This is a genomic window from Bifidobacterium sp. UTBIF-68 (assembly GCF_006408855.1).
Lineage (GTDB): Bacteria > Actinomycetota > Actinomycetes > Actinomycetales > Bifidobacteriaceae > Bifidobacterium > Bifidobacterium reuteri.
This window is the reverse complement of record NZ_JFAN01000031.1, coordinates 1-55,321: the sequence shown is the minus strand read 5'-3', so window position 1 is coordinate 55,321 and position 55,321 is coordinate 1. Positions and strand designations below refer to the sequence as shown.

The 55,321-nt window shown below is 58.9% G+C and carries 39 protein-coding genes, 1 other RNA gene and 1 pseudogene; 32 read left to right on the top strand and 9 right to left on the bottom strand.

What is annotated here, in order from left to right:
* Positions 1 to 629 (bottom strand): annotated as a pseudogene (locus tag BW14_RS09385) (hypothetical protein); the annotation flags it as partial.
* Positions 630 to 969: 340 nt separating this feature from the next.
* Here BW14_RS09385 and BW14_RS09380 point away from each other — a divergent pair.
* The 4 genes from BW14_RS09380 to BW14_RS12345 all read left to right on the top strand — a co-directional run bounded on the left by BW14_RS09380 (position 970) and on the right by BW14_RS12345 (position 10,908).
* A complete protein-coding gene (locus tag BW14_RS09380; RefSeq protein WP_140462438.1) occupies positions 970 to 1,968 on the top strand; it encodes a hypothetical protein in 999 nt (332 codons plus the stop codon).
* Positions 1,969 to 2,272: 304 nt separating this feature from the next.
* Positions 2,273 to 5,779, top strand: a complete 3,507-nt coding sequence (locus BW14_RS09375; RefSeq protein ID WP_140490386.1) for a PD-(D/E)XK nuclease family protein — start codon at positions 2,273 to 2,275, stop codon at positions 5,777 to 5,779.
* Between the two features lie 14 nt (positions 5,780 to 5,793).
* Positions 5,794 to 10,017 (top strand): UvrD-helicase domain-containing protein, encoded by a 4,224-nt coding sequence (locus BW14_RS09370; protein ID WP_140490384.1) that lies wholly within the window; start codon positions 5,794 to 5,796, stop codon positions 10,015 to 10,017.
* A gap of 429 nt (positions 10,018 to 10,446) precedes the next feature.
* Positions 10,447 to 10,908 carry a hypothetical protein gene (locus BW14_RS12345; RefSeq protein ID WP_238567012.1) on the top strand — a complete coding sequence of 154 codons (462 nt, stop codon included), beginning with the start codon at positions 10,447 to 10,449 and terminating at the stop codon, positions 10,906 to 10,908.
* 129 nt (positions 10,909 to 11,037) lie between these two features.
* Here the strand turns inward: BW14_RS12345 and BW14_RS09360 are convergent, their stop codons facing one another.
* The gene (locus BW14_RS09360; RefSeq protein WP_140462460.1) at positions 11,038 to 11,865 is read right to left on the bottom strand and encodes an aldo/keto reductase; all 828 of its coding nucleotides are present in this window, start codon (positions 11,863 to 11,865) and stop codon (positions 11,038 to 11,040) included.
* Positions 11,866 to 12,568: 703 nt separating this feature from the next.
* Between BW14_RS09360 and BW14_RS09355 the strand changes: the two genes are divergently transcribed.
* The 8 genes from BW14_RS09355 to priA all read left to right on the top strand — a co-directional run bounded on the left by BW14_RS09355 (position 12,569) and on the right by priA (position 19,906).
* Positions 12,569 to 14,083 (top strand): FGGY-family carbohydrate kinase, encoded by a 1,515-nt coding sequence (locus tag BW14_RS09355; RefSeq protein WP_140490382.1) that lies wholly within the window; start codon positions 12,569 to 12,571, stop codon positions 14,081 to 14,083.
* A gap of 12 nt (positions 14,084 to 14,095) precedes the next feature.
* Complete coding sequence (locus BW14_RS09350; protein ID WP_044088750.1) at positions 14,096 to 14,389, top strand: acylphosphatase; 294 nt, start codon at positions 14,096 to 14,098, stop codon at positions 14,387 to 14,389.
* A 100-nt stretch (positions 14,390 to 14,489) separates the two neighbouring features.
* Positions 14,490 to 15,887 carry a histidinol dehydrogenase gene (gene hisD / locus BW14_RS09345; protein WP_181162366.1) on the top strand — a complete coding sequence of 466 codons (1,398 nt, stop codon included), beginning with the start codon at positions 14,490 to 14,492 and terminating at the stop codon, positions 15,885 to 15,887.
* Entirely contained in the window at positions 15,884 to 17,044 is a 1,161-nt protein-coding gene (locus BW14_RS09340; RefSeq protein WP_140462434.1) for a histidinol-phosphate transaminase, read from the top strand. The genes hisD and BW14_RS09340 overlap by 4 nt, the downstream gene beginning before the upstream one ends.
* A complete protein-coding gene (gene hisB / locus BW14_RS09335) occupies positions 17,044 to 17,646 on the top strand; it encodes an imidazoleglycerol-phosphate dehydratase HisB (RefSeq protein ID WP_140462433.1) in 603 nt (200 codons plus the stop codon). The genes BW14_RS09340 and hisB overlap by 1 nt, the downstream gene beginning before the upstream one ends.
* Before the next feature lie 20 nt (positions 17,647 to 17,666).
* A complete protein-coding gene (locus BW14_RS09330) occupies positions 17,667 to 18,386 on the top strand; it encodes a hypothetical protein (protein ID WP_375137559.1) in 720 nt (239 codons plus the stop codon).
* Positions 18,387 to 18,425: 39 nt separating this feature from the next.
* Positions 18,426 to 19,076, top strand: coding sequence for an imidazole glycerol phosphate synthase subunit HisH (hisH, locus tag BW14_RS09325; RefSeq protein WP_044088755.1), 651 nt, complete (start codon positions 18,426 to 18,428; stop codon positions 19,074 to 19,076).
* Between the two features lie 104 nt (positions 19,077 to 19,180).
* Positions 19,181 to 19,906, top strand: coding sequence for a bifunctional 1-(5-phosphoribosyl)-5-((5-phosphoribosylamino)methylideneamino)imidazole-4-carboxamide isomerase/phosphoribosylanthranilate isomerase PriA (gene priA / locus BW14_RS09320; protein ID WP_044088756.1), 726 nt, complete (start codon positions 19,181 to 19,183; stop codon positions 19,904 to 19,906).
* A gap of 62 nt (positions 19,907 to 19,968) precedes the next feature.
* Here priA and BW14_RS09315 read toward each other — a convergent pair whose 3' ends face one another.
* The gene (locus BW14_RS09315) at positions 19,969 to 21,405 is read right to left on the bottom strand and encodes a DUF2252 domain-containing protein (RefSeq protein WP_140490380.1); all 1,437 of its coding nucleotides are present in this window, start codon (positions 21,403 to 21,405) and stop codon (positions 19,969 to 19,971) included.
* Between the two features lie 125 nt (positions 21,406 to 21,530).
* Here BW14_RS09315 and glnA point away from each other — a divergent pair, with 125 nt between their 5' ends.
* Both glnA and BW14_RS09305 read left to right on the top strand, forming a co-directional pair.
* A complete protein-coding gene (glnA, locus tag BW14_RS09310; RefSeq protein WP_044088759.1) occupies positions 21,531 to 22,868 on the top strand; it encodes a type I glutamate--ammonia ligase in 1,338 nt (445 codons plus the stop codon).
* A 190-nt stretch (positions 22,869 to 23,058) separates the two neighbouring features.
* Positions 23,059 to 24,273, top strand: a complete 1,215-nt coding sequence (locus tag BW14_RS09305; protein WP_044088760.1) for an MFS transporter — start codon at positions 23,059 to 23,061, stop codon at positions 24,271 to 24,273.
* Positions 24,274 to 24,308: 35 nt separating this feature from the next.
* Here BW14_RS09305 and BW14_RS09300 read toward each other — a convergent pair whose 3' ends face one another.
* The 3 genes from BW14_RS09300 to BW14_RS09290 form a co-directional block, all read right to left on the bottom strand.
* Positions 24,309 to 25,313, bottom strand: a complete 1,005-nt coding sequence (locus BW14_RS09300; protein ID WP_140490378.1) for a hemagglutinin — start codon at positions 25,311 to 25,313, stop codon at positions 24,309 to 24,311.
* Positions 25,314 to 25,518: 205 nt separating this feature from the next.
* Entirely contained in the window at positions 25,519 to 29,655 is a 4,137-nt protein-coding gene (gene hrpA, locus BW14_RS09295; RefSeq protein WP_140490376.1) for an ATP-dependent RNA helicase HrpA, read from the bottom strand.
* Positions 29,645 to 30,301, bottom strand: a complete 657-nt coding sequence (locus BW14_RS09290) for a class I SAM-dependent methyltransferase (protein WP_044088762.1) — start codon at positions 30,299 to 30,301, stop codon at positions 29,645 to 29,647. The genes hrpA and BW14_RS09290 overlap by 11 nt, the downstream gene beginning before the upstream one ends.
* 173 nt (positions 30,302 to 30,474) lie before the next feature.
* Between BW14_RS09290 and hflX the strand changes: the two genes are divergently transcribed.
* From hflX to BW14_RS09275, 3 genes are all read left to right on the top strand, one after another.
* Positions 30,475 to 31,980: a GTPase HflX gene (gene hflX, locus BW14_RS09285; RefSeq protein ID WP_140490374.1), complete on the top strand. Its 1,506-nt coding sequence runs from the start codon at positions 30,475 to 30,477 to the stop codon at positions 31,978 to 31,980.
* Between the two features lie 176 nt (positions 31,981 to 32,156).
* Positions 32,157 to 33,119 carry an L-lactate dehydrogenase gene (locus tag BW14_RS09280; RefSeq protein WP_044088764.1) on the top strand — a complete coding sequence of 321 codons (963 nt, stop codon included), beginning with the start codon at positions 32,157 to 32,159 and terminating at the stop codon, positions 33,117 to 33,119.
* A 140-nt stretch (positions 33,120 to 33,259) separates the two neighbouring features.
* Complete coding sequence (locus tag BW14_RS09275; protein ID WP_044088765.1) at positions 33,260 to 34,198, top strand: cation diffusion facilitator family transporter; 939 nt, start codon at positions 33,260 to 33,262, stop codon at positions 34,196 to 34,198.
* Between the two features lie 123 nt (positions 34,199 to 34,321).
* Here the strand turns inward: BW14_RS09275 and lexA are convergent, their stop codons facing one another.
* Positions 34,322 to 35,050: a transcriptional repressor LexA gene (gene lexA, locus BW14_RS09270; protein ID WP_044088766.1), complete on the bottom strand. Its 729-nt coding sequence runs from the start codon at positions 35,048 to 35,050 to the stop codon at positions 34,322 to 34,324.
* 149 nt (positions 35,051 to 35,199) lie between these two features.
* On the opposite strand from lexA, the gene BW14_RS09260 reads away from it, so the two are divergent.
* Positions 35,200 to 35,622, top strand: coding sequence for a LysM peptidoglycan-binding domain-containing protein (locus BW14_RS09260; RefSeq protein ID WP_044088767.1), 423 nt, complete (start codon positions 35,200 to 35,202; stop codon positions 35,620 to 35,622).
* A gap of 157 nt (positions 35,623 to 35,779) precedes the next feature.
* The gene (gene nrdR / locus BW14_RS09255; RefSeq protein ID WP_081886566.1) at positions 35,780 to 36,229 is read left to right on the top strand and encodes a transcriptional regulator NrdR; all 450 of its coding nucleotides are present in this window, start codon (positions 35,780 to 35,782) and stop codon (positions 36,227 to 36,229) included.
* A gap of 299 nt (positions 36,230 to 36,528) precedes the next feature.
* Here the strand turns inward: nrdR and serA are convergent, their stop codons facing one another.
* Entirely contained in the window at positions 36,529 to 37,728 is a 1,200-nt protein-coding gene (gene serA, locus BW14_RS09250; RefSeq protein ID WP_044088771.1) for a phosphoglycerate dehydrogenase, read from the bottom strand.
* Between the two features lie 10 nt (positions 37,729 to 37,738).
* Positions 37,739 to 40,018 carry an AAA family ATPase gene (locus BW14_RS09245; protein WP_044088772.1) on the bottom strand — a complete coding sequence of 760 codons (2,280 nt, stop codon included), beginning with the start codon at positions 40,016 to 40,018 and terminating at the stop codon, positions 37,739 to 37,741.
* A gap of 391 nt (positions 40,019 to 40,409) precedes the next feature.
* Here BW14_RS09245 and mraZ point away from each other — a divergent pair, with 391 nt between their 5' ends.
* The 13 genes from mraZ to ssrA all read left to right on the top strand — a co-directional run bounded on the left by mraZ (position 40,410) and on the right by ssrA (position 55,113).
* Positions 40,410 to 40,916, top strand: coding sequence for a division/cell wall cluster transcriptional repressor MraZ (mraZ, locus tag BW14_RS09240; RefSeq protein ID WP_044088906.1), 507 nt, complete (start codon positions 40,410 to 40,412; stop codon positions 40,914 to 40,916).
* An 11-nt stretch (positions 40,917 to 40,927) separates the two neighbouring features.
* Entirely contained in the window at positions 40,928 to 42,022 is a 1,095-nt protein-coding gene (rsmH, locus tag BW14_RS09235; protein ID WP_044088907.1) for a 16S rRNA (cytosine(1402)-N(4))-methyltransferase RsmH, read from the top strand.
* 2 nt (positions 42,023 to 42,024) lie between these two features.
* Positions 42,025 to 42,483, top strand: a complete 459-nt coding sequence (locus tag BW14_RS12340) for a hypothetical protein (protein WP_044088774.1) — start codon at positions 42,025 to 42,027, stop codon at positions 42,481 to 42,483.
* A 95-nt stretch (positions 42,484 to 42,578) separates the two neighbouring features.
* Positions 42,579 to 44,279: a penicillin-binding protein 2 gene (locus tag BW14_RS09225; protein ID WP_169740244.1), complete on the top strand. Its 1,701-nt coding sequence runs from the start codon at positions 42,579 to 42,581 to the stop codon at positions 44,277 to 44,279.
* A 55-nt stretch (positions 44,280 to 44,334) separates the two neighbouring features.
* Positions 44,335 to 45,204 carry a hypothetical protein gene (locus BW14_RS09220; protein ID WP_044088776.1) on the top strand — a complete coding sequence of 290 codons (870 nt, stop codon included), beginning with the start codon at positions 44,335 to 44,337 and terminating at the stop codon, positions 45,202 to 45,204.
* 52 nt (positions 45,205 to 45,256) lie between these two features.
* Positions 45,257 to 46,708 (top strand): UDP-N-acetylmuramoyl-tripeptide--D-alanyl-D-alanine ligase, encoded by a 1,452-nt coding sequence (gene murF / locus BW14_RS09215; RefSeq protein WP_044088777.1) that lies wholly within the window; start codon positions 45,257 to 45,259, stop codon positions 46,706 to 46,708.
* A gap of 36 nt (positions 46,709 to 46,744) precedes the next feature.
* A complete protein-coding gene (gene mraY / locus BW14_RS09210) occupies positions 46,745 to 47,851 on the top strand; it encodes a phospho-N-acetylmuramoyl-pentapeptide-transferase (protein ID WP_044088778.1) in 1,107 nt (368 codons plus the stop codon).
* Between the two features lie 69 nt (positions 47,852 to 47,920).
* Positions 47,921 to 49,366, top strand: coding sequence for a UDP-N-acetylmuramoyl-L-alanine--D-glutamate ligase (gene murD / locus BW14_RS09205; RefSeq protein ID WP_044088779.1), 1,446 nt, complete (start codon positions 47,921 to 47,923; stop codon positions 49,364 to 49,366).
* On the top strand, positions 49,353 to 50,570 hold the full coding sequence (gene ftsW / locus BW14_RS09200; RefSeq protein WP_140462428.1) for a putative lipid II flippase FtsW: 1,218 nt from the start codon (positions 49,353 to 49,355) through the stop codon (positions 50,568 to 50,570). The genes murD and ftsW overlap by 14 nt, the downstream gene beginning before the upstream one ends.
* A gap of 16 nt (positions 50,571 to 50,586) precedes the next feature.
* A complete protein-coding gene (locus BW14_RS09195; RefSeq protein WP_140490372.1) occupies positions 50,587 to 51,765 on the top strand; it encodes a glycosyltransferase in 1,179 nt (392 codons plus the stop codon).
* Positions 51,766 to 51,925: 160 nt separating this feature from the next.
* A complete protein-coding gene (gene murC / locus BW14_RS09190) occupies positions 51,926 to 53,464 on the top strand; it encodes a UDP-N-acetylmuramate--L-alanine ligase (protein ID WP_140490388.1) in 1,539 nt (512 codons plus the stop codon).
* Positions 53,461 to 54,591 (top strand): cell division protein FtsQ/DivIB, encoded by a 1,131-nt coding sequence (locus BW14_RS09185; protein WP_140490370.1) that lies wholly within the window; start codon positions 53,461 to 53,463, stop codon positions 54,589 to 54,591. Before murC ends, BW14_RS09185 begins: the two co-directional genes overlap by 4 nt.
* Before the next feature lie 125 nt (positions 54,592 to 54,716).
* Positions 54,717 to 55,113, top strand: a transfer-messenger RNA (tmRNA) gene (ssrA, locus tag BW14_RS09180).
* Positions 55,114 to 55,321: the final 208 nt, after the last annotated feature.

Below are 55,321 nucleotides of genomic sequence, written 5' to 3'. Positions count from 1 at the left end.
CGCTTTACGGAATCGGGCATGTCGATGGCCTGCTGCTTGGCATCAACATCCTTCTTCGCATCGTCTCTTTCTTTCTGGGCCTGCTGTTGCTTGGATTCGGCGTCTTTCTGGTTCTGCAACGCTGTATCGGCGTCATGCTGGGCGCTTTGTACTGCATCGTTGGCTTCCTTCAGCATGTCAGTGGCATCGGTCACGGCTTGCTGTGCCTGATCGACGGCCTGTTGAGCTGCCTGCTGGGTTGCGGGATCGACGGCTTTGTCGTAATTGGTCTGCGCCTGCTGCTGTGCGGCATTGGCGTCGGCAAGCTGTTGCTGGGCTGCGGTGTTGTTCTGCTGCGCCTGATCGAGCTGCTGCATGGTGTTCTGCTTGGTGGACTGCGCATTATTCAGCGCGGTCTGTGCCTGGTTCAACGCGGAGGCCGCTTCGTCGGCCTTCTGCTGCGCCTGCGGGACGCCGGCAATCTGCTGTGCCTCGGACACTGCCTGCTGTGCTTCGGACACGGCCTGTGCGGCCGAAGCGATCTGGTCCTGAGGAGTGGAGACGGTTTCGTCCGCCATCGCCATCTGCGGTGCGACTATGGTACCGGCGGTGATGATCGTTGCGACAGCGGCTTTGCTCGTGTGCTTCATGATATTCTCCTGATCTCTCGAGGCGGGTTGTTCGGCTCATGGTGTGCCGCCTCTGCAACGCCGGAGCCGTCAGCGTTGATTGATGGTGGAATCCATCGCCATGCGCTGACACCAGATACAACCGGACAATGGTGTTCAAATCATCGAGAACGTTGGAATTTGAGGCGTGTCGTGACGCAGTGGTGTGTTGTCCGGTTCTAGGAGGTGAACGGTTCGCAGGAAGCGAATCACATTGACTGCCCGGAATGGGTGTAAGGAAGGTAACGAGATGATGACACGTTTGGGAACGATGGGGAAGACCGTAATGGCGGCTGCCCTCGCTTGCGCAATGGTGGCTCCCTTGACTGCCTGCAGCATGGATGGTGCCAGCTCCGCGGCTCAGAGGCTGATGGAGTCGGTCGTTGCAGGAGATGCCAAGGCAGTCGCCGAACAGTCGGTGATGACGCGACAGGCCATTGGGAAGGTAACCTATCTGAGCGTCAAACCGTCCAAACCGATTGAGCAGATCGTGGTTGGCGACTCGAAGAAGACAGGCGACCGCGTGCGCTCCATTGCCGTCTCCTATGTGGTGGACGGCAAGAAGCAGAACACGGAACTGGTCATGCGCCAGGAGGAGGGGAACCGGTGGAAGGCAGTGGACCCGGTGCTGTTCCGTATGGTCACTGCCGCGGACGCTACCGTGGAAGGCGCAAATGCTGGAACCGGTACGAAATATGTCATGGTTCCCGGCGTCTATGAGGTGAAGAGCACGGGCTCGTGGTATCAGGGTGCATGGAAGGAAACGATTACCGCAGACACTGATTACGGCAGATCCATCGGCATCGGCCTGTCCTCGAATGATCATCTGAATGCATTGAACGCCACGGATGCCATTACGACGGATCAGGGCATTCAGCAGGAGCTGGCGGATGAAATCGCTAGGCTAGACATGTGCCAGACACTGGAGAAACTGTATCTGAACGGGAAGGAGTATGCTCTGGTCGTCGGCAAAAGCATATCCAAAGCCTGCCGATACGATGTTTCGGAAGTGAATTCCACCATAACGAATTACGCTTCCAAGCCGGACTCCAACGGGTATTTCAATATCACGTTCGATGCGCAGGTTACCGGTGACGTGGCTGAATTCAAGGATGGCGGCGAAAGCGATGGCGAATGGTCTTGCCAATACGTCTCTGGCGCCGGCACCCCGATCCAATGCGCACGCTTTGTGTCTCGGCAGTATGAGGTGAAGGGGCTTCAGGCGAAGTGTGACATCAACGACAGCTGCATATTCACGGACTCAGACAGTACGCGGACCGCCTTCGCCGATGTGATCTACGCCGGTCACGGTACGGACTGATACGCAGCGGGATGAACGATCGAGAGCCTCGGTCCATGTTTTCGGGAAGTCGGTGTGAGACGCGGTGTGAGATGCGGTTTTCGACTTCCCGAAAACATTGGAATGTGAGGCGTGCCGCTGTCTATGTCTCTCTCGGTGAACAACTTGTCAGGTTCATGGAATCAGGCGGCCGATAAGGCGGTCGCGAATACACATGGTGAAGAATGGAAGGAAACTGCCCGATGTTTGAGTGGTGCTTCATGATATGGCAAGTGTCCCGAGGTAATGTACAGAATATGACATCTTCCAATGAAGGGGGAGCCCGATGAGTGGCACATTGAAATCACTGCTGGAACGCATGTTGTCTGACAATACTGCTTCTCCAAGCTGCCAGCACATTGTGGTGCTTACTCCAGCTCGTCTGCGTTCTTATGCGGAGCGTGAGGCGTTGCGTATCATGCGTAGCCATGAACTATCCCAGCAGCGTGAAGTGGACGTAAGCGTCCATTCTTTCATTAGTTTTGTGCGTTCGGTTATCGGCAATCATGATGATGCCGTATTCATGCGTCCCACACTTTCGCCTTTCCTCATGCGAGTCCTGCTTGCGCAGGAGATGAGCAAAAGACCAGATCTGTTTCGTGAGGCTGGGCGAACTTTCGGTTCCGTGAATCAGTTCGCTGCGCAGGTTGAGGAATTACGTAAATCCGGTGTCAGTTCGGATGATCTTCATGCTGCGGCTCAGAAGAACACGGGAAGCCTCGCAAGCTCGAATGCAAGCCGGTTCCAGGCCTTGCATTCGTTACTGGAACTGGTGGAACATGAATATGCGGATAATTACGCGTTACCGGGTGAGATTGCCCCGGTAATGAAATCATGGTTGGCTGTTCATGGTTCGGCATATCGATTTGGACTGTTTGGTTTCGAGAACATTGCGCCCTCAGAGGCGCTCGCTTTGCAATGGGTTGAACGGTATTCGCAACTCGTTTGCGATTCAGATATGGCTGAGGTTCCGTACGGTGATTTGCTGAGCCTGCTCACAGGCTCTTCAAACGATGCCGTTCATGCCCTTGCACCTGTGCGGCCTGTGACTGACATTCCGGTTATGGCAAAGCCGATTGATAATCCAGCTGAGGAGATTCGATTCGTGGCATCGGATATTGCACGGCGGATTAAGGATTCTCGCGGGAAACTCTCGTTTGGTGATGTGCTGGTTGCTGCCCGAGACATGAGCCCATATCGTGCGTTGCTGGATACGGAATTCTCCTATAGGTCTGTGCCGGTGAACACTACGCCTGCGGCCATGATGAGCGATGATCCATTGGCGGATGTTGTGCTCGGACTGTTGGATCCGGCGCTGTATCGTCGTGAACCGGCCGCTATTCTGCGCGTGTTCCGTAGCGGGCTGATGCGCGGAGTCACCATTGACTATAGGGATTATGCAACTGGCGCGATGAAGCGCAGACCAATTTCCTCATCTACATTGGACAAGCTGGAGAATTTACTGGCTACTCAGAATCCCTCCATGCTGTGGCAGCTCGCTGAAGATGGCGCAACGAATCCTGCTTCTGAATGGCAGGCGGCCCACGCCATCAGCATATGCATTAATCAGGCTGAGCATCAGTATGGGCTTAGAGCTTGTGCTGACTATCCGGGCGATGGCATTGATGATGGCGTCAACGATGTGACGGTACGAGAGCGGATTCGCTCTTTGGTGCAGTTCCTTATCGACATGAAAGTGAACAAAGCCGTTTGGAACACGGGGGTGGAGTCCGGCAAGAGGAACGAGTACCGTATCAACCGCACTCGCCAAGTGTGGGATACCATCATGGGCGCATTGAATGAGATGGTCCAGCAATTCGGCGATGAACCATTCGCTGTGTTTGCGCCCACATTCAAAGACAACCTCGAATCGTTGCTGAGAGCCGAACCATTAGGCACTCGTCCGAAGGCATTGAACGCAGTGGATGTGGTGACATTCCCTACCCCAATGCGGCAGTACCGACTTGTATACGTACTTGGCGCGAGCGAATCGCAATTGCCGGCAATTCCACATGAAAGCGGCTTGTTGGATGAGAGTGAACGTTACCTGCTTGCAGACGTATTGGCTGCGCGCGGCAAAAGGGTGGAAGCCTGGTCGATTCTGCGTTCCACTTTGGATGCTAAAGCCCGCCGAGAACCATTGGCTTTCAATATGTTGACCACGCATGCCAGCGATGCGCTGATTATGACATGGCCGAAAACCTTGGATGGTGCGGCACAACAGCCTTCCTCCTACGTGAACACTGTCGCTCCTCGCGCAGCTGATTCTCAGGAGGGACATAAGGCCTGTGAATGGGGACACGATATCGAAGAACGTTTGATTCCATTGCCAGACCAGACGAAACCTCTCGATCGAGAGTTGGCCACGCTGTTGTTCACTAAGAGTCAGAGGAACGACTCCGACAACGATGCAAATACGACTGCAAAAACAACTGCAGATGCAGATGGTACTGTGTCTGATTCCAGGGTATTCGACGCCTCGGTATCGTCTATCGAAAAGTATTACTGTAATCCGTACGATTACTTCCTCGAGTACGGACTGAAAATCAAGCCTCTGCGTCCATACCAATTGGATTCCATGCTGGAGGGCAATTTCTACCATGCGGTACTCGAACATGCCGTTGGCCGATGGGTCACCGAGCATCCTGGAGAGTCACCCGAGCTGCATCAGATGCAGGCCTATATACGCGATTATGCTCGCCTTGACCGAAGCGATGCCTCGCCAGATGACCAGTGGAGCGTGTTGGAAGAAGATCCTCGCATGTCTGTATTGGGCTCCAGTGAACGAATGCGTATGGTGCATCAACAGCTCACTTACACGCTGCTCAACATGGCTGCATACATGGATGGTATTCGCACTGCTTGGTGTGCCGAAGGCAAACTGCGGCAGGAACAGTCCAAGGATGAGGAAGGTAAGAATGACAAGAAGAACAAGCGGAGTGTCATATCCGCAAATCGTATCGTCCCTTTGCACACTGAGCGACAGTTCGGAACTATCAACAACAAGCCCAGCAAATGGGAAGCGTTAGCTGATGGATACCTCAATGGGTTAGTAAACGGGCAGATGGTGTCCCTCCCGCTGCATGTTAATGGCAAGGTTGATCGTATCGATAAGGTTATTGCTTCAGACGGTGAGACGAGCACTGAAGGGCTGCTGGTGTTGGATTACAAATCCTCGGCCAAGCAGTTGTTCGGCTCAAAGCCATCAGAGAAAAGTCCGGATGTGGATAAGGGTTCCGCCATCCACTACGGTCGTGAGCTCCAGCTGTTTACCTATGCCCGAGCGGCGCAGCGTAATACGGATGTACCGCTTATTGGTTTGTTCTTTGTGCCGATTCGGCGTAAAAACGACACCGTCAGACCAGTGGCATTCCCGGATTGGATTGCAACGCGAACGAAGGGTCCTCTGAGCGACGGTGTGACGGCATTGTTCCAAGATGACTCATGGGTCTCAGCCTGGAACATGGGATTAGGCAGTGGTGCAACCATCGTGAATCCTTGGATAACAAGCGCTCCTGGCGTTTGGGCTCAGATACAAGATGACGAGTTCAACGCTATCTGTGATTTCGTGCAGTTGAAGATCCAAGAAGCCTGCGAGAACATCATGGCCGGGAACTTGCCGGTGCAGCCTTATAAAACCTTGGATCCAAAGGCGGATGATGGCTTGGTCCGCAGCTCGTATACGGATGTGATTGCCTTGGATATGTTGAACGGTGAAGCCTTCCACTACGAAGATCCGGTTGCAAAAGATGCACTCATTCATACCGCCATGACGATGGTTCAGAAGAAGTAAGGGGGATAGTTGCCATGAATAAGAATACGTATGTGATCAATGCTTCCGCTGGTACTGGCAAGACCACCCAGTTGTTACAGGACGTGCTGCTTGATTTGTTGGAGCGCAATCGCAGCGCCGTTAGCCCACAGTCGATTCGCGCTTCTTTGGTGATCACGTTCACCGAAGCGGCAGCGGCGGAAATGCGTAGGCGGCTAGAGTCCAATCTTCGTTTTGCCATCGATTTTGCTGCGGCTAATGAGCATTGCGACCCGCGGCATCTCATCAAACACGATGATAGGTATGAAATCGGCGGCGATGATGGGGCCTTGGCACAGGCAATACTCATCGACTGTCCATTGGCGTGCAGGGTGTTCACGCAAGCGCTCGCTGATTTGCCTGCTGCGCATATCAGTACCATCGATGCACTTGCGAAATATATTGTTGATCGCAATTCTGAGCTTCTGCCTCAAGTGGAGCCAGGGCAGCAGATTCTTTCTGACGAAGCGATGCGCCATGATTTGCAACGGCAGGTTGCGGATAGTCTGTTTGAACAGTGGTACAGCGAAAACGATAGCCATCATGTCGATTTCATGGACCTCCTGGAAAGCTTTGGCGGTGCCCGAAAAGACAAAGATTTGCGCAGCTTGATGTTCAGCCTGTACGGCACGGCGTTAACCAAACCGGATGGCCTCGCATGGCTGCGTAATGTGAGTGAACCGTATGATATGAAGTTCGCCGCTGATAAGCCTGTATATGGGGTGAGCGACGCTCTTGACCGACGCATTGACGCGTGTATTACCGAGTTCACCAGTGTGTATCCGGTGCTGCTGGAGCGGATTGAATATATCGAGAAAACGTACGCTTCACAATACCCGGAAACCAATTTCCCGGAGGACAGCCACTATTTGCGGTCGCTTTCTCAGCTGGATACCCTGCCGGAATTGATGCGCAACAGTACATGGAATGAGCTGTATGCGCTTTTCCGCGACGAGCAGGAACATCCTGATAATGGTCTGTACCATGCAGTTACTACAAATTGCACGCAGGGATCAAACGTATTAAAAGACGTTTTCAAAGGCAAAGTCAAAACCAACTGTGAAGGTGTGAGGGAACTCGCACAGTCGGTAAGCGATATTCAACAACCTCTGAAGAAGATACTGTCGATGTTCGCTTTCTCGCTGGAAGACACCAACCTGTTGTATGAGCGGATGAAGCATCGTTTGGATACGCTGGTTTGTTTCATTCATCTTTTGGATGATGCATACCGTGCTGAGAAAAGATGCATGCGATTGGCTGATTTCAGCGACGTGGCGGAATGGGCTCTTTCCATATTGCAAGAGCCGGAAGCGGCACAGCGCATCCACGATCAGTGGCGTTGCATCTATGTGGATGAGAGTCAGGATGATAATGCGTTGCAGAACGCATTCGTGCAATACGTCAGTAGTGAAGCGGATAAGCTCACTATGGTGGGCGATGTCAAACAAAGCATCTACGGTTTCCGTGACGCTTCTCCGGAGGCTTTCAAGGAGATTTGCGATCAGGTTCCGCCGGAGCATACCAGCCAATTATGGGTGAACTATCGCTCGACGCCGGAGATCATCACGTTTGTGAATGCAGTGTTTGATGGGTTGATGACTCGCGACATGGGCAAGGTGGATTATCGTGCCGAACGTTTGCGCATGCGGGCTGATGCCCACAGTGATGTAGCTGAGCCGGATGCGTCGTTCCGGAGCGATGCCGTGGAACTGCTGCTGTGTTTGGAAGGTGAACGGGAAGATGTCGGTGACAGCCCCGTCGGCAACAAGCCGGAACCCCAAAAACCCCAAGGCAATTTGCGTTGCGTGCAAAGTCAGCTGCAAGTGGACATGATTGTGCGCCGTGTACGGTCATTGATTGCTCGGGAGGGCTATTCGTATGGTGACATTGCGATTCTTTCGCGTGGCGCCACCTATTTTGGAGATCTTGCGGATCGGTTGCAAGCTGCCAACATCCCGGTGGAAGTGAAGGGGGTAGGCGACTTTTACAAGAAACCGGAGATTGCCTTGGCGCTCAACTGGTTAAGAGTCATTGCCAATGCGCGTCAGGATATTCCACTGGTCACTGTGCTGCGTTCGCTTGGCTTTACTGATGATGATCTGGCGCGGTTGCGTATGCAGACGAAGGGTGGATTGTACGGGCAAATCTGGGTGGCCAGTGAATTCGAGAATCAATGGCATGCAACAGCTGACGTGCAGTCTGATACAGACAATGCAGATGACACGAATGATGCCAACCCCGAAGATACTGCGACCGATTTGGCGCATAAATGGCGCACCCAGGAATTGACTGACAAGTGTCGAGCGTTCTTGAATCTTCTGAATGATATGCGTGACTTTGCTTCCGGCCATCCGCTGGATGAACTCTTATGGCATCTGTATGCGGTGACGGATTTGTACGATTATGCGGGTTTGCTGCCGGAAGGCGCGCAGCGCAAAGCCAATTTGGAGTCGCTTTGTGCCAAGGCCAGAACCTATGAATCCACACATGGTCGTAATCTTCGTGCGTTTCTCGATGCCGTGGAATCTTGGGCAACGGATGCCAAGGCGGGGGAGGAGGCTTCAACGGTTCCTACCAAGAACGCTGTGCATATCATGACCATTCACAAGGCCAAGGGTTTGCAATGGCCGGTGGTAATCGTGATGAACGCTTCGGGTGATTTGCTGAATAACGTGAAGAACACAGCTGTTCCCGTGGTGGAAAAGCCGGGTGCGCGATATGGCATAGCTGGCATGAATGTAGTTTCCGCGCGTCATGAATACAAATTGGGCACTTTCCAACGCGATGATGTGATGGAGGAGTTGAAGCGTAATAGCGTGGAGGAAGAGCTGCGTCTGCTCTACGTGGCGTTGACCAGGCCTAAGGAGAAGCTCATCATCGTGGCGAATGCCAAGGAATCCAAAGATAAACCCAATTCGCTGGATATGCAAAAGGCCATCGGTGACGTTTCCATACGAGAAGTGGATACCGTTTGCGGGCCGCGCAAGGCGTTGTCGGTGCAATCGTTGGTTTCGTCTTCTCGGTATTTGTCGTGGATTCTCGGGGGCCTGCTTGCATGGCAGCAATCGGCAGAGCCGGGTGTTTCCACGCAGATTCCGCATGATTGGCAAGATATTCGTATCGACGGTGAGCCTCGAGCCATTGTGGTTCCTCAAAATCCTGATGATGCCGACCCGCAGACCGCACGGCCAGGCATGCGCATTACGATTTCCATTCACGCGGACGATCCTGAATATCAGACCGAGATGAGTGCGGAAACGCCAGGGTATTCATACACCAAGAAGCGCATGAATGTTGAGGCTCAACGCCCTGCAGTGGATGGAGACGGTTTGCTGCGTGTGCCAGCTGCTGTCAATGCTTCCGGCGCTCGCTATTGGATGGCCAAGAGTGTCCAACAGACTACGGATGGCGAAGACAGTGATGTTGAGGATGACGCAACGGAAAACGTGATTGTGGATGCCAAAGATGACTGGCGCCGCATGGACTTTGCCTTGCCCGACTTCATGGTGACTGAATCTGCCAGGCACGAGGCTTCTCCCGCTGAGGTGGGCACCGGTGCGCATAACGTGTTGGAAATCTTCAACTGGGAGTGTTCGGATAATGCCGGATCCTGTCGTGCTGGTATTGAATCGGCTATCAATCAATTGCTGCGCACGCATCTGATTGCACCGGCCGTGGCCGAAACTCTGCGTAGCGAGACGATGATGGCGAATCTGCTGTGGTTTGTCTCAGGCGGGCGGATTGATAGTGCACAGGTTTCCGACGAAAGTGCAACTGTGAGTGCGGATGCTCTGAGAAGGCTTACTGCCCGAATCCGTTCAAACCCAGCCGATCTGCACAGGGAAGAGCCTTTCGCCATGCTGATTGGAGCGCAGGAATTGGCGGTATTCAATAGCGGCAACGCGAATGCTGATGGTTCTGCGGCTCCGGATATGGCGTCTTCGCTGTCCTCCAGGGAAAACGAGGAGATCGTAGTGCGTGGTGTCATCGATGGCTTTGTCGTCGATGATGCAACGCAATCCATCATATTGTTCGATTACAAAACCGATCGGGTGCAGAGCGGGGAATCTCTTGACGCTTGGCAGAGACGTCTTGCCGACGATTACCGAGCTCAGCAGGATCTTTACGCGCGAGCCTTAGAACAGCGCTACTCGGGGTACCGAGTCACCGAACGCTGGCTGATAGGTTTGGCAGGTCATCGATTGATTGATGTGAGCTGATCGATATATCGCAGGATGAATTGATTGGGGCTCTATCTGATCACGATCAATCAGATAGAGCCCCAATCATGGTGTTTCTTGTCAGTGTCCCAACAGCAGAACTACCTTACGGGCTCGTGTAAGCGAGACATAGATAAGACTGCGTTCTTGCTTATAGATTGACTCTCGTGCCGCATCATCTGCCGCACTATTCAGTGCTGCGCTAGGGGGCATACGCCATCTGCGACATTGACGATTCATATGCACCTCCTGTATGCCCTTTCTGTCATTGCATCGGTATTTGCTGACGTCTATACCAATCTGACAACTGCTCTTTTCGTTGGAATTTGAGGCGTGTCTCGGTTTTTGGGGTTTTGTCCGGTTGATAGGGGTGTCAGGCAATGAGCCAACCGCACAGGGTGGTTGGCCGAACGAGTAAAGGAGATTGCCATGGGTAAGGTCATTAAGTCCAAAGTCGTGTTCACTGACCCGCGAGACCGCGACGACGACATCAGCGACTACACCGTCCCGATTCCTGAGGGGCTTACCGAGGAGTTCCACCCCTCCCAGCCGGTCACCCCGAAGCAGATCATCGCATGGGAGACCCGCAACAAGGAGCCGTATCCGGGTTACGCCGAGGAACTGTTCAACTGGGAGAACGCATGGGAGGAGGTCAACCGCGCCCAGCTGAAGGCGGACGGCGGATACCTGCACATCTCCGATCCGGAGCCTGTGGAAGTGGTCGCGTCGTCGGATGCCGTGGCAGGCGGCGTGAAGGATGGCGATGGCAGGGATGTTCCTGTCTACGGTGACGAAACCGTGTTCGGTGAGTTCAAGGACGTTTTCGAAACCGTGTTCGGTGGCGATGAGCAGTCCGACGATGACGGTGACGAAGAACGAGAGGGGGAGTGAACGCTAGAACAGCAGGTGGAACGCCCTGACGAGTCTACCGTCTTGTCTTTTCGCTGAAAACCGCCGTTTTGGAGTCGATCTGCGGCATGCCGTTATACGCCGCAGACCGACTCACGATTGCCGCGTCGATTAGAAGTCGAAGTCGTCGGGGTCGGCACCGTTGCGGTGGCCGGTGTTGAGCGAGGTGATGGCATCCATGTCTTCGGGGGACAGGTTGAAGTCGAAGACATCGAAGTTCTGCTTGATACGTTCGGCATGGGTGGACTTCGGCAGTACCACTACGCCACGCTGAATATGCCAGCGAATCACCACCTGAGCTGCGGACTTGCCATACTTGGCACCAATTTCGGCCAATACGGGATTGCCCAGCAGGTTGCCGCCGGTGCCGCCCAGTGGGCTCCAAGCTTCGGTATGGATGCCCTTGGTGGTCAGGAAGTCGATGAGCTCCTGATTGGTGAACTGAGGAGAGGATTCGATCTGATCCACGGCAGGCACCACGTCACTGTTGTTCAGCAGCTCTTCGATGTGGTGCTGCTGGAAGTTGCTGACGCCGATGGCCTTCGCGCGACCGGAAGCGTAGATCTCCTGCAGGTCATCCCACGCCTGCTGCCAACCGTCAGCCGGCCAATGAATGAGATACAGGTCGACGTAATCCAGTCCCAGACGATCCAGGCTCTCCTGGAAGGCGTCCAGACCACGATGCGCGCGGATATCGTCATTCCACAGCTTGGTGGTCAGGAAAAAGTCATCGCGAGGCACACCGGCACGGCGAATGCCTTCGCCCACCGAAGTCTCATTGCGGTAGATCATCGCGGTGTCGATATGGCGGTAGCCGGTCTCCAATGCGGTCTGCACCGCATTCACCGTGGTCTCGCCGTCCGGAGTCTGGAAGACACCAAGACCGACCTGAGGAATAACGCTGCCGTTGTTAAGGGTAATCGTCGATTGTATCGCCATCATGCCTCACTTTCCCTATCGGTACTGTTTCAACCCTATTCTATGAAGAAAACCGCGGAACGGGGGGAGCACGCCGGCGCACGTCGATGCTGGTCAGCTATGCGATGAATAGGTTGCGGCACCGTCATATTGGGTCGACCTTGTTGCTCCTCGTACCGGTCTAATACCCTTGTGCAACGTTATCACTGAAGAATCCGGTGGTATATAAAGGGAGCAACGGTCATGTTAGTGGAGCGTCGCCCTCTTGGTGATAAATGCACAGGCGATATTGCAGCGTCGTGGCACACGACGAACATCTGTACCATACTAGGTACGCTCTCAGCGAAGCGAAACGGCCACCACATACCCAACCTACAAAAACAACAGAAGTCACTCTTTTGTTTCTTTTGTCTTCATTGCTCCGTCTACTGACACGCCGTGAGCAGGCATGCTATTGGCATTCTTCTGCGGGAGTCAGCCACCTTCCATGATGTGTACGGCTCCCGCACATGCGTGCTATGTTCTAGGCGGTCTATAAGCCGATGCATCCCCATTCGAGGAAGTAGGTATGGAACACTTCACGAATCTGCGCCGGCGTTTGCTCGTTACGTCATTGAGAACCGGACAATTACCGGGTGAACAGCAACAACAGGCGGCTACGATGGGAAGCGGATCATTCGGCGGCGCATCGAAGACCTGCGGACATGTCGAGGAGGGGAAACACATGACACAGAGCGGTGACGCTCGTCAAGGCAACGGCGATTGTCAAGGTGGCGGCGTGCAGTACGCGGCGGCATTCGATTCGGGAACCACGGCGCTCAAGGGTGCGTTGGTCGCGCGGGACGGGCGTATCGTGGCCAGCGCGAGCCGTGATTTGACGCTGATCATCGACGGGGACCATCGTGAACAGGACCCGAGGGAATGGTGGCGGGCGTTCTGCGACGTATCCCAGGACCTGCTGCGCGCCGCCGTGAAACAAGAAGCGGACTTTGCTCCCAATCAGATCGCCGGCATCATCTGCAGTGGGCAGATGCAGGATGTCATCGCATTGGGTGCCGGGCTCGAACCTGTGCGCAACGCGATCCTGTATTCGGACGGCCGAGCCGAGGCCGAAGCCGAACAGCTCGGCACTGCGTATCCGGGCGGTACGGCGCGTTTCCTCGAAGCCGTGGGCAATCGTTTGGAGGGCTGTCTGCCTGTGCCGAAGCTGATGTGGCTGCGCGAGCATGAGCCGGAAACGTATGCGCGCATTCGCCATGTGCTGATCAGTTCCAAGGATTACTTGATTGTCCAATTAACCGGTGAATGCGTAGGCGATGTGGCAGCGTGCTCAACCGCTGGTGCCATGAATATCCGTAACGGCGAATGGGATACCGAATTGTGCGAGACCGCAGGTATCGATATGGCCATACTGCCGCAACTGCACAATCCGCAGGACCACATTGGAGCCGTAACGGAGCAAGCTGCACAACGCACCGGTTTCTCCGCCGGAACTGCGGTATACGCGGGTATTGGAGACGCAGGGGCCACCACACTAGCCAGTGGTGTCAGTCACCTCGGCCAATACAACATCAATATCGGTACCTCGGGCTGGATCGCTACCGTTTCGCCCAAGCCGTTCACCGACAAGCCAGGTGCCGCCAATCTGGCATTCGGTGTGAAGGAAGGATTCGTGAATGCCGTGCCATTCCTCAATGCCGGCGACGTTCACAAATGGGTGACCAGTGTATTCACCGATGGCAATTACGCAGAAGCGCATCGACTTATTGAAGCATCAGAACCCGGTTCCAATGGCGTGCTGTGCCTGCCATATCTGGTGGGGGAGCGTTTCCCCGTCATGAACCCGAATATACGCGGTGCCTATGTGGGACTTGATCCGGACACCACCAAGGCAGACATGATGCGTGCCGCGCTTGAAGGTGTGGCCTTCTCCATCCGTCAAGGTATGGAAAGCTTTGATGCCGAACCGACGGCAATATCCCTGATTGGTGGTGGTGCACGAGAGGCGGCCTGGTGCCAGATTCTGGCCGATGTGTTGGAACATTCCATCGAAGTATTCGCCAACGCCGATATTCTGCCAGCCGTGGCAATGGCATCATTAGTATTCAATGTACCGGGCCTGCTGCAATCAGTATGCGAACGCACTGTATATCAGCCGAATCCCGACACCGCACGCACATATGCCAACGCTTACCGGCGGTTTCTGGGCCTCTACCCAATGCTGCGGACGATGGACTAGGAACTGAGCATCATGAAGCAATCGGCAGATAGGATTCGCAAACATATAGTGGTCACCGGACTGGTACAAGGCGTGGGATTCCGCTATTTTACGGTGACTCAGGCGCGTCGGCTAGGCGTACAGGGCTGGGTGCGCAATTGCCTCGATGGTTCGGTCGAGCTGGAGGCGCAGGGGAGTAATGATGCAGTGCAAGCATTAGTTAAGCAATTAGCCGTTGGCCCGCGATGGTCCGAAGTGAGTCACGTCGCCGTGCATGATGTGCCCCTCATTGATGAGGGCACTCGGACATTTGGCGTGCGTCAATAACCTGCACCGCGAACATCATCACGCATGATAATCTCACGATACGGGTGAACATGGGCGTTCCTTGACGCTTAGGCCGCTCACGTTGGTACGATGTGGCTTTATGAGCGAGAACATCATGCGAATCATTGACCTTCGTGGTCAGAAACTGTCCCGTGCCGAATTGCTTGCCGCGATGCCGCGCGCTGCCATGGGCACATCCGAAGCCACCGATCTGGTGCGTCCGATTCTTGACGATGTCAAGGAACGCGGCGCCGCCGCCCTGCGTGACTTCGAGGAGAAGTTCGACCATGTGCGTCCGAAGCACCTGCGCGTGCCGGCCGAGGCCATTGAAGATGCGCTCACCACGCTTGACCCCGAGGTGCGCTCCGCCATCGAGGAATCCGTGCGCCGCGCGCGTGCTGTGGCGAAGAACCAGGTTCCCAAGGACTTTTACACTGATCTGGCCGAAGGGGCCCGTGTCGCCGAGCGCTGGATTCCGATTCAGCGCGTGGGCCTGTATGTGCCCGGCGGCAAGGCCGTCTACCCGAGCTCGGTCATCATGAACGCCGTACCGGCGCAGGCCGCCGGTGTGGAATCGCTGGCCATCGCCACCCCGCCTGCCCGAGATGACGCCGAAGGCCTGCCGAACAAGACCATTCTGGCCACCTGCGCCATCCTCGGCGTTGATGAGGTGTATGCGGTCGGCGGTGCACAGGCCATCGCCATGTTCGCCTATGGAGCCAAGGGCAGCGAGCCGCAGGACGGCGACGTGCTGTGCGATCCGGTCGACAAGATCACCGGTCCGGGCAATATCTTCGTGGCCACCGCCAAGTCCCTCGTCTCCGCATTCGTGGGCATTGATGCGGTCGCCGGCCCCACCGAGATCGGCATCATCGCGGACAAGGACGCCAACCCGAGCCTGGTCGCCGCCGATCTGATTGGCCAAGCCGAGCACGATGAGCTCGCCGGCTCCGTGCTGTTCACCGACTCCGAGGATTTCGCAGAGAAGGTGCAGGAGAACCTCAACTACCGCGTGCCGAAGACCGAGCACGCCGAACGCGTCCACACCTCGTTGTCCGGCACGCAGTCCGCCATCGTGCTTACCGACGGCCTCGACCAGTCCATCGATGCGGCCAACGCCTACGCAGCCGAGCATCTTGAGATTCAGACCAAGGACGCCGATGCGGTTGTCAAGCGCATCAAGAACGCCGGAGCCATCTTCCGTGGCCCGTATTCCCCGGTGCCGCTGGGCGACTACATGTCCGGTTCCAACCACGTGCTGCCCACCGGCGGCACCGCCCGCTTCGCCGCTGGACTTGGTGTGCACACCTTCATGAAGCCGGTCGAAGTCATCGAATACGACGAGGAAGGCCTCAAGGCACTGGCGGCCCGCATCAACGCGTTCGCCGTCTCCGAAGACCTGCCCGCCCACGGTGAGTGCGTGCTGAGCCGTTTCGTCAAGGACCCGTATGACAAGGCGACCCTGCGTGAGCAGGAGCAGGAGGCTGGTCTGCTGTGAGCGCTATTCCTTCGAACCTCCCACTGCGCAACGATCTGATCGGTGAAGAGCCCTACGGCGCTCCGCAGTTGGATGTTCCAGTATGCCTGAACGTCAATGAAAACCCGTATGCTCCCGATCCGGCCGTCTGCGACACCATCGCTAGGCGCGTGCGCGAAATCGCACCCACGCTGAACCGTTACCCCGACCGCGAGCATATCGAGCTTCGCCAGGCGTTCAGCGATTATCTGGCCCGCGAATCCGGCACCCGACTGGACGTGGACGAGTTGTGGGGCGCCAACGGCTCCAACGAGATCATGCTTCAGCTCTTCCAGGCCTTCGGCGGCCCAGGCCGAACGGCATTGGGCGCAGACCCCACGTACTCCATGTATCCGGAGTACGCGCGCGACACCTTCACCGGGTGGAAGCTGGCACATCGCAATCCCGACTTCACACTGAACGTGGACAAGGTCATCGAAGCCATCGCCGAGGTCAAGCCATCCATGGTGCTGCTGACCAGCCCGAACAACCCGACCGGCACCCCGCTGCCGATGGAGGACATCGAGCGCATCCTCACCGCCTGCGAAACCGCGGAAGTGGCCGGCGCAGGCGAAGGCGTGCATCCTATTCTCGTCATTGACGAAGCCTACGTGGAATTCCGCAAGCCCGGAACCCCCAGCGCCGTAAGCCTGATCAAGGATCATCCGAATCTGGCGGTCAGCCGAACGATGAGCAAGGCATTCGCCTTCGCCGGCGCCCGCGTCGGCTATCTGGCCGCGAACAAGGGCATCATCGACTGCGTGCGTATCGTGCGCATGCCCTACCATCTGTCCGCCGTGACCCAGGCTGCCGCGCTCGCCGCATTCGAACACACCGACGAGCAGTTGAGCCGTGTGGAACATCTGCGTGAAACACGCGAAGCCACCGCCGCCTGGCTCAAGCAGCAGACCTATAAGGGCCAGCCGCTCGAAGTGGCGGAATCCGGATCGAACTTCCTGCTGTTCGGCGGTCACTTCGACCGTCGCGACGACATCTTCGACGAACTGCTGAAGCGCGGCGTACTGATCCGCGTGGTCGGTCCGGACGGATGGCTGCGTGTATGCATGGGCACCGATGAGGAAATGGAAACCTTCCGTACCGCCCTTGCCGAAGTGCTGCATATTGTGGAGGAGAGCTGATGGCAAGAACCGCGCACATCGTTCGCGAAACCAGTGAATCGCATATCGACTTGGAGCTGGACCTCGACGGTACCGGTCAGACCGACATCGATACGTCGGTGCCGTTCTACAACCATATGATGAACGCGCTGGGCAAGCATTCGCTCATCGATTTGAAGATTCACGCCCACGGAGACACCGACATCGACGTACACCACACGGTGGAGGACACGGCCATCGTCTTCGGTGAAGCGCTGAAGCAGGCTTTGGGCGACAAGCGCGGCATCCGGCGCTTCGCCGATGCCACCGTGCCGCTGGATGAAGCGTTGGCCAAGGCCGTGGTCGACATCTCCGGACGCCCGTACTGCGTATGCAGCGGCGAGCCCGAAGGTTTCGAATACTGCATGATGGGCGGGCATTTCACTGGATCGCTTGTCCGTCATGTCATGGAATCAATCGCATTGCATGCAGGCATCTGCCTGCATATGCAGGTGCTCGCCGGCCGCGATCCGCACCACATCGCTGAAGCCGAGTTCAAGGCCTTGGCCAGGGCGCTGCGATTCGCGATCGAGCCCGATCCGCGCATCGAAGGCCTAATTCCCAGCACCAAGGGGGCTCTGTGATGGCAGACGATACCAAGGGAATCGATCCCGATGGCATCGACCCGGATGACGCCCATTTCTCTGATGAGGAACTCGAGGCGGCACTGGCCGGGTTCGAAAAGGAATTCTCGGATGACGCCGCCTCAGATGGCAAGTCTTCCGATCAGGATGGTGCCAGCTCCGACTCCAGCGTCGACTCCAGTACGGATGATGTCGCCAATGCCGTAAACGAAGCCATGGCTGATGTCGTGGACCCGTCTGTGGGATTCGACAATGAACTCGCCGGCCTGTTGGGCAACAAGGCGAAGATTGCGCTGATCGTCACCCGAGTCGCCTCCGCCGAACTGCTGGCGGCATTCTGCCAGTTGTCCGATATCTCCGCGGAATGCATCGGATCCAATCAGGGTGCGGTCGCCGTGCTGAAGAACCTTGACGGAGACGGACCCGAAGCCGCGGCCAAAGACCTGACCACCGTGGTCTCCGGCATGGCTGTGGTGCTTGCAGTCAACCGTGCGGACAAACTCGAGGCCACCATGTACATGCAGGGAGATGCCGGTCAGACGTTTGCGCCACCAGTGCTCTTCAACTCCACTCCACGCTTCGTGGAGGATCTGATGCTCGGTATCGTGACGCTGGTGCAACTGAAGAGCCAGGGTTTTGAAGTGGTGAATTCCGCTGACCTCAATCATGATCAGGCCATGGATATACTCGCCAGACATACCAGGCAAGGCCGTGCCGGGCGTGGATCCCGCATCGAATAACATCACAGTCGCCCGTATCCGGGCAAGTAGGAGAGACGTATGACCAAGAAAGCAGTCGTATTCGACTACGGGTTCGGCAATGTACGTTCCATGGTGCGCGCGCTGGCAAACCTCGGCGTGGACACTACGCTGACATCCGACTATCGGCAGGCCTTGGAGGCCGATGGACTTGTGGTGCCCGGAGTAGGCGCATTCGCCGCATGCATGGCAGGTCTGAAGCATGTCGATGGCGACCGGGTGATCTATGACCGTATCCGTGCCGGCCGTCCTGTGCTCGGCGTGTGCGTGGGCGAGCAGATCATGTTCGAGCATGGCACCGAACACGGCGAGCAGGCCGACGGCATCGGTCTGATTGGCGGTTCGGTCGATCCGCTGGACGCCGACGTGGTGCCGCACATGGGCTGGGACACCATCGACGCCGCCGAAGGTTCCGTGCTGCTCAAAGGAGTGGAGCATGCGCGCTTCTACTTCGTGCATTCATATGCCGCGATGGACGTGCATCCGGCGGACACATCCCGCTTCTCCATCGATCTGAGCGGTGAGCGCGAGCAGGTGAGCTGGTGCCGGTACGACCGCTCCAGATTCGTGGCAGCATACGAGCGCGGTCCGCTGTCTGCCACCCAGTTCCACCCGGAGAAATCCGGTGACGCCGGTGCCCAGTTGCTGAAGAACTGGATCGCGACGCTGTGAACCGAAGCGCGGCGGATTGCGCGGCGGATTGTGGCGCTGCTTGTGATACTGCGAGCAATGATTCTGGTCGGGCGATACCCGAACACGTTGGAAAGGTGATTGATATGTCGTTGACTTTGCTTCCCGCCGTCGATGTACGTGACGGCAAGGCCGTGCGCCTGCGTCAAGGCGAATCCGGCTCGGAAACCGATTACGGCTCCCCGTTCGAAGCCGCAAGCACTTGGGTCGAGGCCGGTGCCGAATGGATTCATCTGGTCGATCTGGATGCCGCATTCGGCACAGGTAACAATCGCGACCAGCTGCGCCAGATCGTCCACGAACTCGGCGACAAGGTGAACATCGAACTCTCCGGCGGTGTACGCGATGACGATTCGCTTGACGCGGCCCTGGAGGCCGGCGCCGCTCGCGTGAACATCGGTACCGCTGCTCTGGAGAATCCGGATTGGACTGCTTCGGTGATCAGGAAGTACGGCGATCGCGTGGCAGTGGGCCTCGATGTGCGTGGACACACGCTGGCGGCCCGCGGTTGGACCCGTGAGGGCGGTGACCTGTTCGAGACCATGAAGTTCCTCGACTCGGTGGGATGCTCGCGTTATGTGGTCACCGACGTGGCCAAGGACGGCATGATGTCCGGGCCGAACATCGAACTGCTGCGCGAGGTGGCCGAACGCACAGACGCCAAGGTCACCGCCTCCGGCGGCATCTCCAAGCTGGATGATCTGCGCGCCATCAAGACCTTGTCCGATTTGGGTGTGGATGCGGCGATTCTAGGCAAGTCTCTCTACGCCAAGGCGTTCACCCTCGAAGAGGCGCTTCAGGTCGCGAAGTAAGCGGAATGTGTTGTGGGCTCCCTGAGGAGGGAACCCACAACGCCTGGCGGTTTGCGCCAGATTTATGCGCAGGGCAGTTCACCGGATTCGATGAGTTTCATGAACAGTGCGTAGTCCTCGTCGTTCTGCTCGGCGTAGCTCACAGAGAACGATGCCAGGGCCTGATCGAACTCATCGGTGCCGCCCATGTAATTGGCGATGGCGATCGAATCCCCGGTACGGGCATGGGCATGAGCCAGCGACCATGCACACATGCGGGCCAGATCGATCAAGTCGGCGGCATTGAGGCTGTCGATGTCGATGGACCCCTTGCCGTTCCACAGCTGACGCACATAGTAATCACGCTTGCGGCCGTCCTCGGCCATGAAACTCGACCATCCCAGCAGCACATCGGCGGTGTTCTGGATGAGCTTCTGCCCCTGGACCACACGTTCCCCATGCGTGGGGTAGGGGGAAGCGCCGCAATAATGCTCGAGCACGGAGTATGTGGCCTCCTTCATCTGGATCATCATCGGGTCATCGATGTCACGCGCGATCCATACCGAGGTCCATGCGCGCTGACCCACCGAACCGACGCCCACCACCTTGCGTGCGGCATCCTGATAGCGCAGATGGTCGAACACCATGCGTCGATCGTCATACAGCGAATGGCGATAGCTTTCGAACAGCGTATCGATACGCGCCTGCAGCGTCTCCGGGTCGGCATATTCGGACAGTTCATTGATGGGAACCAGTTCCGGCGGATTCGATTTGAACCGCAGCTTGCCGCCCTCATAATGGCATAGTTTGGCCGCAGCGGCGTCATTGTCCTTGAGCAGCGCCTTCATAGCCGTATCGCGCAGCATGGGATTGCGTCTGCCGCTTTCGGACTCGAAACGGTCCAGCGTCTCTTCCACGTCCAGATGCTCATACCAGGCGTCCAGATAATCCATCTCGGAAAACCATTTCATGCGCTCGCGATACGTGCGCACGCACTGCAGCACCGCGTCACGCCTGTCTTTTGGCCTGATCCTGTTCGCGCGGCCACAGATCTCCACGGACACGGCCAACCGTTTCAGATCCCATTCCCAAGGACCGACCGCGGTTTCGTCGAAATCGTTGATGTCGAACACCAGTCGGGCGGATGGGGAGCGGAAGATGCCGAAATTGCCGATATGCGCATCGCCGACGCATTGCACCGGAATGCCTGTGACCGGCGTGGAAGCAAGGTCATTGGTCATGATGAGGACGGTGCCCCGGTAGAAGGTGAATGGGCTGACGCTCATGCGCTTGTACCTCAGGGGAATAAGCTCCGGTACACGAATCGCCGATTGCTCTTCAAGCAACGCGATCGCCTCTCTGCGTCCCTCTCGCACCTGCCAGATGGCATGCGACTCCAAAGGCGCTTTCGCGCGTGCGGCGATGCCCGCGCGAGAACGGTCCTTCGGCTGGACCGCTTGCTTCCAGCTGGTCACATCGATGGACGGATTGGAGGATGGTGTCAGATGGTCTTCGCTCATAACCTACAACTGTAATGCCGAACCGGGTGTGCCGGAACATGGGTGCGAGCCTTTGAGACATCTGCCGGGACATCTGCCGGGATGTTAACGGCGCTCGTAACACGGGTATGGAACACTTGGCCGTTATGGATAAACAGCAGGAGTTTGCACTGCGCACCGTCGAGGAACGTGACGTGCGCTTTATTCGTCTGTGGTTCACGGATGTGTTGGGGACCTTGAAATCAGTGGCCATCGCTCCGGCCGAATTGGAAGCCGCATTCGAAGAGGGACTCGGCTTCGACGGTTCCGCAATCGAGGGCATGACCAGGATCTCCGAGGACGACATGATCGTTCATCCTGATCCCTCGACGTTCCAGATCCTGCCTTGGCGCGGCGGTCCTCAGGGCACGGCGCGCATGTTCTGCGATATCCTCACCCCGGACGGCGAACCGTCGCTGGGGGATCCGCGTCATGTGCTCAAGCGCGCGCTTGCCAAGGCGAAGGACAAAGGTTTCACGTTCTACGTGCATCCGGAAATCGAGTTCTACCTCTTCGAAAGCCAGGATGACTGGTCCAAGGCGCCGACTCCTATCGATGAAGGCGGTTATTTCGATCACGTGCCGCGCAGCCCAGGCATGGACTTCCGCCGCGCCACCGTGAACATGCTCGAGCAGATGGGCATTTCGGTGGAATACTCGCATCACGAGGCCGGCCCCGGCCAGAACGAAATCGATCTGCGGTACGCCGATGCATTGACCACGGCGGACAACATCATGACCTTCCGCACGGTGGTCAAGGAGATCTCCCTGGAGCGCGGCATCCACGCCAGCTTCATGCCCAAGCCGCTGGCTGATGCGCCTGGTTCCGGCATGCACACCCACCTGAGCCTGTTCGAGGGCGATTCCAACGCCTTCTACGAGGCGGGTCAGGAATTCAACATGTCGCTGACCGCCCGCCAGTTCGCCGCCGGCATTCTCTACCATGCGGCGGAGATCTGTGCGGTGACCGACCAGTACGTCAACTCGTATAAGCGTCTGTGGGGCGGCAACGAGGCACCGAGCTACATCTGCTGGGGCCACAACAACCGTTCCGCACTGCTGCGCATCCCGCAGTACAAGCCGGGCAAGGGCAACTCGGCGCGTATGGAATTCCGTGCACTCGATCCGGTCGCCAATCCGTATCTGGCCTACTCGGTGCTGTTGGCAGCCGGCCTTGACGGCATCGAAAAGCAGATGCAGCTTGGCGAGCCCACCAGCGATGATGTCTGGGAGCTCACCGATGGCGAGCGCCAGGCCATGGGCATCCAGCCGTTGCCGCGCTCACTGGACGAAGCGTTGAAGATCATGCAGAAATCCGATTTCGTGGCTGATGTGCTTGGTGAGCACGCCTTCGGCTACTTCCTGGACAACAAGCATCAGGAGTGGGAGGAATACAACCAGCAGGTCACACCATACGAGCTGAAGAAATACCTGCCGAAACTGTAACCGTAAGCATTCCGCACTTTCCCACCCCGTCGATGGTTGGTCCATCGGCGGGGTTTCCCTTGGTGCGTCGCAAGAGTTGTGACGGGCAGAGGTGGGAATACTGTTATCGCTGAGCCGATATGAAAAACGATTGACGTAACTGCCGTATCGGTTTGTGACACTGAGAACAAGAGTATTCGAGAGAGCATCTATGGCGAACGCACCTGCAAGCACCGCGCGCACCGACCGCTTCTTCACCCTGCCGGTCGTCATTCTGATTTTCGCCAGTTTCATGTTGGGCATGAGCGAATTCGTGGTCGTGGGCATTCTGCCGGACATCGCAACCGGTTTGAAGGTTTCGGAAGTGACCGTCGGCAATCTGGTGGCCATTTTCGCATTCGTGTACGCGCCCTGCACGCCGCTGGGCTCCGCCATTTCCGGTCGTTTCCCCCGATTCGCCACGTATTTGACGCTGATGGGCGTCTTCCTGGCGGGCAATGTATTGTGCGCGTTCGCGCCGAACTATCCGGTGCTGTTGGCAGCCCGCTTGCTGATCGCATCGGTGTCCGGCACATTGGTGGCCATTGCCATGACGTTCGCCCCCGATGTGACGCAGGTGCATTACAGGACCAAGTTCATCGCGTGGGTGTTCTCGGGTTTCTCCATCGCTTCTGTGGTGGGTGTGCCGATCGGCACGTCCATCGCCAATGCTTTCGGGTGGCGCGTCACGTTCTATCTGATTTCGGCATTGACTGTGGCGCTGATGGTGCTGATGTTCACCGTGCTGCCGCGCAACAGTCATATCGTCAAAGTCGGGTTCCTATCCCAGTTCCGCCTGTTCTTCGATCGGCGCATCCATCTGGGCGTGCTCATCGTGGTGTGTGGCGCGGGATCCAGCTATGTGTTCTATACATATCTGACGCCGATTCTGCGCGATGAGGTTCATCTGCCTGAGCGATACGTGAGCCTTGGCCTGGTGGTTTATGGCGTGGCCTGTCTGTGGAGCAACCTGTATGCAGGCAAACTCGCTGAGCGTGGCAGGGGAGTGGAGCCATTGTTCCATCTGCGCTGGGTGTTCCTGGCTCATGCCGTGCTGCTGTGTTCGCTGGCTGTCGCTCATTGGCTGTCCTGGTATGGGGCGATCGCGTTGATTCTGCTCGGCATGTTCATGTATCTGTTCAATGCATCATCGCAGGTGCTGTACATGGATGTGGCTGCACAATCCCATCCCGGTTCGATGAACCTCGCCGCGTCGCTCAATTCCATGTCCTTCAACATCGGCATCGCAATAGGCTCAGCCGTGGGCGGTGTCGTCAATGATCACCTCGGACTGACCTGGCTTGGCCCGGTCGGTGCGGTGTTCGCGCTGCTGGCCATGGTGATGTCGATGATGCTCGGGACCATCGGCAAGCGCGTCGAACGGTGAACGCACCCCGCCAACGTGTCCCGCCGGGGATGCGTTCAGGAGCGGGGCGAGCCGAACCAGCTCTCATAGATGATGGAGAAGTTGCGGTTGCCGTAGCTTGAGCATGAGTCGCCCTCGCCCACACCGGCGGACAGCGCCGCCTCATTGGGCTGATACGGCGTATAGATATAGAGCAGTGCGGTCGCCTTGTTCCTGATGTATACATTCGTGCCGCCGCAGGAGGCGTTCGGATGATACTGCACGTAGTTCAGCGCATTGGCATGGTACCCGTATCGATCCTCGTGTGCCGTGTAATACTGGTAGCGCTTGGCTGAGCCGAACACCTGCTTGAAGAAACCGGCGTACTGCGGGTCGCAGTTGGCGTCATCCGGACAGCTCAAGCCCATGGCGGCCTTGTACTGGAAATCGGTGATGGTGGTGGCGGTGACCAGATGCTGTTCCTTTTGCAGGACTGTGAGCAGCACCTTCTGGCTGATGCCGCATGCTTTGGCCGACTTGGTGATGATGGTTGCAGCAGTCTCACCCTTCGCGCCCTTGTAAGCGTCGCAGTATTCGTCGGCTGGCTCGTCGGTGGTGTCGAAGGTCTTCGATTTGAGGCATTCGGCACCGGAACAGGCGGCACCCTGCTCGTCGAGGAACGATTGTACTTCGGATTCGCTCATGGCGTTGCCGTTGAAGAACTGCCCGTCCGAGATGATGTCTCCGGGATCGAAGTCATACTCCTGTGTGAGTTGCAGCTGGCGGGTTTCGGCTTCCTTGACGTCGATACGCCACTCGGCGAAGCGCACGGTGACCAACGCCAAAGCCATGGCGCAGACGATGACGACTGTGGTGACGAATACCGCTTTGACCTTGTGCCACGGGCCGGCATGCTTCCACCACTGCAGTGGATTGCGGACACCGCGGTTATGGGACCTGGTGCTCGCCGGTTTGCGGCTGCGCGCCTTCTTGCCTTGCGCGCCGGCACTTTTGCCGTTGCTGGGCTTGTCGCCACGACTGGGCTTGCGGGTGTTGCTGTTCGATTGCTTCGCTTGTGTCATCGCCCGTTATTGTAATAGCCGGAGATAGGAGCCCATTACGCTCGCGGTGAATCTGCGGGCTTCCCGCAGAAAGCACCGGTGGCACGTTTCTGGTGGGTCTGGAGGATCGGGCGGGTCTGACATGCGTATCACGAACGTAGGCTTGGCCGAACGGCCTTGAGCGTGTCGAGATGCGTATGTCAGACCCACCAATGCCAGTCGGCAATCACATCAGAGCCTTCTTGATGCGGTTCAGCGACGCCGGTCCGTTGGTGCCGAGTTCCTGGGCCCATAGGCTCACATAGAACTCCTCCAGCATCCATCTGGCCTGCTCCGCCTGTTTCATCAACGCCTCATGCTTCGGCCCAGCCGGTTCCGCCTTGGCGTGAGCCAGCGCCTTGTCCACCAGCTGTTTGGCCTCATCGGCCTGCCACGCCCATTTCACATCACGGTTCTTGTCGGTTTTCGCCTTGGCGAGACGCATCACATCGGCTTTGAGATAGCGGGACAGTGATCTGAGCGCCTGCGGGGGCGTGCGTCCGATGAAACCGGGATAGACCAGTGCGACGATATGCTCGCGAATCGACTGCAATACCGAAAGCAGAGGAAGGTCGGCCTTGCCGGATGTCGCCTTATCCACCTCGGCATACGCCTTGATGATGCCGATCACATCATGGGCCACCTGATAGACGGTATCCTCGTACACTTCGCGCACGTCAAGCACGGCGTTCGCCAACGCCTCATCATCCTTCAACGAGTCCACATTCGGCAGAAGACGTTTGACCGCAGCAAGCTGCAGATCCTCCACAAGCGCCTTGGTGGACTTGTACGGTGCCGCCGCCAACATCAGCGCCTCCGCGCCCAGCCACCTGCTGGACACACGTTCGTCCGGCAGACGGAGCGCGTCCAGCGCACCATGCCAGAGCATGGTGGCGCGCGATTCGGTAGTGGCCCCCGCCTTATGCAGCAGATTCGCCTGACTCACCAGATTGCCCTGCTTCGCCGCCTGATCAGCCTGTTTCCGCACCATCTGACGGGCCTGCGCCTGCGCCTGTGCAGCGTACTTGCGTTGCAGGGCGACAAGGTCCTTCGACGTCTCCAACACCTTGACGGCACCATGGCCACGACGTCGGCCGCGCGGCGAACCGCTTGGCGGCAGCTGCTGTTCCACCGAAAACGTGACCTTCAGATACGGCTGAAGCCTGTCCATAAGCTCCGGGCCGAGCACTTCGGGGTGAATCTGGGCCCCCACGGTGGCGATGGCCGCCTTGGTGAATACATGGGCCAGGTCAGGCCAGCCTACGGTCTCGCCGTCCTCGTTCACCGGAGCGGGATTCGGCTTCTGCTGCGAACCCGATCCGGGCAGATCGGGATAATGCTCGTCAATCCATGTGCGGATCGCACGGGCCGCATCCGGAGCGGGGACGAATTGCACGCGCAGCTGTTTGGGCAACGCCTTGATCATCGCCAGAATCAGCTCATCCAGCAGACCGGGAACAATCCAGGTGAACTGGTCGGGCGCAATGCGGGAAAGCGCCTTCAACGGCACATGCACGGTCACGCCATCGAGCGGATTGCCCGGCTCGTACACGTAGCTCAGCCGCAGGTCGATGGGCTGGCCGTCCGTGCCGACCGTATGCCAATGATCCGGGTAATCGTTCAGGCTCACCGATTCGCTCGATGCCAAGCGATCCACTTTGGATGGGTCGAACGTCAGGAGATCGGGCCGCCGGTCATGCTCGTTCTTCCACCATTTCGCCAGATCCGCCACCGATGTGACGTCTGCGGGGATCACGGCATTGTAGAAATCGAACAGATCCTCGTCCGAGACGGTGTCCGCCAGTTGGCGTGTCCGGCTGGCGTCCTCGGCGGCGTCCTCGAGAATGTCGCGGTTGGCGCCGACGAAATCGTCGTAGCTGAACCGCTGCTGGATATTGCCTTCCACCAGCCCCTGACGCAGCAGGAAGTCGCGGGCCTCCAACGGGTTGATGCCGCCCCATTGCACAGTGCGGTCCTGCACGATCGGCAAACCGTACAGCAGCACGCGCGCAGTTGCCACCGCCGAGCCTCTCGAACCGGACCAATGCGGTTCCGCATACGTGGTGCGCGTCAATTGTCCGGCCAACGGTTCCGCCCATGCCGGATCGATCGCCGCCGAATACCGTGCCCACAGGCGTGATGTCTCCACCAATTCCGTGCTCATCACCCACGAAGGGGTTTTCTTGGCCACGGCGGAAGCGGGGAACAGGGCGAAACGGGTGCCGCGAGCACCCTGATAGTCGTTCTTCGACTGTTTCTGGGCGCGTTTCATCGCACGGGCCCGGGCTGCGCCGGTGAGTCCCGCGAAATCAGAGGCCTTGGGCTCGCGTACGACCTGCATGCCCATCATGGACAATAACCCGGCGAGCATCGACTTGTGGATGCCGTCCGCATCCCACGCGCAGCACATCGAATGTGCGGGTTGCTGATTCAGCGGCAGCTGGCGCACCTCCAAGCCGGGGCGCGTGGAGGGGAGCGGGTCACCGACCTTGAACTTCAGCTCTTTGCACAGCTGCCTCAGCTGCGATACCAGATCCTTCCACTGGCGCATCCTGAGCCAGCTGAAATACTCGGTCTTGCAGATGCGGCGCAGGGCGTTATTGCTCGGATCGCCATCGGCCTGGAACACCCGATCCCAGATATTGAGCGCGGTCAGGAAGTCCGACGTCTCATCCGCATACCGGTTATGGATGCGGTCGGCTTCCTCTCGCTTGTCGTCCGGGCGTTCGCGGGGATCCTGCAGGCTCAGGAAGGAGACCACCACCAGTACTTGGGCCAGCAGATTCGGAGAGCCGGATTTCGCCGCTTCGATCACCATGCGTCCAAGACGGACATCGATCGGGATGCGGGCCAGCTGCCGGCCGATATGCGTCAACGTCACTTCGCCGCGCTTGCGTCCGATCGCCTTGAGCTCGGTGAGCTCATTGAAACCGTCGGACACGGCTTTCATATCCGGCGGATCGATGAAGCCGAAGTGCGTGACATCCTCGGCCGTGCGCGCAACGCCCACCGACAGCATGTGCAGCACGACGGCACCCAGCGAGGTCCTCAGGATCTCGGGTTCGGTGAACTGCGGACGGGTCTCGTAATCCTCGCGCGAATACAGGCGGATCGCAATGCCGTCCGCGACACGGCCGCATCGGCCGCTTCTCTGGTCGGCGCTGGCTTGGCTGATCGGCTCGATCGGCAGTCGCTGCACCTTGGCCGTCTTGGAGTACCGTGAGATGCGGGCGGTGCCCGGATCGACCACATAACGGATGCCCGGCACGGTCAGCGAGGTCTCCGCGACATTGGTGGCGATGACGATGCGCTGATGGGTGTGCGGCTCGAATACCTTATGCTGATCCGAGGAGGACAGGCGCGCAAACAACGGCATGATCTCAATGGCGTCGGGCCGGCGCATGTCGTCCGCGCGCGGACCGTAATGATGGCGCAATGCCGTCTCGAACTCGTGGATGTCGCGCTCTCCGGAAGCGAAAACGAGAATGTCACGCGGGCCTCGCTCGTGGGAGGAGTGGATCACCAGTTCGGCGCAGGCGCGAGCCACTGCCGTCGGCATGTCGGTGATGCCGTCATCAGCATAGTCGTCCGAACGACGTGAACGGGGCAGATCGGCGTCGGATTGCGCGATTGCGTTCGCCAGCTCCTCATAATCGGCGTCTCCAGGGCGGGCTCCCGTGGCGAACCCCGGCACTTCGCGCATCAGCGCCGGCGCAGTACCCAGCGGCTCATAGACCACTTGCACAGGGAACGTTCGCCCTGACACCTCGATGACCGGCACCTTCTCATGCAGGGCATGGGCGAAATGCTCCTGGAACTTCACCGAATCGATGGTGGCGGAGGTGATGATCAGCTTCAGATCGCGGCGGCGCGGCAGCAGTGCGGTCAGATAGCCGAGCAGAAAATCGATGTTGAGGCTACGCTCATGGGCTTCGTCGATGATGATGGTGTCGTACTTGGACAGGTTCGGGTCACGCTGGATCTGTGCGAGCAGGATGCCGTCCGTGACTACGCGCAGACGGGTGTTCGGAGAGCTCTCATCCGTGAAACGGACCTGATAGCCGACCTCATCACCCAATCGCACACCCAGTTCGGACGCGATACGCTCGGCTACCGTGCGTGCCGCGATACGGCGAGGCTGGGTGTGCACGATCTGCCGGCCATGGGTGCCACGGCCCAGTTCGAGCAGGATCTTCGGCAGCTGCGTGGTCTTGCCTGAACCGGTCTGGCCGGAGATGATGACGACTTGTGCATGCTGAACCGCGTGCGCGATTTCTTCACGGGCGGCGGAAACGGGAAGTTCGGCGGGATACTCAAATTTCATGACGGACTTCAATAATACGGAAGCCCTTGGAGCTTGCGTATTTGCGCACCGAGAACGCTGCGCCCAGCGCCTCATCCAGCCAGGGGATCAACGAATCGGAACCGAGATTGCGCTGCACCACCAGATAGGCGGCTGCGCCCGGCTTGAGCCGCGGCAGCCAGGCCATGAGCAGCGTGTGCAGGGCCTCTTTGCCGATGCGGATCGGAGGATTCGACCAGATCGCATCGAACTGCAGCTCCTGTGGCAATGCTACTGCGTCTTTTGGTTGCTGCGCCGCCGGCAATGGTGTGCTTGAATCGTCCACCTGCGAGATGCTGATGTTGGTGCAGCCATTCGCCTCGCTGTTCACGCGCGTCAGGTCCAGGGCGCGTTCGTTGACATCCACGGCCCAGACATGTGCATCGGGGGAGTCGAAAGCCATGGCGAGGGCAATCGGCCCCCATCCACAGCCCAGATCCAGAAATTCGCCTTCGAGCGGCAGGTCAGGGGCCTGACGGAGCAGCACGGATGTGCCAAGATCGACACGTGAGTTGGAGAACACGCCGTTGGACACCTGCACCTTCGCCTCATGGCCACGCAGGGTGACGTTCATCGTCTTGCGCGCATCCTTGGATTGCGGCTCGGAAGCGAAATACTGTTCTGCCATTGCATCGACTCCATTTCCACGCGGTCTGCGCATCGGTTATCGCCGTGCTCGCACGGCTCATACACATATTGACGGGCTCTGTGGCCATTGTGACACGTTTCGGGCATGTCAGCTCGTCTGATGATAATAAGGAGCCATAGAAGAATCGTGAACCCGGGATTTGAGAGGCGCCCTTGAGCGAACACAACCAGTACACCGACATCGACCATGGCAGTTCCAGCATCACTTCGCAAGGAGTCCTTTCCGCCCAGTCGGATGTGCTGCTCGACACCACGCAGCAACCATCAGGATGGCATGAGGACGCCAATCAGGAATGGGAGGAGCGCGAGGCTCGCAACGAACTCAAGCATGTGGCGGGTCTTGGCGAACTGGAGGACGTCACTGAAGTCGAGTACCGCAAGGTGCGGCTCGAACGCGTGGTGCTGGTCGGCGTCTGGTCGAGTGCGGTTACGACGCAGACCAAGGCCGAGGAATCGTTGAGGGAGCTGGCCGCGCTCGCCGAAACCGCGGGTGCCGTGGTGTGCGATGGTCTGTTGCAGCATCGGTTGAAGCCGGATGCCGCCACGTATGTCGGCTCGGGAAAGGCTCGTGAGATCGCCGATATCGTGGCGCGCGAGGAGGCGGATACCATCATCGTGGATGATGATCTCGCCCCTTCTCAGCGTCGTGCGCTGGAGGATGCCGCCAAAGTCAAAGTGGTGGATCGCACCGCGGTGATCCTCGATATCTTCGCACAGCATGCCACTTCTCGCGAAGGCAAGGCGCAGGTGGAGCTGGCCCAACTGGAGTATATGCTGCCGCGACTGCGTGGCTGGGGTGGCTCCCTGTCCCGTCAGGCCGGAGGCCGTGCAGCAGGCGCGGATGCGGGTATCGGATCCCGTGGCCCTGGCGAGACCAAGATCGAGATGGACCGTCGTGTGATCCGCACCCGCATCGCGCGGCTGCGTCGCCAGATACGCGACATGGCGCCGGCGCGTGAGATCAAACGCGGATCCCGCAGGCGCTATGGGCTGCCGACGGTGGCGGTGGTCGGATACACCAATGCCGGCAAATCGTCGTTGACCAATCGGCTGACCGGCTCGACAGAGCTGGTGGAGAACGCGCTGTTCGCCACGCTGGATACTGCGGTCCGTTGTGCGAAGACCCATGATGGACGGCTGTATGCCTATGTGGACACAGTGGGTTTTGTGCGCAGGCTGCCGACCCAGCTGGTGGAGGCCTTCAAATCGACGCTGGAGGAGGTGGCGGAGTCCGACGTGATTGTGCACGTGGTGGATGGTTCTCATCCGGACCCCTTCTCGCAGATCGATGCGGTCAATGCCGTCCTGGCGGATATCGAGGGCACGGCATCCATTCCGCGCATCGTGGTGTTCAACAAGGCCGATCAGGTCGATGCCGTCACTCGGGAGCGGTTGATGGCGTTGCAGCCTGATGCGTATATCGTTTCCGCATATAGCGGCGAGGGTGTGGATGGATTGCGTGCCGCCGTGGAGGCGTTGCTTCCGGTGCCGCATGTGCACGTCAATGCCGTGCTGCCCTACAGCGCTGGCTCGTTGCTGTCCCGCGTGCGCGAATACGGCAAGGTAGGCAAGGTGGAATACCGTGATGACGGCGTATTGCTGGAAGCGGACGTCGACTCCCACCTTGCTGCACGGGTCATTGATGCGTCAATCGATTAACGTGAGCAACATCACAGATGTATTGTGAGCGCTAACAACACTTGCGAATGCTGGGATTGTCTGTTGATTCGGCGGTTTCATGGGAGCGCAAACGTCGGCACGGTTTTATACAGTGAAACCGTTAGTCACAAGGCCTGCCATACTGCAGACCGCCTTTGAAGAGAGGTAAATCCATCATGGCGGAAACTACCGTTAAGCCCACGAAGCTTGCCATCATCGGTGCCGGTGCTGTTGGCTCCACCCTCGCCTTCGCCGCTGCCCAGCGTGGCGTCGCTCGCGAGATCGTGCTTGAGGACATTGCCAAGGAACGCGTGGAGGCCGAGGTGCTCGATATGCAGCACGGCTCCAGCTTCTACCCGACCGTGTCCATCGACGGTTCCGACGATCCTGAGATCTGCCGCGACGCGGATATGATCGTCATCACTGCCGGCCCGCGTCAGAAGCCCGGCCAGTCCCGTCTGGAGCTCGTCGGCGCCACCGTCAAGATTCTGCAGGCCATCATCCCGGGCCTGGTCAAGGTCGCCCCGAACGCCATCTACATGCTCATCACCAACCCGGTCGACATCGCCACCCACGTCGCCCAGAAGATTTCCGGCCTGCCCGAGAGCCAGGTCTTCGGCTCCGGCACCAACCTGGATTCCGCCCGTCTTCGCTTCCTGATCGCCCAGCAGACCGGTGTCAACGTCAAGAACGTCCACGCCTACATCGCCGGCGAGCATGGCGACTCCGAAGTGCCGCTGTGGGAGTCCGCCACCATCGGTGGCGTTCCCATGCTGGATTGGACCCCGCTGCCGGGCCACGAGCCGCTCGACGCCGTCAAGCGTGAAGAGATTCACCAGGAAGTCAAGAACGCCGCCTACAAGATCATCAACGGCAAGGGTGCCACCAACTACGCCATCGGCATGTCCGGTGTGGACATCGTCGAGGCCGTTCTGCATGACACCAACCGCATTCTGCCGGTGAGCTCCATGCTCAAGGACTTCCATGGCATCTCCGATATCTGCATGTCCGTGCCGACCCTGCTCAACCGTCAGGGCGTCAACACCGCCATCAACACCCCGGTCTCCGACAAGGAGCTCGCTGCTCTGAAGCGCTCCGCGGAGACCCTGAAGGAGACCGCCGCCAAGTTCGGCTTCTGATTGAGCGGTTGCTTTCAGGTACCATAAGGTACTATTGCGAAACCCCGGCCATGTGCCGGGGTTTCGTCGTCTCCGGGCGATAACGCAAATGGTATTGAGAAACGGTTTCAAATGGAACCGGAAAGGATGCATTGTTCCACATGTCCCATGATCATTCCTCGACTAGCGTGACACAGTCCGCAGCCCAGGCGCATCAGCGACGATTGATGGCCACTCTTACGGTGACGGGAACTGTGTTCGTCGTCGAAGTGGTATCCGCCGTCCTGACCGGTTCGCTGGCCTTGCTGGTGGATGCGGGCCATATGCTCACTGACATGTCGGTGCTCATCGCCTCCACGGTCACCGCGGTATTGATGCGTAGGAAGCCGAACAATTTGCGCACGTGGGGATGGGCCCGTCTCGAGGTGCTGACGGCTGCCGCAGGGGCATTGGTGCTGATGATCGTCGGCGTCTATGCGTTGGTGGAGGCCGGCATGAGATTGTTCGGACAATCGACGACACGTGTCGAGGACGTCAACCTGCTGCTGTTCGTGGGCGTACTCGGTCTGACCGCGAATGTCGTTTCCATATTCATCCTGGCTTCCCAACGTGAAGACAACATGAATATGAAAGCCGCTTTCCTGGAGGTCATGAACGATGCGCTTGGCTCGGTGGCCGTGGTCGTGTCCGCACTGGTCATGATGTCGACGGGGTGGAATGGGTTTGATGCCGTCGCAGGTGGCGTTATCGCGCTGCTCATGATTCCGCGTGCCATCAAGTTGCTGCACAATGCGGTGAGGGTACTGCTTGAGGAGACCCCGAAGGGTCTTGATCTGGATGCCGTGCGTGAGCATATGGAGCATGTTCCACACGTCATTGCGGTTCATGATCTGCATGCCAGTACGGTTTCGACGGGAATGCCGATATTGATGGCGCATGTCGTGGTGGACAAGAATCTCAATATGGAACAGGCCGCGCAGGTGCTCGCCCAACTTCAGGACTGTCTGCGCGAGCATTTCCCTGTTTCGGTGCCGCATACCACGTTCCAACTGGAGCCGGAAGGCTACTCCACCCAGTCCGCTGAAGAGCTGCATCGATGACCTGCGAATTTTGGCCATTAGTGCCGAAGGTCGGAGCGTCGGCCTTGTGAAGGGGACATGTCGCTTGCGTGTGCCCTTCACAAGGTCACACGGAACCTCGTTGTGCGCAGATGCGCGGCTAGGCTATAGCTTGCGCAACACGGTGACCACCTTGCCCATGATGGTAGCGTGCGTGCCATCGATAGGGGAGTAGGCCGGGTTATGCGGCATCAGCCAGACATGTCCGTGATCCTTACGGAACGTCTTCACCGTAGCCTCATCATCCAGCAACGCAGCCACGATGTCCCCGTTGACTGCGGAATTCTGTTCGCGGACCACTACGAAATCGCCGTCGCAAATGGCTGCGTCCACCATGGAATCGCCGTGCACTTCGAGCATGAACAGCTTTCCCGATCCGGTCAGACGCTCCGGCAGCCGCATGACATCGTCGATATGCTGCTCAGCGGTGATAGGCGTTCCGGCGGCGATGCGACCCACCAGTGGTACATCGCGAGATTCGCTGATTGCCTCGTCGGGGAATCGATAGATTTCAGCCGTCGTGGTCTGCTCCACCTCGCCCGTCTCCGTATCCTGCGTGGCATCCTGTGGAGCAGGGGTCACGGGAGTGATGACCTCGATGGCCCGTCCTTTATTGGCGTTGACACGAATGAACCCTTTTTCCTCAAGCACATGCAGCTGATGCTTGACCGAGGAGGGACTTTTGAGCCCGGCTGCCGCACCGATTTCACGGAATGATGGCGCGAACCCCTGTTCTTCGATATGGGAGGTGATGGCTTCAAGCACCTTGCGCTGTCGCTCGGACAGCGAATCGCTGCTGCGCTCGTGGCTGGAGGCGAAGGGGATCGTGCTCACGGAGGGCTCCTTTCATACTTGTTTCAGCATACCGTGACATATGCGAAAAATCAAACATCTGTTCGAGTGTCAACTTGACATCTTCGAACGCATGTGCAATGCTAAGAACAGATGTTCGATAGAACATCTGTTCGAGAAAGGTTGTCGTGATGACTGGTTCAGCTGCATTGGCCGGTGCTCGTGATCGCGTTGCTGGTACTCGCGAAGTGCGTGGTGTTGCACATCGTCGTGCTGTGATTGCGCGCATGGATGGTAGGGGACAGGGAGCCGTGTTCCGTAATCGGTCGCATGCCGGGCAGCGGCATTGGCTGCTGTCGTTGATGCTTGCCGTAGCGTTGGCGTGGTGCGGCATGGGTATATGGTCGGTGCAGTCCGCGCAGTCGGACACCGGTACAACGGATGTCATCGGTTACACGGTAAGACCCGGTGACACACTGTGGTCGTATGCGTCTTCGATTACGCCCGAAGGTCAGGATGTGCAGCAGACGGTTGATGATCTGATTGCGCTGAATGATTTGGATTCCGGTTCATTGCGGGCGGGCCAGCATATCCTCGTCCCCCAGATGGCATGACGCGAATATGTGCGCATCATCGACATGAGCGAGTATCGATATGAGTGTGTATCGATACTGCATGCATCGGCATGATTCGCTTTCGTACGGTGTGCATCCGCATGATACAACCCACCTGCATTCGGTTTTTCGGTATGAACACGTTATTCTAGGTGGCATGCATTGTCCTTTTTGCCAGAATCCCGACACTAAAGTCATTGACACTCGCATCAGCGAGGATGGTCATTCCATTCGCAGACGCCGTGTATGCCCGAAATGCAATCGACGTTTCACCACGGTGGAGACCAGCATGCTATTCGTGACCAAGCGGTCCGGTGGAGCAGAGCCGTTCAGCCGTGACAAGGTCATCAATGGTGTACGAAAAGCGTGTCAGGGACGTCCGGTTCGTGAAGAGGATCTTAAGGCGCTGGGGCAGAAAGTGGAGGAGGACCTTCGTTCGCGCGGCCTTGCGGAAGTCACGTCGGATGAGGTAGGCAAGGCTATTCTCAAGCCTTTGCGTGACTTGGATGAAGTGGCATACCTGCGTTTTGCGAGTGTATATCAGGATTTCTCGGGTCTCGAGGATTTCCAGCATGCCATTGACGAGCTCCGCAGTAAGGAGCGCTGAAGCAGCCCTGTCGCGCAACTCATCAATGGCATGCCTATGGTCCTTCCCCAAGTCTGCTTTGCTGACAGCCAGTCCTGCAATCAGGAACGCGCTCCATGCGCAGCCTGCTCTCTTACCTGTCGGCTTGCATGTTGCCTACAAACAACTCCGCTGTTTGCTTCACGGCAACATCCTGTCTGTAGGGTTCTGGCCCCTCTGGCGAGGGGGCTGTCAGCGAAGCTGACTGGGGGAGAGAACAAGCTTAATCCCTCAGTTATTTACGAGACAGACCACTAGAAGCTCCGTGCCGCTGTCTGTATTCAGTGGGTGACGCGCATGCGGATGGTGCCCTCGATGTCGCCCAGGGCCTTTAATGTCGCTTCGCTCGGTTTGGATGCCACGTCCGTGACAACGTAGCCGAGTTCTCCCTCGGTGGCCAACGACTGGAACGAAATATTGATGTTCTTTTCGCCGAGGACATGATTGACTCGAGCGAGAACACCCGGCAGATTGTCGTGCAGGTGTGCGATTCGGCAAACGCCCTTGCAGCCGCTCAGATTGATCTGAGGCAGGTTCACCGACAATGATGTCGATCCGTTGAACCAGTAATCCTCAAGTCGTTGGGAGACAAAATGACCAATGGATTCCTGGGCTTCCAACGTGGAGCCACCGATATGCGGCGTGAGAATCATATTGGCCTCGTTGGCCAGCGGCGTATTGAACGCGTCGCCGCTTTTCTTCGGCTCCACCGGATACACATCCACCGCCGCGCCAGCAAGATGCCCTGAATCGAGATGCTGCTTGAGCGCGTCCAGATCGGCTACGAATCCTCTTGACAGATTAATGAAGATTGCATCCTGCTTCATATGATTGAACTGGTCTTCGCCGAAGAAGCCAGTGTTGGATTTGCGACCATCGACATGTAGCGTCACCGCGTCGGACTGCTCCAGCAGTTCATTCAGCGTTGCGCAGCGGTGGGCGTTGCCCAGCGCCAGCTTCTCTTCGATGTCATAGAACACCACTCGCATGCCCAAAGCCTCGGCAAGCACGGACAGCTGCGACCCGATGTTGCCATACCCGATGATGCCCAAGGTTTTGCCGCGCACCTCATGGGAGCCAGCTGCGGATTTATCCCAGACGCCATGCTTGATGTGATGCGTATGCGCGGGGATACGACGCATCAGGCAGATGATGTCGCAAATCACCAATTCCACCACGGAACGGGTGTTGGAGTATGGTGCATTGAATACGGCAATGCCATGCTTGCCTGCGTATTCCAGATCGACCTGATTCGTTCCGATGCAGAAGCAACCCACGGCGCTGAGGGTGGGGCGAGCCTCTAGTACGCGTGCGGTGACGCTGGTTTTGGAACGGACGCCGACCACATCCACGCCATCCAATACGTCAATGAGCTCGTCCTCGCTCAGAGCGCCCTTCATCGTTTCGACTTCAAAGCCGTGATCGCGCAATGATTGCGCTGCATCCGGATGGATGTTCTCCAATAAAAGTGCTTTCGGCATATGTATCACCTTAGATGTTCAGGGACTGCTCGTCCGCTTTTGTCCGAACTATAACCAGTTTCTGCGTCGGTCTGGTCATCGCCACATACAGGTCGGATGCGGCGACCAGACGGCTGGGTGCCTCATCCATGATCAGGCCCGGCTCCACCACGATGACCGCGTCGAATTCCAGGCCCTTGACTGTTTCGGTACCGCATACGCTGATCTGTTCATCCCATTCCGGTTGATCGATCAGTCGCTGGTATTCGGCAGCATCCAATTGCTGAGAGAGCCGTTTGCGCACTGCGTCGCGCATCGGCTGGATGAGCTCGTCCGGACAGATGACCGCGATGCGTCCGGTTCCGTCGGAGGAGACATAGTGGTCGGCGAGTTGCGCGGTCTGGGCGGCTGCGGCCTCGAGCATCGAGGCGGTGTCGGGAGCGGTCCGTCGGGATACCGCTCCGGTCAGATTGCGTACTGCATGCACCGTCGAGATATACAGACCTTCATGCTTCGCGAATTGTGAGGCAAGTTCGGAGACGGCCTGTGGATTGCGGTAATTGATGGTCAGCTCGTTCAGGTCCCAATGCTCCGCGCCGAACAGGCGATTCATCGTCTTGTCCCAGCGCCTCGTGCCTCCCAAGGCGGAGGTCTGCGCCACATCGCCCACTATGGTGAACGAACGCGACGGGCACCTGCGCATCAGCATGCGCCAATCCATGCCGGTCAGTTCCTGGGCCTCGTCGACGACGATATGCCCGTATGTCCATTCGCGATCCGCGGCGGCACGCTGGGATGTCAGTTCTGCATCGCCACCGTTCATCTGGTCGAGCAGCATTTGGCTGGAGATGATGCCTTGGCCGAGACCGGTGGCGGCCAAGGTGTCTTTGGCGTACTGTTCCTCGGCGGCCCGGCGCGCATCGGAGGCCGACTTCTTGGCCATGACCTTGGGGTCGGGGCCAAGAAGCTCCATGGCCTCGTCCAGCAGGGGGATGTCCGACTTGGTGAGTGGTGATCCCTTCGGACGCGCCAGCGCGCGGATATCGTCATCGGACAGCCAGCCAGCCAACGTGGAGAGCCGTTCGGGATGGGCGAAGAGCTGGTCGATGAGCCATGTTCCGGTCATCGGCAGCCAGCACAGGTTCAACGTCTTTCGCACGGTGTCGTTCATGCGCAGCAGCTGCATGGCGCGGTTGAGCTCCGCCTGATCAGGTGTGTAATCAAGCTGCTCGGCGTACCGGTTCTGCATGCTGGAGAGCATGGAGCGAATAAAAGTCTCCCGAGCCTTGTTGTGTGCCTGACGGGTACGTTTGGCGTCGGCCTGCGCCTGTTGGATGTCCACTGCGAGCATGGGCACCTGAATGCCGCTGATGGTGACCGTGGGCAGGTTGTCGGGGACGCGGATGCGTGCGGCGATGGCGTTGGCCACCACCTGTGCCATGCGTCGGTCTCCCTTGAGCTTGGCCGCATACGGCGTATCCGTCGCCGTCGCGGTGATGCCCGGAATGAGGTCGCCGATCGTCCGGGAGACCACGCCGGTCTCGCCGAGCGAGGGCAGCACCTGATCGATGTAGTGCAGGAACGCCGAGCTCGGGCCGACCACCAATACGCCTGAGCGCTCCAACGTGCGGCGATGCGTGTACAGCAGGTAGGCGGCACGATGCAAGGCCACTGCGGTCTTGCCGGTGCCGGGGCCGCCCTGCACCACCACGGCGCGGTTCATGTCGGAGCGGATGATGCGGTCCTGCTCGGCCTGGATGGTGGCTACGATATCGGTCATTTTGCCGGTGCGCCTGGAGCTCAGCGAAGCCAGCAGAGCGCCTTCGCCGGTCAGCGTTCCCGCGGAGGAGGCCTGCCCCACCTGATCCGAATGGACGTCGAGCACTTCGTCTTCGACACCCACCACATTGCGGAAGCTCAATGTGATGTGCCGACGCATGACGATGTCGCCATGGTTGGACGGGGTCGCCTCGTAGAAGGGGCGTGCCGCTTCGGCCCTCCAATCGGTCAGGATCGGTTCATGGTCGCTGCTGGACAGGCCGATGCGGCCGATGTAACGCCGTGTGCCGTCCTTGGCGTCAAGCCTGCCGAACACGAGGCGGTCCTCCACGCTGCGCAGCTGGGTGAGACGGTCCTCGTACATGGTGGCGAAGGAATCCCTCTCGGTGCGCTGGGTGGGCGATCCGTGGGATCCTGCGGCGCGTACGGTGTCCAGACGTTGCCACATTTCGGCACGGAGGTCATCAAGACGGCCGTACGCGCGGTCGACGGCCTGTTGTTCCTCGTGCAATTGTGAGGCGTAACTCGACATGCTCTCTTCGTTTCCGTTTCTTCCGGGTCAACACTTTAAGGCACTCAAATTTACCGCACGCCCCCTACCGGGACGCCTGCTGACAGGTGAAGCAGGGTGAACATCGAGTGAATTCGACTGCGGATGCCGTACTGCGTGCTGCAGCAGGCTGAAGCGGGCTTTGCAGGCGAGCGGTGCGCGGAATCGGTGTCCGGCGGCGTCGGCGCTCTTTTCGGCGTGGCCCATGATTCGTCTCCCGACACGCGTGGGCGGGGGAAATGTCCCTCAAAGCATGCGTAGATTGTGTATTGGTGGGGGAAAATGGGGATAAGTGGGGTAAAGTGGTGAACCAGTGGGCCGAAGTGTATCGAGTGTGCGCGAAAAAGGAGGTGGAATCATGGCTGACGAGCAAATGGCGAATGCCGAATCGACCCAGAGCCATGGTTCCACCGGCGTCTCCGACATGCTCAATGGACTGCCGCCGTTGCTGCTTGGCACCTATACGCCGAAGATCGATGCCAAGGGACGCGTGGCGCTTCCCGCCAAGTTTCGTTCGCAACTCGGAGCAGGGCTGGTCATGGCCCGTGGCCAGGAGCGTTGCGTGTATCTGTTGCCTTTTGATGAATTCAGGCGCATCGCAGCGCAGATCCAACGCACCTCGGTGGGGAACAAGGCGGCCCGTGAATACCTTCGTGTGTTTCTTTCCGGTGCCGTTGATCAGGAGCCGGACAGGCAGGGGCGCGTGGTCGTTCCCCAGATGCTGCGTGATTACGCGCATCTGGGTTCGGACATCGTGGTCATCGGCGTGGGCACACGCGCCGAGATATGGAATAAGGACGCTTGGGAGGCGTACCTCGCGCAGAAGGAAGAGGATTACTCCGAAATTGCCGATGACGTATTGCCGGAGGTGGAATTCTGATGACTGATCTGATGACTGACCTGACCGCCATTCACCAGCCGGTGCTGCTGGAGGACTGTGTGAAGCTGATGGCTCCCGCCCTCGCCTATGACGGGGCGGTGGCCGTGGATTGTACATTGGGTATCGCCGGACACTCCATTGCGTTCCTGAAAGCGGCTCCGCAGGCAAGGCTCATCGGCATAGACCGTGACAGCGAGGCGCTGGCGCTGGCCACCGAGCGCATGAAACAGGAGGGACTGTCCGATCGGTTCATGCCTGTCCATGCCGCGTTCGATGAGTTTGACAGTGTGCTGACGAATCAGGGCATAGACCGAGTGGATGCCGTCTTCATGGATCTGGGACTGTCCAGTTTGCAGATCGATGAGACGGATAGGGGGTTCTCCTACTCCCATGACGCTCCGCTTGACATGCGCATGGACACGACCCAGAAGCTGACGGCACAGACTGTTCTCGCCACATATGACGCCCCCGCCCTGATACGTATCTTCAAGGAATACGGGGAGGAGCGTTTCGCCCGTCAGATTGCCCGTGCCATTGTCGCCGACCGATCCAAGGAACCCCTGACCACCACCGGTCAGCTCAACGCGCTGGTGGAGCGGGTGGTGCCCAAGGCGCATCGCCCTGCAGGCAATCCGGCGAAACGCGTATTCCAGGCGCTGCGCATCGAGGTCAACGGCGAATTGACGAAGCTGGCGTCCACCCTGCCCCAAATCGCGAACCGGCTGAATGTCGGTGGCCGCCTGGTGGTTGAGTCCTACCACTCATTGGAGGACAAAACCGTCAAATCGTTCATGAACAACGGGCTGAGGATCGATGCCCCGGCCGATCTGCCTATCGTGCCGCCCGACGCCCAACCGTTCTTCAGGGAGCTGACCCGCGGCGCCGTCAAGGCCGATGAGCAGGAAATCGCCTCCAATCCACGATCGGCCTCGGTTCGGTTGCGTGCGGTCGAATTGAGCAGACCGATCCCCGATCGCTGGCGCACTCGGTTCCAGCAGATGGCCGATCAGCCGATTCCGGTCGATGCGGAGCGAGGGGCGACGAACCGAGCCGGCACAAGACATCACGGCAACAGCACAGCACATCACACGTCGAGGAGAAACTGACCATGGCGGCAACGGTACGAAGCATTCGATCCGGTTCTTCGGCATCGCAGCGTCCTCAAGCCAAGCCCCAGGCAGCGCCGCGCCCGCAGTTGAAACTGATATCCAATACGCGCGACGACCATGAGCGCTCCGTGTTCGGTCGGGTTCTTGAATGGACCCGTACCAGGACCGCCCCCATGATGCATGTGGCCGTAGCGGTCGTGTTCCTGGCCGCCACGTTGATAGGGGCGCTGATGTTGCGCACCCAGATGGTGCAGAACTCATTTGAGGCTGCGGAAGTCAAGCGGCACATCAGTGTGCTGACGCAGGACATCGATGACGATCAGGCCAAACTCGATCAGCTTGTGGCGGAGCTTCCCGACAAGGCCAGTGAAATGGGCATGGTCAGCAAAGGCGGGGCGGCGACCATCGACCTGCAGGGGTATCAGCAGCCGAAGGACGCGGAAGGCGGAACACAGTGAGTACATGGCAGAGGCTGCGTCGGTATTCGAAGACCTTCGCCTTCAAATGCATCGCCATCGGCGTCATTCTGACGCTGGTGGCGTCCCTATGCGTGATGCAGCTTGCGTCGATTCAACTGATTGACGGACGCCAGATGGCGCAGGCCGCCACGGCCTCACGTACCTCACGTGTGACCTTGAGCGCCAAACGGGGACGGATTCTGGATGCGAACGGCACGGTGCTGGCGCAGAGCGTGGAACGATACACCATCGTCGCCAATCCCGAAGCCGCCCAGGAATTCACGCCGATCACGTGCAACAAGAACAATAGTGACTACTGCCATCAGATTGACGGAAAGCCTGTCGGCGTGACCGGTGCCGCTGCCGTCGGACGCCTGCTGTCCAAGGCACTGGGCATCAGCGCCATGGAACTAGGCGCCGATCTGTCGATCAGCGGTCAATACGTAGTGCTGAAGAAGGATGTGACGCCACAGGTCAAGCGCAGCATCGACGATCTGAATCTCGGTGGCATCGTCTGGGGCGAGCTTAGCAGCGAACGCATCTACTCGGACGGAGACCTCATGGGCTCGCTGCTCGGCGGCGTCAACGACGCGGGCGATGGCGTGGCTGGCATCGAACAGATGGAGAACACGGTGCTCACCGGCACGGATGGCCATCAGACCTACCAGCGCGGCAACTACGGTGGCGAGGAGATTCCGGGGACCATGACCGAATCCGTGCCCGCCCAAGACGGTTCGGATGTCAACCTGACCATTGACAGGGACGTCCAGTGGTACGTCAAGAAGATCATGAAGGACGCGAAGGCCAAGTATGGGTCCCCGTGGGTCATCGGCGTGGTGCAGGATATCCAGACGGGTGAGATCCTGGCGCTCGCCGACAGCGATGAGGTCGATGCCGGCACGGATGAGGCGAAACTGGGTGCTTCCAGGGCGGTATCCGAAACGTTCGAACCCGGATCGATCGGCAAGCTGATTTCCGCGTCAGGATATCTGCAGACCGGAGTGCACAGGATGACCGACCAGTTCACCGTGCCCAATTCGGTGACCGATGACGGTCAGACGTTCAAGGACGCCTTCACCCACGGCGACATGCATTGGACGCTTGCGGGCATCATCCAACAGTCCTCGAACAACGGCATGGTGCTTGCCGGCAAGAACTACACGGATGACCAGCGCTACGAATTCCTCACCAAATTCGGCATCGGACAATCAACCGGTCTCGACCTTCCTGGCGAATCCAACGGCGTGCTCACCAATCCGTCATCATGGGATCTGCGTACCCGCAATACGGTGCTGTTCGGACAGGGGTACACGGTCAATGTGCTGCAGCTCAACAACGTGGTGGCCACCATCGCCAACAAGGGCGTGCGTCTGCAGCAGTCAATCATCAAGTCCACCACGAATGCGGACGGCAAGACCACGGAAGCCACGAAAGGCACCGGCACCCGCGTACTCGATGAGCAGGTGGCCTCCGATGTGATGAACGCCATGGAATCCGTGGCCGAGAACTACAACAAGTTCGTCAAGGTCGATGGCTACCGCATGGCGGCCAAGTCCGGTACCGCCGAGGTGGCCGGCGACAATGGCTCGCTGAGTTCGATCATCTCCGATTACTCGGTGGTGATTCCCGCCGACAACCCGAGGTTCGCCATCACTGTGGTGATGAAGGATCCGCAGGGCTCATTCGGCGGCTTGACCGCAGGCCCTGTGGCCGCCCAGATTTGTGAGTTCCTTATGCAGAAATACGAGGTGCCTGTTTCGTCGCCTCGCAAAGATGCTATCCCGGTCACTTGGTGATGCTGAGATGACAATAGTCATGAGCACCATAGTCATGGAAGAAAGGCGTTAGCCCATGAGTGCAGTGAGCGAATCCGTCTCCGAGCGCATGACGCTGGGTATGTTGTCGGAACAATACGGTTTTGAGATCGTTCCCGAATTTGCCACCAATGTCACGATTACCGCAATCTGTGATTCTCTTGACAGCGTGAGCCCGGGGTCGTTGTTCGTCTGCGGATCTCGGGTGTCCGAGCTGGGGCACGCGGCGCAAGCCGGAGCATATGCGGCGCTGCTGCCCCGATCGTTCCGGCACCAGTGTCCGGACGCGGACATCCCGCTTCTGTTCGGGGAACTCGACGACCATGTGCTTGGGTCCATGGCGGTGACGCTCGCCGGGTCGCCGACCAATGCCTTGGCCATGTTCGCCGTATCCGGAACGGACGATGACGAGGTGGACGCCAACGTGACCCAGCTCGCCGATTTCCTCCACATGCTGGGCAATCCCGTGGCGAAGATCAGCGCCGCCGGTTCCACATCGATGACCCGTGCGCTGAATCTCACCTATCCGCTGGGAGTGTTGGACATGCAGCGGACGCTGGCAGTATGCGCCGAAGACGGCGTTGCCGCCGTAATCATTGCGATGAATCCGGCGACATTGACCAATCACGCGTTGGAATCGGTGAACGTCGATGTGCTGGGCATCGAGCATGTCGCCCCCGGCGAAGACGTGTCCGCATTGAAGACCCGGTACGCGTTCATCTCCGACCGCGACCTCGTCGTGACCACCACCAGCCGGGAATCGGATGAACTCGCCTTGGAATCGCCGGTCGGGTATGACCCTGTCCGGGCGGGACACATGTCATTGGCGATCTCCATGGTGCTGGCGGCGGGCGTGCGGAAGAACAATGTGCGCAGTGCGTTGCGCGTGGCGAATAACCTGAGCTGAGCTTGTGCGATGACCTGAGTCGTCGCATGGATGATAAAGGAGTGAGGAATACATGGTCCCAATGAGCGTCGAGGAGATTGCGCGGGCGGTCGATGGCCGTCTGGTCCCCGGAAGCGAACCTGCCGCGCAGGTCCTGAGCGCAGTCAGCGACTCGCGTCAGGTGAAGCCTGGTTCACTGTTTGTGGCGATTCCCGGTGAACGTGTCGACGGGCATGATTTTGTGCCGCGCGTCGGTCAACAAGGTGCCGTCGCGGCCTTGGTGAACCATGAGGTGCCATCCACAGCCATTGCGCAGATCGTGGTGGATGACACGGTGTCGGCGCTCGGCAGGCTCGCCAAGGCCAACATAGAGCGTCGTCGCGAACTGCCCGGGGATTTCGACATCATCGGATTGACGGGTTCCGTGGGAAAGACCACGACCAAGGACCTGCTGGCATCGCTGATGTCCACCTTGGGGCCGACCGTGGCGCCCATCGGATCGTTCAACAATGAGATCGGCCTGCCGCTGACGGCGTTGAAGATAGATGCCTCCACCCGCTTCTTCGTAGCGGAAATGGGAGCCAATCATATTGGGGAGATCGCACGGCTGACGCGTATCGCTCCACCGGACACGGCGATAGTGCTCAAGGTGGGAGTGGCCCATCTGGGCGAGTTCGGCTCCCGTGAGCGCATCGCTCAGGCCAAGAGCGAAATCGTCACTGGACTGCTGCCGAACGGTCTCGCCGTGCTCAACGGCGACGACGATCACGTGACGCCCATGGCCTCGCTCGCCCCGGGCAAGGTGCTATGGTTCGGCAAGGAAGGCGGACATGGACCCGAAGTGCTCGCCACGGACATCACCGCCGATACCGACGACCATGCGCAATTCACGCTGCATACCCCTGAAGGCGACCACGTGCAGGTGCATCTGGGCATCCCGGGGCTGCACAATGTGATGAACGCCCTGGCTGCGGCCACCGTGGCCCTGCACTATGGCATGACCGCGCAGCGGGTCGCTCAGGTGCTGGCCGCGCAGCGTACCATCAGCCCGCACCGCATGGCATTGTCCACCGTATCGCGCGGCGACGCTCGGTTCACGCTGATCGATGATTCGTTCAACGCCAATCCCGATTCGATGAAGGCCGGTCTTGAAGGGCTCAAGGCGTTCACCGCCAAGGACGGGAGCAAGCCTTATCGCGTGGCGCTGCTAGGCGCCATGCTCGAGCTTGGCCCCGACGAAAGCAGATTGCACGCCGAAGTCGGGCGTTTCGCGGCCGGACTGGGGCTCGACGCGATCATCACCGTAGGATCCACGGCTGATCCCCACCTGCACGACATGGCGGAGGCGCTGGCCAGCGGAGCCCGGGACGTTGACGGGGTGTCTGTAGACTGTGTGGAGAGCATCGACCGTGCTGAGGAGCTGGTGCTTGACCTGGCGGCAAACCACCCGGATACCGTGGTGTTGCTCAAGGGGTCCCATGCCTCAGGACTGAGCGCGCTTGCGGAACGCTGGTCGAACGACTGAGCGTCGAAACACCGATTAGAGGAGAAAGAACCACCCGTGATTGCTCTGATTATTGGAATGCTGGTGTCGCTCATCGTCACCATGGTGGGTACGCCCATGCTGATTCGCCTGGTGCACAGACTGCATTACGGCCAGTACATCCGTCAGGATGGTCCGAAATCGCATCTGGTCAAACGTGGCACCCCGACCTTGGGTGGTGTGGTCATCAATATCGCCATTCTGCTCGGATGGGGGTCGTCTGCACTGTACCGCTATCTGCACGCAGGCGATGTGCCGTCATGGTCCGCGGTGCTGGTGCTGTTCGCCATGCTGTCCATGGGATTGCTGGGGTTCATCGACGATTTCGCCAAGGTGAGCAAGAAGCAGAACGAGGGGCTGACCGTAGGGGGCAAGTTCTTCGGACAGTTCGTCTTCGCCACCATCTATGCGGTACTGGCGCTGATTATTCCCACCAAGACCGGCATGCCGAGCGCTCAGGCGGGCATGAGCTTCATCGAGAAGCCGTTCTTCAGCTTCGAATTCGCCGGCAGGGCGGTGGCCATCATCCTGTTTGTGATCTGGGTGAACTTCCTCATGACGGCATGGACCAACGCCGTGAATCTCACCGATGGCCTTGACGGTCTTGCCGCAGGCTCCTCGATGATCTCCTTCACCGGTTTCGGAGTCATCGCCTTCTGGGAAAGCTACCACATCAAGGGCGGCGGGCATCAGGGGTATTCCTACGCGGTCTCGGATCCACTGGATCTGACCATCATCGCCATCTGCGCGGCCGTGGCCTGCTTCGGATTCCTGTGGTACAACTCGAATCCGGCGTCGATCTTCATGGGGGACACCGGATCCCTCGCATTGGGCGGATTGTTTGCGGCGCTGTCCATCGCCACCCATACCGAATTCCTGGCGGTGATTCTCGGCGGCCTGTATGTCATGGAAGCCATGAGCGATGTGATCCAGGTCGGCTATTTCAAGATGACGCACAAGCGTGTGTTCAAGATGGCGCCCATCCATCATCATTTCGAACTCAGCGGGTGGACGGAGACCAAGGTCGTCGTCCGGTTCTGGATGATCGAGCTGCTCTTTGTGCTTCTGGCGCTTACCGTGTTCTATGGAGACTGGGTCGCGCGATCCGGTCTGCTGTTCAGCTGAACGGTTTCGAATGCTGTGGCTCCGGCCCTGCATGTGCGCATGGGCCGGATTGCCGTAAAGGGAGGAATAATGCAAGTAGCGGATAAGACGGTGGTCGTCGCTGGTCTCGGTGTGTCCGGAACCTCGCTGGCCGAGGTGCTGAAGGAACGCGGCGCACACGTGATCGGTGTGGATGAGCGCAAGAAGGAGGCGGATCTCCACTCTTTCGACCTCATCGACTGGGATCACGTGGACTATGTGATGTCGTCGCCGGTGTTCAATCCGCGTACCCCGTTCATCCTCGAAGCGCAGCGTCGTGGCATTCCGGTCATGAGCGAGGTGGAATTCGCCTGGCGGCTGCGCGCCGACAACGAACGCACCGGCAACCCGGCGCCATGGATCGGCATCACCGGTACCAACGGCAAGACCTCCACCACGGAAATGACCTCCGAGATGCTGTCCGCATGCGGCATGGACGCCCCCACGGCGGGCAACATCGCCTCAGGGGACATGTCCATGAGCCTTTCGCGCTGCGCCACCAACCCGCGGCATGATGTGCTGTGTGTGGAACTGAGTTCGTTCCAGCTCCATTTCACTGATTCGTTGGAATTGGATTGCGCCGCAATCACCAACATCGCCGATGATCATCTGGATTGGCATGGTGGCCGTGAGCAGTATGCGGCCGACAAATCCAAGGTGTTCCACAACGCCAAACGCGTCATTGTCTACAATGCGCAGGATGCCACAGTCACTGCGTTGGCTCAGGCCGCGCACACCGCCGAGGGATGCCGCAAGGTGGGATTCACCCTCGACGTGCCGCAGGCAGGCCAGATTGGCATCGAAGACGGTTGCATCGTCGACAGGAGCGGCGTTGCCGGGGGAGACCCCGGTGAGGGCGTGACGCTGGCCCCGCTCGCCGAATTCACGCATCTGACCGAACCGGATGGCACGCTGTATCCGCATCTGGTGGCTGACGCGCTGACGGCCCTCGCCCTGGTGCTCGGACTGGGCGCCGACCGCGATACCTCGTTGCGGGCGCTGCGTGCATTCAAGCCAGGTGGCCATCGCATCGAAACCGTGGCCGAAGCGACGGTAAACGGCGGCACCATCCGTTTCGTGGACGATTCCAAGGCCACCAACGGACACGCCGCCAATGCATCCCTGTCGAGCTTCCCCGCGAAATCCGTGGTGTGGATAGCGGGCGGCCTCGCCAAGGGCAGCCGATTCGAACAGCTGATCAAAGACCAGGCCCATACCATCAAGGCAGCGGTCATCATCGGCAAGGACCAGACGCCCATGCGCGAGGCCTTTGCCAGCCAAGCGCCTGACATCCCCGTGACGTTCATCGATCCGGAAGACAACGAAACCGTAATGGATCGTGCGGTCGAAGCCTGCGGCGAATACGCCAGCGCCGGGAACGTGGTGCTGATGGCTCCCGCATGCGCGTCCATGGACCAGTTCAGATCCTATGCCGATCGAGGCAACCGGTTCGCCGCAGCCGCCAAGACATGGAGCGAGGTGCATGGCCTCCACTGATTCCCCCACGCGGCGCACGCGCGCGACGGCGCGGAAACCGGCCCTGGTGGTCACCGACTATACGGGCTGGCGAAGCCTGCTGAATCCGCTCTGGTGCTATCACGGTTTCCGTATGGCAGTCGTGGGACTCACCTGTTTCGGCGTGATCATGGTGTTCTCCAGCTCCACGGCGTCCATCGCCTCGCAGGGGAAATCACCCTTCAGCGGTCTGCTCTCCCAAGGCGGCTTCAGCCTGATCGGTCTGATTCTCGGATTCATGACCATGATGATGCCCATACGTTTCTGGAAGCGGATATGCACGGGGACCATGCTGTTCGCCATCGGTATACAGTTCCTGACCTTCACGCCATTGGGCCTGGACGTATACGGCAACCGAGGCTGGCTCAATCTGCAGGTGACCACCATACAGCCTGCCGAATTCATGAAATTTGCCGTATGCATATGGCTTCCCGCCGCGTTGTACGCCTGCAGGAAACGATATGTGAAGGAAGGCATCAAAGCGTATTTCGGGCCGCTGATCATGTACGGCCTTGGATTGGCCGCCGTCATCGGCGGCAGGGACCTGGGAACCGGGATGATTCTGCTGTTCATCGGATTCGTGGCGTTCCTGGTGGCAGGGTTCCCCGGCAAATGGATGGGTGTGGGCATAGTGGCCGCCGTGGCGATGGTCGTTGCGCTTGCCGTATCAAGTCCGAACCGCATGCAGCGCATCCTCGCCACCTATGGCGACTGCTCGGCGGCGGACGCCCAAACCGTATGCTATCAATCGATGCACGCGAAATACGCGATAGCCTCAGGTGGATTCCTCGGTGTGGGCATCGGCAACTCGCGCGAGAAATGGAACTATCTTCCGGCGGCCCATAATGATTTCATCTTCGCCATCATCGGCGAGGAAACCGGTTTCGTGGGATGCGTCGTGGTGATCGCGTTCTTCGTGATCCTCGGCTGGTGCATGATCGCCGTCGCCTTGCAGGTCACCGATCGATATGTCGCCATGGTGCTGATGTGCGTCACTATCTGGCTGGTAGGGCAGGCGATGGTCAACATCGGCGTCGTCGTCGGCGTATTCCCGGTACTGGGCGTACCGATGCCATTCGTTTCCGCCGGCGGTTCATCCATGGTCATGTGTCTCGCCGCAGCAGGCCTGGTCGTCGGCCTCATGCGTTCACAACCCCAGATCAGACAATCACGTCAGAATGCGTAGAGTACACTCGGTAATCATGACTCAAGGAACACCTCATATTGTTCTCGCCGGCGGCGGAACCGCCGGACACGTCAACCCGTTGCTGGCCGTCGCCAACGCGATCCGCGCCATCGAGCCGGAAGCCAGTATCAGCGTCATAGGCACTGCAGTGGGACTCGAAAAGGATTTGGTGCCGAACTCCGGATACGAGCTCGACACTATCGAAAAAGTGCCGTTTCCCCGACGGCCGAACCTGTATATGCTGCAGTTCCCCGCAAAGTGGAAGCGTGAGACCGGCAAAGTCCGCGATATCCTCACACGCCGCAAGGCGGATGTCGTAGCGGGGTTCGGCGGGTACACGTCCGCTCCCGTATACGCCACCGCGCACAGGATGGGCATCCCGATCGCCATGCATGAGCAGAACGCCCGTGCCGGCATGGCCAACAAATTGGGCGCGCGATGGGCGGATTACATCGGCACGGCGTATGAGCACACCGGTCTGAAGCCTGGCGCCCATACGCGCATCGAGCGCGTCGGTCTGCCGCTTCGTCCGGCCGTCGCCACATTGGCATCGCGGCTTGAGCAAGACAGGACAGAGGTGCGCCGCGAATCCGCGGCTCAGCTTGGCGTCGATCCCGACCGCCCGTTGGTGCTGGTCACCGGCGGATCGCTTGGAGCGCAAAGCCTGAATCGCGCCATAGCCTCATCGGCGGCTGATCTGCTGGCCCACGCGCAGATCATCCATCTGACCGGCCGTGGCAAGATCCAGGAGGTCCGCGATCTGGTGTCTCGCTCCGTTAAAGCCGACGTGCTCACCGGTCTGGGGCCTCAATCGGCCGGCAAGGGCGATTACCATGCCGCTGAGTACCTGGAACGCATCGACCTGGCCTTCGCATGCGCCGATCTGGTGATATGCCGGGCCGGAGCGGGGTCCGTTTCCGAACTCGCCGCATTGGGGTTGCCTGCCATCTACGTGCCGCTGCCCATCGGCAATGGTGAGCAACGCTTCAACGCGGAGCCCGTGGTCGAAGCCGGGGGAGGGCTGTTGGTGGCCGACAAGGATATGACGCCCGCATGGGTGCATGATCATGTCCCCGCTCTGCTCGCCGATCGGCAGATGCTCGCCGAATTCGGAAGCAATGCATGGAAGTACGGCATCCGTGACGCGGCGGATATCATGGCACGTCATGTGCTGGAGCTCGCCCGGCGGGCGTGATGTCCGGCTTCGCTGCGTCTCGTATGGTCCTCGTGCGGTCTGCGGTGGCTACTCGGCACCAAGCCGGTTGGCTGAACGCAAACTCTGCCCGCATGGCATAACCCGGCAAGGGCAAAAGAAGACCTACTATGTGGTCAGAATCATCATGAAGGAGCGTCAATTGTCTCAGGAACAACCCATTGTGCTCGACCCCACCCATGCCGCATTCGATACGCATGCGACCCCGGCCGATCTCGGGCCCACGCATTTCATCGGCATCGGAGGCGCCGGCATGAGCGTATTGGCTGAAATGCTGAAATCGCAGGGAGTCGGTGTAGACGGTTCCGACCGCGAACACAGCGCCAAGACCGATCGTCTCGAAGCCTTGGGCATCACGGTGGAATTCGGCCAACGCGCCGAGAATGTGGGTGATGCCACCACCGTGGTGTATTCCAGCGCCATCAAGCCCGACAACCCTGAAATCATCGCCGCGCATGAGGCAGGCAGGCACATCGTGCATCGCAGCGATATCCTGGCTCTGCTCATGAACGGGAAACAGGCCGTCACCGTTGCCGGAGCCCATGGCAAAACCACCACCAGCTCCATGCTGGCGCACATCCTGGTGCACGTGGGTGCCGATCCCAGCTATGCGATCGGCGGTTCCATCCAAGGCCCGGACGGGACCACTCTGGATGGAGGGCATGCCGGCAACGGCTCGATACTGGTGGCTGAGGCCGACGAATCCGATGGCAGCTTCGCCAAATACCATCCCACCATCGCCATCATCACCAACGCCGAGGCCGACCATCTGGACCATTACGGGGACGAAGCGCACTACCGTGCCGCATTCGTCGACCATGCCGGTCATGCCACCGGACATGTGGTGATCTGTGCTGACGACAAGGATGCGTTGGCGGTCTTCGAAGCGTTGCCGCGCGATGTCAAGGCGCGCACCATTGTGTACGGAACCACGCCAGAAGACCGGCTTCCCGAGCTGGATGGCGCTTCGCTGGTGGCGATCTCCTCGGAAAGCGAGACCGCCGGAAGCGGCATTGAGCGGCTCACGTTGGAACTGCCTGCCACGGTGACCGGGACGAACGCGGTCTGCCAGAGCGTCACGCTCAAGGTGCCGGGCATCCACAATGCCCGCAATGCCGCAGCGGCCATCACCGCCGCCGTGCTTCTGGGCGTCAAGCCCGCCGACGCGGCGCGCGCAGCCGGCAGCTTCCTTGGGGCTGCTCGTCGTTTCCAGATCAGAGGCACCGTCAAGCAGGTCACGGTTGTGGACGATTACGCCCATCATCCCACCGAAATCGCTGCGCTGCTGGATGCCGCACACCGGCGTTACCCGGATTCCACCATCCGCGTACTGTTCCAGCCGCATCTGTTCTCCCGAACCAAGTTCTTCGCCCGAGAATTCGCGCAGGCGCTGGCCAAGGCCGACGACGTCATCGTCACTGGCATTTTTCCTGCCCGCGAGAAGCAGGCCGATTTTCCGGATGTCGGGCCGGATACCATCGTGGAAGCGGCTCAGGGGCTGAAAGACGATTCCGCAGGTGATTGGATTCAATCGGTCGAAGACATGTGCCTGGCAGCCAAGATGATGGCCATGCGCGCCCATCATGGCGACGTGGTATTCACCGTAGGCGCGGGGGACATCACCAATATGGACCAGGTGCTGCTGACCGCACTTGAAGCGCACCGGGAGAGCTGCGAATGACCGGACGCACGGTCAGCTCTTCCGGAGCCGGTGTCTCCCGCGCAGCCAGCGCCTCAAGTGAATCCCGTGGATCCCGTGAGTCACAGGAAGCGCGGCGCAAGGCTCGTCGTGTGGTGGAATCCGGCGCGCACTCCGATGCGCAGCCCCGTGTCCGCACCGGTGTGAGCGGAGAGAGGCAGGGGAAGAGCAGTCATCCCCGCAAACGTCGTTCGGTGACCTCCAGGACGGAGCCGGTGCAGCAAAGCCCTGCTGACGTGACGGTGGCCAAAGGCAAGGCCGGCGCGTTCGTCGATGCCAGAGCCCTGCGCAGTGAGGACTATGTCGCCGAAACCCTGCATCAGACCTCCGGTCCCATTGGGGTGGCGACACGTCCAAAGGTGGTGGATTTCACGGCACGCGCCAAGGAGCGCAGAAAAGCCAATGTCCGTGTCATCGCCATACGATCTACAGTGGGCGTGCTGGCTGCCGCTCTTCTTGGCGCGCTGATCTGGTTGCTGCTGTTCTCCCCGGTGTTTCGATTGGAGTCGAATGCCATCAGCGTATCCGGCGCCAACGAGTGGGTGAGCGCCTCGACCATCCATGGCATAGCGGACAAGCAAGCCGGCAAATCCCTGTTCCTGGTGTCTTCCGATGAGGTCTCCAAGCAGCTGAAAGCCATTCCCGGCGTCAGCGAGGCGAAGGTCTCCAAGCATTTCCCGAAATCGCTGAGTGTGGACATCAAGGCGCAAAAGCCTGCCGCCATGCTCAAAAACGGTGATACGTTGACCGCCGTGGATGCCCAGGCGCGAGTGCTCAACTCGGTGCAGGACGCAAACGTCAGCGGCATTCCGGTCATTGAGGTCAAGAACGTGCAGAAAAGCCTCAACAACCGCTCCGTTCAGGGTGCGTTGACCATTCTGGCGGCATTGCCGGAATCGATGCGCAAACAGATCACCAAGGTCACGGTCGAAACCCAGGACTCGGTGACCACCACGCTCAATGACGGCGAGCATGTGGTCGTATGGGGGGATTCCTCACAGCTGAAACTCAAAATGGCTGAGGTGGACAAGATCCTCAATGATCCCAATGTCATCGGTGATTATCGGCAGGTGGACGTATCCGCTCCCAGCCGTCCGATACTCAAATGATGCGATGCGTTTCGCGTTGCCGTCGGTTCGACGGGCAGGGCGTGTCGCAATGGATTTGCGTTTAGTTGGATGAAAGGTTATCATGAAATGTCCGGCTAAAGCCGGCAAGTTTGATAATTCAATATGGGGGCGATCGGTTTCGACGGTGACCTGTTCGCTGCAGGGAAGCGCGCCGAGAACGTCGGGTCCACTCGTGGATGACCCCGACAAAAGAATAAGTGCTAAATCTAACCGCACTGAGTTCGCTCTCGCTGCCTGAGCTTCGCGCCAGGATTAACCAGTGAGCAGCCGCTCCGTTCACTCCTCCTCGTCTTCGGGGGGAAGCTGAGCGTCGTTAAGAAGACTTGCTGATGCAGCTGAGCCTCAGGACTGCATCGGGACTTTAACTGCGGATATGCTCGCCATCAGTCGTCTGCGACATCGATGGGGGCAGAAAAACCGCCGCACGGCCAGCAGACTACGCACGTAGAAGACTGCGGGCTCGGTCATCGGACCGGGGTTCAATTCCCCGCGCCTCCACCAATCCGCTTCGGCGGAAACAAGCCGCTTTCCCTTACGGCAGTAGGGGAGAGCGGCTTTTCTGTTTTCACTGTCTTTCACCCGAAATCATTGGTTTTCCGAAAAAATGTGCCCAAAATGTGCCCAAAAATGTGTGCGCACGCAGGCTGGAGAGAGGCCTGCCGGATACGCGAAGACCGCCCCGTCCTCCACAAAGGAGAGCGGGGCGGCG

Bases quoted from the DNA above. Each gene is read 5' to 3' on its own strand.
- priA (WP_044088756.1), top strand. From the start codon at position 19,181: ATGTCGTTGACTTTGCTTCCCGCCGTCGATGTACGTGACGGCAAGGCC.
- BW14_RS09305 (WP_044088760.1), top strand. From the start codon at position 23,059: ATGGCGAACGCACCTGCAAGCACCGCGCGCACCGACCGCTTCTTCACC.
- BW14_RS09220 (WP_044088776.1), top strand. From the start codon at position 44,335: ATGAGTGCAGTGAGCGAATCCGTCTCCGAGCGCATGACGCTGGGTATG.
- BW14_RS09225 (WP_169740244.1), top strand. From the start codon at position 42,579: ATGCAGCTTGCGTCGATTCAACTGATTGACGGACGCCAGATGGCGCAG.
- BW14_RS09315 (WP_140490380.1), bottom strand. From the start codon at position 21,405: ATGAGCGAAGACCATCTGACACCATCCTCCAATCCGTCCATCGATGTG.
- BW14_RS09355 (WP_140490382.1), top strand. From the start codon at position 12,569: ATGACACAGAGCGGTGACGCTCGTCAAGGCAACGGCGATTGTCAAGGT.
- serA (WP_044088771.1), bottom strand. From the start codon at position 37,728: ATGCCGAAAGCACTTTTATTGGAGAACATCCATCCGGATGCAGCGCAA.
- BW14_RS09290 (WP_044088762.1), bottom strand. From the start codon at position 30,301: ATGGCAGAACAGTATTTCGCTTCCGAGCCGCAATCCAAGGATGCGCGC.
- BW14_RS09275 (WP_044088765.1), top strand. From the start codon at position 33,260: ATGTCCCATGATCATTCCTCGACTAGCGTGACACAGTCCGCAGCCCAG.
- BW14_RS09260 (WP_044088767.1), top strand. From the start codon at position 35,200: ATGACTGGTTCAGCTGCATTGGCCGGTGCTCGTGATCGCGTTGCTGGT.
- hisB (WP_140462433.1), top strand. From the start codon at position 17,044: ATGGCAAGAACCGCGCACATCGTTCGCGAAACCAGTGAATCGCATATC.
- rsmH (WP_044088907.1), top strand. From the start codon at position 40,928: ATGACTGACCTGACCGCCATTCACCAGCCGGTGCTGCTGGAGGACTGT.
- BW14_RS12345 (WP_238567012.1), top strand. From the start codon at position 10,447: ATGGGTAAGGTCATTAAGTCCAAAGTCGTGTTCACTGACCCGCGAGAC.
- hisD (WP_181162366.1), top strand. From the start codon at position 14,490: ATGAGCGAGAACATCATGCGAATCATTGACCTTCGTGGTCAGAAACTG.
- hisH (WP_044088755.1), top strand. From the start codon at position 18,426: ATGACCAAGAAAGCAGTCGTATTCGACTACGGGTTCGGCAATGTACGT.
- BW14_RS09185 (WP_140490370.1), top strand. From the start codon at position 53,461: ATGACCGGACGCACGGTCAGCTCTTCCGGAGCCGGTGTCTCCCGCGCA.
- murF (WP_044088777.1), top strand. From the start codon at position 45,257: ATGGTCCCAATGAGCGTCGAGGAGATTGCGCGGGCGGTCGATGGCCGT.
- murD (WP_044088779.1), top strand. From the start codon at position 47,921: ATGCAAGTAGCGGATAAGACGGTGGTCGTCGCTGGTCTCGGTGTGTCC.
- nrdR (WP_081886566.1), top strand. From the start codon at position 35,780: ATGCATTGTCCTTTTTGCCAGAATCCCGACACTAAAGTCATTGACACT.
- hrpA (WP_140490376.1), bottom strand. From the start codon at position 29,655: ATGAAATTTGAGTATCCCGCCGAACTTCCCGTTTCCGCCGCCCGTGAA.
- BW14_RS12340 (WP_044088774.1), top strand. From the start codon at position 42,025: ATGGCGGCAACGGTACGAAGCATTCGATCCGGTTCTTCGGCATCGCAG.
- mraZ (WP_044088906.1), top strand. From the start codon at position 40,410: ATGGCGAATGCCGAATCGACCCAGAGCCATGGTTCCACCGGCGTCTCC.
- BW14_RS09375 (WP_140490386.1), top strand. From the start codon at position 2,273: ATGAGTGGCACATTGAAATCACTGCTGGAACGCATGTTGTCTGACAAT.
- BW14_RS09300 (WP_140490378.1), bottom strand. From the start codon at position 25,313: ATGACACAAGCGAAGCAATCGAACAGCAACACCCGCAAGCCCAGTCGT.
- BW14_RS09280 (WP_044088764.1), top strand. From the start codon at position 32,157: ATGGCGGAAACTACCGTTAAGCCCACGAAGCTTGCCATCATCGGTGCC.
- BW14_RS09360 (WP_140462460.1), bottom strand. From the start codon at position 11,865: ATGGCGATACAATCGACGATTACCCTTAACAACGGCAGCGTTATTCCT.
- BW14_RS09245 (WP_044088772.1), bottom strand. From the start codon at position 40,018: ATGTCGAGTTACGCCTCACAATTGCACGAGGAACAACAGGCCGTCGAC.
- BW14_RS09370 (WP_140490384.1), top strand. From the start codon at position 5,794: ATGAATAAGAATACGTATGTGATCAATGCTTCCGCTGGTACTGGCAAG.
- BW14_RS09195 (WP_140490372.1), top strand. From the start codon at position 50,587: ATGACTCAAGGAACACCTCATATTGTTCTCGCCGGCGGCGGAACCGCC.
- glnA (WP_044088759.1), top strand. From the start codon at position 21,531: ATGGATAAACAGCAGGAGTTTGCACTGCGCACCGTCGAGGAACGTGAC.
- ftsW (WP_140462428.1), top strand. From the start codon at position 49,353: ATGGCCTCCACTGATTCCCCCACGCGGCGCACGCGCGCGACGGCGCGG.
- BW14_RS09350 (WP_044088750.1), top strand. From the start codon at position 14,096: ATGAAGCAATCGGCAGATAGGATTCGCAAACATATAGTGGTCACCGGA.